The sequence below is a fragment of the Pseudomonas capeferrum genome, from assembly GCF_000731675.1.
GTDB lineage: Bacteria > Pseudomonadota > Gammaproteobacteria > Pseudomonadales > Pseudomonadaceae > Aquipseudomonas > Aquipseudomonas capeferrum.
Genome location: NZ_JMIT01000001.1, coordinates 2,272,158 through 2,329,828, shown reverse-complemented (window position 1 = coordinate 2,329,828; position 57,671 = coordinate 2,272,158). Strand labels below are relative to the sequence as shown.

At 65.0% G+C, this 57,671-nt stretch carries 43 protein-coding genes (1 of these 43 only partly in view); 14 read left to right on the top strand and 29 right to left on the bottom strand.

Going from position 1 to position 57,671, the window contains the following annotated elements:
* The 16 genes from PC358_RS10390 to ccoN (PC358_RS10315) form a co-directional block, all read right to left on the bottom strand.
* A protein-coding gene (locus PC358_RS10390; RefSeq protein WP_033699357.1) for an adenine phosphoribosyltransferase crosses the window boundary here: on the bottom strand, window positions 1-33 show its start. 516 nt of this gene lie to the left of the window's left edge; only the first 33 of its 549 coding nucleotides appear in the window; its start codon is at window positions 31-33; the stop codon falls past the left edge of the window.
* A gap of 53 nt (window positions 34-86) precedes the next feature.
* On the bottom strand, window positions 87-821 hold the full coding sequence (gene fnrA, locus PC358_RS10385; protein ID WP_033699356.1) for a Crp/Fnr family transcriptional regulator FnrA: 735 nt from the start codon (window positions 819-821) through the stop codon (window positions 87-89).
* Window positions 822-1,007: 186 nt separating this feature from the next.
* Window positions 1,008-2,390 carry an oxygen-independent coproporphyrinogen III oxidase gene (gene hemN, locus PC358_RS10380; protein WP_033699355.1) on the bottom strand — a complete coding sequence of 461 codons (1,383 nt, stop codon included), beginning with the start codon at window positions 2,388-2,390 and terminating at the stop codon, window positions 1,008-1,010.
* Window positions 2,391-2,495: 105 nt separating this feature from the next.
* Window positions 2,496-3,179, bottom strand: coding sequence for a sulfite exporter TauE/SafE family protein (locus PC358_RS10375; protein ID WP_033699354.1), 684 nt, complete (start codon window positions 3,177-3,179; stop codon window positions 2,496-2,498).
* Complete coding sequence (gene ccoS, locus PC358_RS10370) at window positions 3,172-3,387, bottom strand: cbb3-type cytochrome oxidase assembly protein CcoS (protein WP_033699353.1); 216 nt, start codon at window positions 3,385-3,387, stop codon at window positions 3,172-3,174. The genes PC358_RS10375 and ccoS overlap by 8 nt, the downstream gene beginning before the upstream one ends.
* 14 nt (window positions 3,388-3,401) lie before the next feature.
* Window positions 3,402-5,846, bottom strand: coding sequence for a heavy metal translocating P-type ATPase (locus PC358_RS10365; protein ID WP_033699352.1), 2,445 nt, complete (start codon window positions 5,844-5,846; stop codon window positions 3,402-3,404).
* 149 nt (window positions 5,847-5,995) lie between these two features.
* Entirely contained in the window at window positions 5,996-6,523 is a 528-nt protein-coding gene (locus tag PC358_RS10360; RefSeq protein ID WP_033699350.1) for a FixH family protein, read from the bottom strand.
* Window positions 6,524-6,538: 15 nt separating this feature from the next.
* Window positions 6,539-7,954 carry a cytochrome c oxidase accessory protein CcoG gene (gene ccoG, locus PC358_RS10355; RefSeq protein WP_033699348.1) on the bottom strand — a complete coding sequence of 472 codons (1,416 nt, stop codon included), beginning with the start codon at window positions 7,952-7,954 and terminating at the stop codon, window positions 6,539-6,541.
* Window positions 7,955-8,294: 340 nt separating this feature from the next.
* Window positions 8,295-9,275 carry a cytochrome-c oxidase, cbb3-type subunit III gene (ccoP, locus tag PC358_RS10350; protein WP_033699347.1) on the bottom strand — a complete coding sequence of 327 codons (981 nt, stop codon included), beginning with the start codon at window positions 9,273-9,275 and terminating at the stop codon, window positions 8,295-8,297.
* Complete coding sequence (locus PC358_RS10345) at window positions 9,272-9,469, bottom strand: CcoQ/FixQ family Cbb3-type cytochrome c oxidase assembly chaperone (protein ID WP_033699345.1); 198 nt, start codon at window positions 9,467-9,469, stop codon at window positions 9,272-9,274. Before PC358_RS10345 ends, ccoP (PC358_RS10350) begins: the two co-directional genes overlap by 4 nt.
* Window positions 9,470-9,474: 5 nt before the next feature.
* Window positions 9,475-10,083, bottom strand: a complete 609-nt coding sequence (gene ccoO / locus PC358_RS10340; protein ID WP_003254286.1) for a cytochrome-c oxidase, cbb3-type subunit II — start codon at window positions 10,081-10,083, stop codon at window positions 9,475-9,477.
* Window positions 10,083-11,525, bottom strand: a complete 1,443-nt coding sequence (gene ccoN / locus PC358_RS10335; RefSeq protein ID WP_033699344.1) for a cytochrome-c oxidase, cbb3-type subunit I — start codon at window positions 11,523-11,525, stop codon at window positions 10,083-10,085. Before ccoN (PC358_RS10335) ends, ccoO (PC358_RS10340) begins: the two co-directional genes overlap by 1 nt.
* Before the next feature lie 368 nt (window positions 11,526-11,893).
* A complete protein-coding gene (ccoP, locus tag PC358_RS10330) occupies window positions 11,894-12,835 on the bottom strand; it encodes a cytochrome-c oxidase, cbb3-type subunit III (RefSeq protein WP_033699343.1) in 942 nt (313 codons plus the stop codon).
* Window positions 12,832-13,026, bottom strand: a complete 195-nt coding sequence (locus tag PC358_RS10325; RefSeq protein WP_033699341.1) for a cbb3-type cytochrome oxidase subunit 3 — start codon at window positions 13,024-13,026, stop codon at window positions 12,832-12,834. The genes ccoP (PC358_RS10330) and PC358_RS10325 overlap by 4 nt, the downstream gene beginning before the upstream one ends.
* Before the next feature lie 5 nt (window positions 13,027-13,031).
* Window positions 13,032-13,640 (bottom strand): cytochrome-c oxidase, cbb3-type subunit II, encoded by a 609-nt coding sequence (gene ccoO / locus PC358_RS10320; RefSeq protein ID WP_033699340.1) that lies wholly within the window; start codon window positions 13,638-13,640, stop codon window positions 13,032-13,034.
* A 13-nt stretch (window positions 13,641-13,653) separates the two neighbouring features.
* A complete protein-coding gene (gene ccoN / locus PC358_RS10315; RefSeq protein WP_033699338.1) occupies window positions 13,654-15,078 on the bottom strand; it encodes a cytochrome-c oxidase, cbb3-type subunit I in 1,425 nt (474 codons plus the stop codon).
* A gap of 49 nt (window positions 15,079-15,127) precedes the next feature.
* Here ccoN (PC358_RS10315) and PC358_RS10310 point away from each other — a divergent pair, with 49 nt between their 5' ends.
* The gene (locus PC358_RS10310) at window positions 15,128-15,820 is read left to right on the top strand and encodes an alpha/beta family hydrolase (protein WP_033699337.1); all 693 of its coding nucleotides are present in this window, start codon (window positions 15,128-15,130) and stop codon (window positions 15,818-15,820) included.
* Window positions 15,821-15,935: 115 nt separating this feature from the next.
* On the opposite strand, the gene ppnP is transcribed toward PC358_RS10310, so the two are convergent.
* A complete protein-coding gene (gene ppnP, locus PC358_RS10305; protein WP_033699336.1) occupies window positions 15,936-16,220 on the bottom strand; it encodes a pyrimidine/purine nucleoside phosphorylase in 285 nt (94 codons plus the stop codon).
* Between the two features lie 76 nt (window positions 16,221-16,296).
* Window positions 16,297-16,848 carry a 3'-5' exonuclease gene (locus tag PC358_RS10300; protein ID WP_033699335.1) on the bottom strand — a complete coding sequence of 184 codons (552 nt, stop codon included), beginning with the start codon at window positions 16,846-16,848 and terminating at the stop codon, window positions 16,297-16,299.
* Window positions 16,849-17,019: 171 nt separating this feature from the next.
* Here PC358_RS10300 and PC358_RS10295 point away from each other — a divergent pair, with 171 nt between their 5' ends.
* Complete coding sequence (locus PC358_RS10295) at window positions 17,020-17,820, top strand: substrate-binding periplasmic protein (protein ID WP_033699334.1); 801 nt, start codon at window positions 17,020-17,022, stop codon at window positions 17,818-17,820.
* A gap of 63 nt (window positions 17,821-17,883) precedes the next feature.
* Window positions 17,884-18,897, top strand: a complete 1,014-nt coding sequence (locus tag PC358_RS10290; protein WP_033699332.1) for a GNAT family N-acetyltransferase — start codon at window positions 17,884-17,886, stop codon at window positions 18,895-18,897.
* 38 nt (window positions 18,898-18,935) lie between these two features.
* Here PC358_RS10290 and PC358_RS10285 read toward each other — a convergent pair whose 3' ends face one another.
* A complete protein-coding gene (locus PC358_RS10285; RefSeq protein ID WP_033699331.1) occupies window positions 18,936-19,466 on the bottom strand; it encodes an RNA polymerase factor sigma-70 in 531 nt (176 codons plus the stop codon).
* Between the two features lie 377 nt (window positions 19,467-19,843).
* Here PC358_RS10285 and PC358_RS10280 point away from each other — a divergent pair, with 377 nt between their 5' ends.
* Window positions 19,844-32,797 carry a non-ribosomal peptide synthetase gene (locus PC358_RS10280; protein ID WP_033699329.1) on the top strand — a complete coding sequence of 4,318 codons (12,954 nt, stop codon included), beginning with the start codon at window positions 19,844-19,846 and terminating at the stop codon, window positions 32,795-32,797.
* A gap of 320 nt (window positions 32,798-33,117) precedes the next feature.
* Here PC358_RS10280 and dsbG read toward each other — a convergent pair whose 3' ends face one another.
* The 3 genes from dsbG to dsbD are packed head-to-tail and all read right to left on the bottom strand — an operon-like array spanning window position 33,118 to window position 36,429.
* Window positions 33,118-33,879, bottom strand: a complete 762-nt coding sequence (gene dsbG, locus PC358_RS10275; RefSeq protein WP_033699327.1) for a thiol:disulfide interchange protein DsbG — start codon at window positions 33,877-33,879, stop codon at window positions 33,118-33,120.
* Window position 33,880: 1 nt separating this feature from the next.
* Window positions 33,881-34,717, bottom strand: a complete 837-nt coding sequence (locus tag PC358_RS10270; protein ID WP_033699325.1) for a TlpA family protein disulfide reductase — start codon at window positions 34,715-34,717, stop codon at window positions 33,881-33,883.
* Window positions 34,717-36,429, bottom strand: a complete 1,713-nt coding sequence (gene dsbD, locus PC358_RS10265; protein WP_033699322.1) for a protein-disulfide reductase DsbD — start codon at window positions 36,427-36,429, stop codon at window positions 34,717-34,719. The genes PC358_RS10270 and dsbD overlap by 1 nt, the downstream gene beginning before the upstream one ends.
* A 163-nt stretch (window positions 36,430-36,592) precedes the next feature.
* Between dsbD and PC358_RS10260 the strand changes: the two genes are divergently transcribed.
* The 3 genes from PC358_RS10260 (at window position 36,593) to PC358_RS10250 (ending at window position 40,162) form a co-directional block, all read left to right on the top strand.
* The gene (locus tag PC358_RS10260; RefSeq protein ID WP_033699321.1) at window positions 36,593-37,276 is read left to right on the top strand and encodes a response regulator; all 684 of its coding nucleotides are present in this window, start codon (window positions 36,593-36,595) and stop codon (window positions 37,274-37,276) included.
* Window positions 37,273-38,595: an ATP-binding protein gene (locus PC358_RS10255; RefSeq protein WP_033699320.1), complete on the top strand. Its 1,323-nt coding sequence runs from the start codon at window positions 37,273-37,275 to the stop codon at window positions 38,593-38,595. Before PC358_RS10260 ends, PC358_RS10255 begins: the two co-directional genes overlap by 4 nt.
* A gap of 175 nt (window positions 38,596-38,770) precedes the next feature.
* Window positions 38,771-40,162 (top strand): aspartate aminotransferase family protein, encoded by a 1,392-nt coding sequence (locus tag PC358_RS10250; protein ID WP_033699319.1) that lies wholly within the window; start codon window positions 38,771-38,773, stop codon window positions 40,160-40,162.
* A gap of 162 nt (window positions 40,163-40,324) precedes the next feature.
* Here the strand turns inward: PC358_RS10250 and PC358_RS10245 are convergent, their stop codons facing one another.
* Complete coding sequence (locus PC358_RS10245) at window positions 40,325-41,446, bottom strand: cupin-like domain-containing protein (protein ID WP_033699318.1); 1,122 nt, start codon at window positions 41,444-41,446, stop codon at window positions 40,325-40,327.
* Window positions 41,447-41,588: 142 nt separating this feature from the next.
* Between PC358_RS10245 and PC358_RS10240 the strand changes: the two genes are divergently transcribed.
* Window positions 41,589-42,557 carry an alpha/beta hydrolase gene (locus tag PC358_RS10240; protein WP_033699317.1) on the top strand — a complete coding sequence of 323 codons (969 nt, stop codon included), beginning with the start codon at window positions 41,589-41,591 and terminating at the stop codon, window positions 42,555-42,557.
* Window positions 42,558-42,592: 35 nt separating this feature from the next.
* Here PC358_RS10240 and pvdN read toward each other — a convergent pair whose 3' ends face one another.
* The gene (gene pvdN, locus PC358_RS10235; protein ID WP_033699315.1) at window positions 42,593-43,873 is read right to left on the bottom strand and encodes a pyoverdine-tailoring periplasmic protein PvdN; all 1,281 of its coding nucleotides are present in this window, start codon (window positions 43,871-43,873) and stop codon (window positions 42,593-42,595) included.
* 16 nt (window positions 43,874-43,889) lie between these two features.
* Window positions 43,890-45,236, bottom strand: a complete 1,347-nt coding sequence (locus tag PC358_RS10230; protein WP_033699314.1) for a dipeptidase — start codon at window positions 45,234-45,236, stop codon at window positions 43,890-43,892.
* 198 nt (window positions 45,237-45,434) lie between these two features.
* Between PC358_RS10230 and pvdP the strand changes: the two genes are divergently transcribed.
* The gene (gene pvdP / locus PC358_RS10225) at window positions 45,435-47,060 is read left to right on the top strand and encodes a pyoverdine maturation tyrosinase PvdP (protein WP_033699311.1); all 1,626 of its coding nucleotides are present in this window, start codon (window positions 45,435-45,437) and stop codon (window positions 47,058-47,060) included.
* 340 nt (window positions 47,061-47,400) lie between these two features.
* Here pvdP and PC358_RS10220 read toward each other — a convergent pair whose 3' ends face one another.
* Genes PC358_RS10220 through PC358_RS10210 form a run of 3 tightly spaced genes read right to left on the bottom strand, consistent with a single transcriptional unit; the run spans window position 47,401 to window position 51,945 of the window.
* Window positions 47,401-48,804 (bottom strand): efflux transporter outer membrane subunit, encoded by a 1,404-nt coding sequence (locus tag PC358_RS10220; protein ID WP_033699309.1) that lies wholly within the window; start codon window positions 48,802-48,804, stop codon window positions 47,401-47,403.
* A gap of 3 nt (window positions 48,805-48,807) precedes the next feature.
* Window positions 48,808-50,772 (bottom strand): MacB family efflux pump subunit, encoded by a 1,965-nt coding sequence (locus tag PC358_RS10215; RefSeq protein WP_033699307.1) that lies wholly within the window; start codon window positions 50,770-50,772, stop codon window positions 48,808-48,810.
* Entirely contained in the window at window positions 50,773-51,945 is a 1,173-nt protein-coding gene (locus tag PC358_RS10210) for an efflux RND transporter periplasmic adaptor subunit (protein ID WP_033699305.1), read from the bottom strand.
* Window positions 51,946-52,176: 231 nt separating this feature from the next.
* Between PC358_RS10210 and PC358_RS10205 the strand changes: the two genes are divergently transcribed.
* The 5 genes from PC358_RS10205 to PC358_RS10185 all read left to right on the top strand — a co-directional run bounded on the left by PC358_RS10205 (window position 52,177) and on the right by PC358_RS10185 (window position 55,484).
* The gene (locus tag PC358_RS10205; RefSeq protein WP_033699303.1) at window positions 52,177-52,653 is read left to right on the top strand and encodes a sigma-70 family RNA polymerase sigma factor; all 477 of its coding nucleotides are present in this window, start codon (window positions 52,177-52,179) and stop codon (window positions 52,651-52,653) included.
* 168 nt (window positions 52,654-52,821) lie between these two features.
* Complete coding sequence (locus PC358_RS10200; protein WP_033699301.1) at window positions 52,822-53,295, top strand: response regulator; 474 nt, start codon at window positions 52,822-52,824, stop codon at window positions 53,293-53,295.
* A 69-nt stretch (window positions 53,296-53,364) separates the two neighbouring features.
* Window positions 53,365-54,690, top strand: a complete 1,326-nt coding sequence (locus PC358_RS10195; protein ID WP_033699298.1) for an MFS transporter — start codon at window positions 53,365-53,367, stop codon at window positions 54,688-54,690.
* A gap of 94 nt (window positions 54,691-54,784) precedes the next feature.
* Complete coding sequence (locus PC358_RS10190) at window positions 54,785-55,123, top strand: type II toxin-antitoxin system MqsR family toxin (RefSeq protein WP_050506087.1); 339 nt, start codon at window positions 54,785-54,787, stop codon at window positions 55,121-55,123.
* The gene (locus tag PC358_RS10185; protein ID WP_033699296.1) at window positions 55,083-55,484 is read left to right on the top strand and encodes a type II TA system antitoxin MqsA family protein; all 402 of its coding nucleotides are present in this window, start codon (window positions 55,083-55,085) and stop codon (window positions 55,482-55,484) included. Before PC358_RS10190 ends, PC358_RS10185 begins: the two co-directional genes overlap by 41 nt.
* A gap of 69 nt (window positions 55,485-55,553) precedes the next feature.
* On the opposite strand, the gene PC358_RS10180 is transcribed toward PC358_RS10185, so the two are convergent.
* Window positions 55,554-57,236 (bottom strand): electron transfer flavoprotein-ubiquinone oxidoreductase, encoded by a 1,683-nt coding sequence (locus PC358_RS10180; RefSeq protein ID WP_077068488.1) that lies wholly within the window; start codon window positions 57,234-57,236, stop codon window positions 55,554-55,556.
* Window positions 57,237-57,671: the final 435 nt, after the last annotated feature.

Genomic DNA, 57,671 nt, shown 5'->3' with positions numbered 1-57,671 from the left:
CAGGGCTTTGAGGTCGAAGGCTTCGCTGTGCATTGGTGCGGGTATCCTGGAAAAACGATTGCGCCAGTATACCCGTTAACCCAGGCTCAGGCGTCCATTGCACCGCCGGCCAGTGCACACAGCTGGATCGGGTCGAGGATATGCACTTCCTTGCCTTCGGCGCGCAGCAGGCCGTTTTGCTGGAAGCGGGTGAACACCCGCGACACGGTTTCCACCGCCAGGCCCAGGTAATTGCCGATTTCGTTGCGCGACATGCTCAGGCGGAACTGGTTGGCCGAATAGCCGCGGGCGCGGAAGCGCGCGGACAGGTTGACCAGGAAGGTGGCAATGCGTTCGTCGGCGGTTTTCTTCGACAGCAGCAGCATCATCTGCTGGTCGTCGCGGATCTCGCGGCTCATTACCCGCATCAACTGGCGGCGCAACTGCGGCAGTTGCACCGAGAGTTCGTCGAGGCGCTCGAAGGGGATCTCGCACACCGACGTGGTCTCCTGGGCCTGGGCTGACACCGGGTAGGCCTCGGTGTCCATGCCGGACAGGCCGACCAGTTCGCTGGGCAGGTGGAAGCCGGTGATCTGCTCTTCGCCGCTGTCGCTGAGGCTGAAGGTCTTGAGGGCGCCGGAACGTACTGCATAGACCGAGCCGAAATTGTCACCCTGGCGGAACAGGAACTCGCCTTTTTTCAGCGGCCGGCCACGTTTGACGATTTCATCCAGTGCATCCATGTCTTCCAGGTTGAGCGAAAGAGGCAGGCACAGGGGGGCCAGGCTGCAATCCTTGCAATGGGCCTGGGCATGTGGGCGCAGTTTAACTGGCTCGGACATTTTCAATCGATCCTTGTGGGAAAGCACACATAAGACGTAAGGGTAACTCACGGCGTAGGGTGTAGGCCAGCGTGCGCTATTGTGGTGCGTGCTGGCCAGGCCTCGGCGGGTGCGCGTCGAGGCCCTGTGTGTGCCCATAGTGTGCTGGCCAAAGGCGCTTGTCCATGCGGTCGAACGCCTCGCTTTTCAGATCACCCGAGAGAAGCGTTGGCGGTTGTGCATGGCCAGGTAGGCATCGAACACCATGCACACCGAGCGCGCCAACAGGCGGCCGGCAGGCAGGATGCGGATGCCCTTGTCGTCCAGGCTGATCAGGCCGTCCCGCTGCAAGGTCAGCAGTTCTGGCCAGAGGTCGTTGAAGTAGCCGCGAAAATCGATGGTGAACGCCTGTTCGATTGGTTCGAAGTCCAGTTCGAAATGGCAGATCAACTGCTGGATCACAGCCCGCCGCAGGCGGTCGTCGTGGTTGCACAGCAGGCCACGCTGGGTTGCCAGCTGGGCGTTGGAAAGGGAGTCCTGGTAGGTGTTGAGGTCGCTGCTGTTCTGGCAGTAGAGGTCGCCGATCTGGCTGATGGCGGAGACCCCCAGGCCGATCAGGTCGCAGTGGCCGTGGGTGGTGTAGCCCTGGAAGTTGCGTTGCAGGGTGCCTTCTTCCTGGGCCATGGCCAGCTCATCGTCAGGCAGGGCGAAGTGGTCCATGCCGATGTAGCGGTAACCGGCGGCGGTCAGCTGGTCGATGGTGGCATGCAGCATCTCCAGTTTCGCCGTCGGGCTCGGCAGGTCGTTGTTGTCGATGCGCCGCTGGGGCATGAAGCGCTCCGGCAAATGGGCATAGTTGAACACCGACAGGCGATCGGGCTGCAGGCGGATGACTTCCTCGACGGTACGCGCGAAGCCTTCTGGCGTCTGCTTGGGCAGGCCGTAGATCAAGTCCAGGTTGACCGAGCGGAACTGCAGGGTACGCGCCGCCTCGATCAGGGTGCGGGTCTGCTCCAGGCTTTGCAGGCGGTTGACCGCACGCTGCACGGCCGGGTCGAGGTCCTGCACGCCCAGGCTGACACGGTTGAAACCCAGCTCGCGAAGCAGCCCCATGGTCGACCAGTCGGCTTCGCGGGGGTCGATTTCAATGCCGTAGTCACCGGAGTCGTCGTCCAGCAGGTTGAAGTGCTGGCGCAGGGTCGCCATCAGCTGGCGCAGCTCCACCGGGCTGAGGAAGGTGGGCGTGCCGCCGCCGAAGTGCAGTTGTTCAACCCGTTGCTTTGGGTCCAGGTGGCAGGCGATCAGCTGGATTTCCTGCTCCAGGCGTTGCAGGTACGGCGCGGCGCGGCCGCGGTCCTTGGTGATGACTTTGTTGCAGGCGCAGTAGTAGCAGATGTTGGCGCAGAACGGCACGTGCACATACAACGACAGTGGGCGCACGGCACGACGGCTCTCGCGCAGGGCGTGCAGCAGGTCGAACGAGCCCACTTCGCTGTGCAGTTGCACGGCGGTCGGGTAGGAGGTGTAGCGTGGTCCGGCCAGGTCGTAGCGGCGGATCAGGTCGGTATCCCAACGTAGGTCGTCGAGCATGTGGGCGGTCCCCGGATAGAGCGAGCAGTGTCCGGAGTCTAGGGGCGTCTGTAGGAATCTGTGTTGATTTGTATCAAAAGCTGCTGGGGCTGCACAGCAGGCCTATCAGTGCCCCATCAGCCAATGCTGGTGCGGCCCGGGCAGCGTCCACAGGCCAAACAGGATGACCAGCAGCCCGCCCGCCATGCGCACACTGCGCCGCCGCAGCAGGCTGCTGACGCGCTCCGCCGCCAAGCCCGTCGCCAGCAGCACCGGCCAGGTGCCGAGGCCAAACGCAAGCATCAACGCCGCGCTGTACCCCGCATTGCCCTGGCTCGCAGCCCACAGCAAGGTGCTGTACACCAGCCCGCACGGCAGCCAGCCCCACAAGGCGCCCAGCAACAAGGCGCGGGGCAGGCTGGACACCGGCAGCAAGCGCGAGGCTACTGGCTGAATATGCCGCCACAGCCCTCTGCCCAAGGCTTCGATTCGCGTCAGCCCGCTCCACCAGCCCGCCAGGTACAGCCCCATGGCAATCAGCAGCAGCGCTGCCAGCACCCGCAGCGCCAGGGCTGCCAGGCTGCTGGCCACGGCCCAGCCTGCCAGGCCCAGCAACAGGCCGGCGCAGGCATAGCTGAGGATACGCCCGACGTTGTAGGCCAGCAGCAGGCGCAAACGCCGGCCGCGTTGCTCGGGCGGGATGGCCAGGGTCAGCGCGCCCATCAGGCCACCGCACATGCCCAGGCAATGGCCGCCGCCGAGCAGGCCAAGGATCAGCGCCGAGCCGAGCAGGGGAAGCAGATCAGGCACGGGGAGGGGGTTCCTTGTCGTCTTCGGCCGGGGTGTCGTCCGTTTTCACCGCAGCCTGGTGGCGCGGGTCCTGGTCGTCGAAGAGGATGCTGTGGGCAGGGCCGTCGAGGTCGTCGTACTGGCCGCTGTCCACCGCCCAAAAGAAGATGTAGACGGCAACACCGACCAGCAACAGGGCGGCCGGGATCATGACATAAAGGGCTGGCATCGGGCGGCTCCTGCTCAGGCGGTGGCGGGTTGCCGGTGGCTGCTGGTGGCCGGCGCAGCTGGCAGCCGGGTCAGGCGCAGGGCGTTGAGCACCACGATCAGCGAACTGACCGACATGCCGATGGCCGCCCACACCGGGGTGATCCAGCCGAGCGCGGCAAACGGCAACATGAGGCCATTATACAGGGTTGCCCACAGCAGGTTCTCGAGGATGTTGCGGCGGGTGCGGCGGGCCAGGTCGAAGGCCTGTACCAGTGCCTGCAGGCGGTTGGACAACAGCACCGCATCGGCGCTGGTCTTGGCCAGGTCGGTGGCGCTGCCCATGGCAATGCTGATGTCGGCAGCAGCCAGCACCGGCACGTCGTTGACCCCGTCGCCCAGCATCAGCACCTTGCGCCCTGCCGCCTGCAGCGCCTTGAGCCGGTCCAGTTTGTCGTCCGGGCGCAAGCCGCCGATGGCCTGGTCGATGCCCAGCTGTGCAGCCACCTCGGCGACCATGGGTGAACTGTCGCCGGACAGCAGCAGCGTCCGCCAGCCACGCGCCTTGCAGGCGGCGAGCAGGGCGGGGGCGTCGTCGCGCAGGCGGTCGTCCAGGCCGAACCAGGCCAGCGGCCCTTGACGATCGCCCAGCAGCAGCCATTGCCCACGTGGCTCGGGCACGCCGGGTATCTCGGCGCCACTCAGGGCGCAGACGAAGGTGGCCTGGCCGATGCGCAGGCGCTGGCCGTCGACCAGCCCCTCAAGGCCCAAGCCGGGTATTGTCTGCACATCGTCGGCAGGCGCGGCAGTGCGGCCGAACGCGCGGGCGATGGGGTGTTCGGAGCGGTTTTCCAGGGCGGCGGCCAGGGCCAGGCAACGGTCGGCGGCCAAGCCGCCCAGTGGGCGGATGCTGCGCAGGGTCAAGCGGCCTTCGGTGAGCGTGCCGGTCTTGTCGAAGATGACCGTGTCGATCTGGTTGAGGCCTTCGAGCACATGGCCGCGGGTCACCAGCAGGCCGAGTTTATGCAGGGTGCCGGTGGCGGCGGTGAGGGCCGTCGGGGTGGCCAGGGACAGTGCACACGGGCAGGTGGCTACCAGCATGGCCAGCACGATCCAGAAGGCCCGGCCCGGGTCCAGGTGCCACCACCACAGGCCGATGGCCACGGCGGCGATCAGGGTGAACAGCAAAAACCACTGCGAGGCGCGGTCGGCGATCTCGGCCAAGCGCGGTTTTTCGGTCTGCGCGCGTTCCAGCAAGCGGACGATGGCCGACAGCCGCGAGTCGTGGCCGAGGGCTTCGACCTCAATGTTCAAGGTGCTCTCGACGTTCAGCGTGCCGCCGGTGACCCGCTCGCCGACGCGGCGCGGTTGCGGCAGGTATTCGCCGGTCAGCAGTGACTCGTCGACACTGGAGCGGCCTTCGACGATGCGCCCATCGGCGGGTATTACCGCACCGGGCAGCACTTGCACCGTGTCGCCACGCTGCACTTCGCTGAGCAGGATGCGCTCGGCGCGGCCGAGGGTGTCCAGGCGCAGGCACGAGGCCGGCAGCAGGTTGACCAGTTGTGCGGTGGCCGCCGCAGTGCGCTCGCGGGCGCGCCGTTCGAGGTAGCGGCCGGTCAGCAGGAACAGGGCAAACATGCCCACGGTATCGAAATACAGCTCGCCGCTGCCGCTGATCGCCGTCCAGATCCCGGCGCCGAACGCCAGGGCAATGGCCAGCGAGACCGAGACGTCCATGGTCAGGTGGCGGGTGCGCAGGTCACGCGCCGCGCCCTTGAAGAAGGGCGCGCAGCTGTAGAACACGATCGGGATGGTGAGGAACAACGCGACCCAGCGCAGGATGGTGTGCAGCTCGGGTGAGAGATCGATGTTGAATTCAGGCCAGGTGGCCATGGTCGCCATCATCGCCTGGAACCACAGCAAGCCGGCGACGCCCAGGCGCCTGAGAGCGCTGCGGTTCTCGCGGGCCAGTTGTTCGGCGGCCTGGTCGGGTTGGTAGGGGTGGGCGGCGTAGCCGATCTGGCGCAGCTCGGCGAGCAGGCGCGAGAGCGCCAACTGGTTGTCGTCCCAGCTGAGCAGCAGGCGGTGGTTGGACAGGTTCAAGCGAGCTTCGGCGACCCCGGGCAGGTTGCGCAGGTGTTTTTCGATCAGCCAGCCGCAGGCGGCGCAACTGATGCCCTCGACCAGCAGGGTGGCTTCGGCCAGGTCGCCTGTATGGCGGACGAAGGTTTGCTGCACGTCGCTGCGGTCGTAGAGCGCCAGCTCATCCTGCAGTTGCCTGGGCAGCGCCTCGGGGTTGGCGCTGGTGTCGCTGCGGTGCTGGTAGTAGTGCTCCAGGCCCCCGGCGACGATCGACTCGGCCACCGCCTGGCAGCCCGGGCAGCAGAACTGTCGGGGTTCGCCGAGCACCACAGCGGTGAAGCGGTTGCCGCCGGGGACGGGCAGGGCGCAGTGGTAGCAGGGGGTGGGTTGGGTCATAAGGCAAGCACGCATTGAATTGAGTAGCGGGGACGGGGCCTGTGGGAGCGGGCTTGCCCCGCGAATGGGCCGGTAGGGTCAACATCAATAAGCAGGCCTGGCCCTTTCGCGGGCCAAGCCCGCTCCCACAGGTTGGGTAAGTGTCGCGATTATTTGTGTTCCGCACCCAGCAGCGCTTCATCGCCCAGTAGCAAGGTCACTCCATGCTCCACTTTCTCTTCCTCGAACAGCCGCCATACCTGCCCTTCCTGGCTGCCCAGCAACTCGACGAAGCGCCGCCCGTCGACCTTGTCGTCCAGCTGGCCGACATAACGCCCCGCCTCGGCACGGCTCAGCAGCACCTTGCGGTCCTTGTCCGGCTGGGTGGGCGATATCAGGTTCAGTTCCAGTGTCTGCGGGTCGCTGTCGCCGCTCAGGCGCAGGTCCACTTCGCCGGTCAGGTCGTCCAGGTGCACGCTGGCCTTGAGCTTGAGGGTCTGGGCCAGCAGCTCGCGGTCCAGCGAGCGGTTGATGCCCTTGCCGGCCTCGTAGTAGTTGTCATTCACCAGGTTGTCGGGGTTGCGCACGGCAATGCTGACCATGGTCAGGCTCAGGCACACGGAGGTGGTGAGGATGCCGATGATGATCCAGGGCCAGAGGTGTTTGTACCAAGGGCTGGCAGCGGTGGCGGCAGGCATTGTCGATAGTCTCTCTCAGCGGATCTGTGGGCCGATGAAGCGGCTCTTGGCTTCAACCTGGGCGTCGCTGTCATCGGCGCTCTTGAGGGTGAAGATGATTTCGTTGGTGGTCGATGGCAGTTTCTCGGGCGCCACCGACAGTTGCACCGGCAGGCTGACGATATCGCCGGCCGCCACGCGGATTTCGCGCTGGCCTTCGAGCTTGAGGTCAGGTAGGCCGGCGGCGTCCAGCACGTAGACGTGGTCGCGCTGGTCCTTGTTCATGACCTTGAGGCTGTAGACGTTCTCGATCCGCCCCTGGGCGTTCTCGCGGTACAGCACGCGGTCCTTGCTGACGTCGAAACCGACCAGCGAGCGGGTAGCGAAGGCGGTGGCCAGGGCGCCGATCATCACCAGCAGCACCAGCGCGTAGCCGATCAGGCGGGGGCGCAGCATGTGGGTTTTCTGCCCGGACAGGTTGTGCTCGGTGGTGTAGCTGATCAAGCCTCTGGGGTAGTTCATCTTGTCCATGATGGTGTCGCAGGCGTCGATGCACGCGGCGCAGCCGATGCACTCGATCTGCAGGCCGTCGCGGATGTCGATGCCGGTGGGGCAGACCTGCACGCACATGGTGCAGTCGATGCAGTCGCCGAGGCCCTGGGCCTTGTAGTCGATGTCTTTTTTACGCGGGCCACGGGTTTCGCCACGGCGCGGGTCGTACGACACGATCAGCGTGTCCTTGTCGAACATCACGCTCTGGAAGCGCGCATAGGGGCACATGTACACGCACACCTGCTCGCGCAGCCAGCCGGCGTTGCCATAGGTGGCAAGGGTGAAGAACCCGACCCAGAAGTAGGCCCAGCCATCGGCTTGGCCGGTAAAGAACTCGATGGCCAGTTCGCGGATGGGCGAGAAGTAGCCGACGAAGGTCATGCCGGTGACGAACCCGATCAGCAGCCATAGGCTGTGCTTGGCGAACTTGCGCAAGAACTTGTTGCCGCTCATGGGCGCCCTGTCGAGCTTCATGCGCTGGTTGCGGTCCCCTTCGGTGACCTTTTCGCACCACATGAAGATCCACGTCCATACGCTTTGCGGGCAGGTGTAGCCGCACCATACGCGGCCAGCATACACGGTGACGAAGAACAGGCCGAAGGCGGCGACGATCAGGATGCCCGACAGCAGGATGAAGTCTTGAGGCCAGATGGTGGCGCCGAAGATGTAGAACTTGCGCTCGGGCAGGTTCCACCAGACGGCCTGGTGGCCGCCCCAGTTCAGCCACACGGTGCCGAAGTACAGCAGGAACAGCAGCGCACCGCCGACCATGCGCAGGCGGCGGAAGACGCCGGTGAAGGCGCGGGTGTAGATTTTCTCGCGGGCGGCGTAGAGGTCGACGGAATCCTTCCCTTTGCTGGCAGGCGGGGTGACGTCATGTACCGGAATTTGCTTGCTCATCATCAAGTCCCACGGCAGTGGAGAAATGCCGCGGCCAGTGCATGCCGGCCGCAGTCTCGCGCAATCTGCTAGCGCGCTGCGCCCCATGATACGCCGGTGATGGCAGCCTGGGGTCGTACTGCGACCTTTAGTCGCGTTGGGTTCGTGGCGTGAATCGTGTTATGGCGGGTGTCAATTGATCCAGGTCATCTGGGGTTGCATTCGCCGGCCCTTTCGCGGGGCAAGTCGGATCGCCGCACCGCCGCTGCCACATGTAACCCATTGCTCCCATAGTCGGTGGGGTACCTGTGGGAGCGGCGGTGCGGCGATCCACTTGCCCCGCGAAGCGGCCAGGCCTGCCTTACTCGGCCTTGGCCGGCTCCTGCTCCTGATGCGACAGGCTGTACACATAAGCGGCCAGCAAATGCACCTTGTCATTACCTTGCAGTTGTTCCTGCGCCGGCATCTGCCCCTGGCGACCATAACGGATGGTCTGTTGCAGTTGAGCAAAGCTCGACCCGTAGATGAACGCCTGCGGGTGGGTCAGGTTCGGCGCGCCCATGGCTGGGGTGCCCTTGCCTTCAGGCCCATGGCAGGCCACGCAGTTGGCGGCGAAGATCTTCTGCCCGTTCTCGGCATCGGCCTTCACGCCTTCGGGCAGCGTACGGCCATCGAGCTTGCTGACCACAAAGGCCGCCACATCAGCCACACCCTGCTCGCCGATCACCTCGGACCAGGCCGGCATCACGCCGTGGCGCCCGCTCATGATGGTGGTCTTGATGGTTTCCGGCTCACCGCCCCAGCGCCAGTCCTTGTCGGTCAGGTTGGGGAAGCCGTAGGCGCCCTTGGCGTCGGAGCCGTGGCACACCGAGCAGTTGGAGGCAAACAGCCGTGCGCCCATTTTCAGTGCCTGCGGGTCCTTGGCCACGTCCTCGATGGGCATGGCGGCGAACTTGGCGAAGATCGGCCCGAAGCGGGCATCGGCCTTGGCCATTTCCTTCTCCCACTCGTGCACGCCGGTCCAGCCCGGCTGGCCGTTGGCAAACTCGGTCTGCTTGTCGGTATCCAGGTACGAATAGCCCGGCAGGATGCCTTTCCAGTTACCCAGGCCCGGGTACAGCACCAGGTAGCCGAGGGCGAAGATGATGGTGCCGACGAAAAGCCAGAACCACCATTTGGGCAGTGGGTTGTCATATTCCTCGATGCCATCGAAGGCATGCCCGACGGTCTCGTCGGTGACCTCTTCGCGCTGGCCCTTGCGGGTCGACAGCAGCAGCCAGGTCAGCGAGAAGATGGTGCCCAGGGTCAGGACGGTGACGTACAGACTCCAGAAGGTTGTCATTGTTTTTTGCTCCCAGAAGCTTTTGCTTGCGCTTGCTCGACGTGCCGGGTGGCTTCGGGGTCATCCGCGAAGGGCAGCCGGGTCGCCTCGTCGAACTCCTGCTTGCGCCGCGGGTTGAACACCCACAGCGCCAGGCCCACGAAGGCCACCATCACCACGACGGTGCCCAGGCCGCGAATCATCCCGATATCCATCAGCGTCACCGTTTGCTTTTGATGATGGTGCCAAGACCCTGCAGGTACGCGACGATGGCGTCCATTTCGGTCTTGCCCTTGACCGCGTCACGCGCGCCGGCGATGTCGGCGTCGGTGTACGGGGTGCCGAGGGTCCGCAGGACCTCCATCTTCTTCGCGGTGTCCTTGCCGTCGAGCTTGTTCTCGACCAGCCACGGGTAGGACGGCATCTTCGACTCGGGCACCACGTTGCGCGGGTTGTACAGGTGCGCACGGTGCCAGTCATCGGAGTAGCGGCCACCGACGCGGGCCAGGTCCGGGCCGGTACGTTTGGAGCCCCACAAGAACGGGTGGTCCCACACGCTTTCACCGGCCACCGAGTAGTGGCCATAGCGCTCGGTTTCAGCGCGGAACGGGCGGATCATCTGCGAGTGGCAGCCCACGCAGCCTTCGCGGATGTAGATGTCGCGGCCTTCAAGCTCCAGCGCGGTGCGCGGCTTCATGCCTTCAACGGGTTTGTTGGTGACGTCCTGGAAAAAAAGCGGGACGATCTGGGTCAGGCCACCGACGCTGACGGCGATGACCATGAAGAAGGCCAGCAGGCCTATGTTCTTCTCGACGGCTTCATGCTTCATCAGTGCGCTCCCACGACGACGATCTTGGCGGCTTCATCCGCTTCTACCGGGTTGGCCGCGCGTACGGTGCGGAACACGTTATAGGCCATCAGCAACATGCCCGAGGCGAAGAACGCACCGCCCAGCGCACGGACGATGTAGCCCGGGTGGCTGGCCTGCAAGGCTTCGACGAAGGAGTAGGTGAGCGTGCCGTCATCGTTGATGGCGCGCCACATCAGGCCCTGGGTGATGCCGTTGACCCACATCGAGGCGATGTACAGCACGGTGCCGATGGTCGCCAGCCAGAAGTGCGCGTTGATCAAGCCGACGCTGTGCATCTGCGCGCGACCATACAGGCGCGGGATCATGTGGTAGACCGCGCCGATCGAGATCATCGCCACCCAGCCGAGGGCGCCGGCGTGGACGTGGCCGATGGTCCAGTCGGGGTAGTGCGACAGCGAGGTCACGGTCTTGATGGCCATCATCGGGCCTTCGAAGGTGGACATGCCGTAGAACGCCAGCGAGACGACCAAAAAGCGCAGGATCGGGTCGGTACGTAATTTATGCCAGGCACCGGACAAGGTCATCATGCCGTTGATCATGCCGCCCCAGCTTGGCGCCAGGAGGATGATCGACATCACCATGCCCAACGACTGCGCCCAGTCGGGCAGTGCGGTGTAGTGCAGGTGGTGTGGGCCGGCCCAGATGTACAGGGTGATCAGCGCCCAGAAGTGCACGATCGACAGGCGATACGAGTAGATCGGCCGCTCGGCCTGCTTGGGCACGAAGTAGTACATCATCCCCAAAAAGCCCGTGGTCAGGAAGAAGCCTACCGCGTTGTGGCCGTACCACCACTGGATCATCGCGTCGGTGGCACCGGCATAGGCCGAGTACGACTTGAACAGGCTGACCGGCAGCGAGATGTGGTTGACGATGTGCAGCATCGCGGTGACCACGATGAATGCACCGTAGAACCAGTTGCCGACGTAGATGTGCTTGGTCTTGCGCTTGACGATGGTGCCGAAGAACACCAGCCCGTAGGTGACCCAGACGATGGCCAGCAGGATCGCCAGCGGCCATTCCAGCTCGGCGTATTCCTTGGTGGTGGTGTAGCCCATCGGCAAGGTGATCAGTGCGCCGACGATTACCGCCTGCCAGCCCCAGAAGGTGAAGGCCGCCATGCTGTCGGAGATCAGCCGGGTCTGGCAGGTGCGCTGCACCACGTAGTAGCTGGTGCCGAACAGCGCACAGCCGCCGAAGGCGAAGATCACCAGGTTGGTGTGCAGCGGGCGCAGTCGGCCGAAGCTGGTCCAGGGCAGGTCCAGGTTCAGTTGCGGCCATACCAGTTGCGAGGCGATGAAGACGCCGAGGCCCATGCCAAGGATCCCCCAGACCACCGTCATGATGGCGAACTGGCGGACGACCTTATAGTTATAAGCAGTCGGACTGATTGCTGTGCTCATTCTAAGGTTCCACGGTTTTAATGTTCTTGTTGGTCGAAAAATCGGCGCCAGTATCGATAACCACCGGGGCTATCGCAACGCAACTTTGGTACGCCGACCCGTGTCCAAGCCCGTTCACCTGTGTCCAGCGGTGTCAGGGTTCGAACGATTGTACACAAATAAATATTTGTAATGTGTACCGTTTTTCATCTTTTTCTGATCGATCGGTCAGGCTTTTTTATCGGACGGCGCTAGGCTGTGCGCCGCGTCTGCTTCGCTGGATTGGCAGCGAAGCCCACTGAGGCAACAAGCTTAGTTCGGTTAGGGGGGGGTGCAAGGGAGGGCGTACGGCGGGGGAGGGGTGGGGCTGCAGAGCAGCCCCGGGGGTACTACTTGGAGGTCACGGTTTCAGCAGCGCTATCCTGCGACAGGCTATACACGTAAGCCGCCAGCAGGTGCACCTTGTCATTGCCCTGGATCTCTGCCTGCGCTGGCATCTGACCCTGGCGACCATAGCGGATGGTCTGCTGCAACTGGGCAAAGCTCGACCCGTAGATGAACGCCTGCGGATGGGTCAGGTCAGGCGCGCCCATGGCGGGGGTACCCTTGGCCTCAGGCCCGTGGCAGGCTACGCAGTTGCCGGCGAAAATCTCCTTGCCCTTGGCCGCGTCAGCCTTGACCCCTTCCGGCAGGCTGCGGCCATCGAGGTTGGTCAGCACGAACGCGGCCACATCGGCCACACCCTGCTCGCCAATCACCTCGGCCCAGGCTGGCATCACGCCGTGCCGGCCGTTCATGATCGAGGCCTTGATGGTCTCCGGCTCGCCACCCCAGCGCCAGTCCTGGTCGGTCAGGTTGGGGAAGCCATAGGCGCCCTTGGCGTCCGAGCCGTGGCACACCGAGCAGTTGGAGGCAAACAGGCGGCTGCCCATTTTCAGTGCTTGCGGGTCCTTGGCCACTTCTTCCACTGGCATGGCCGCGTACTTGGCGAAGATCGGGCCGAACCTGGCGTCGGCCTTGTCCATTTCCTTCTGCCACTCATTGACCCCGGTCCAGCCGTTGTCATAGCCCGGCAGGATGCCTTTCCAGTTGCCCAGGCCCGGATAGAGGATCAGGTAGCCCACCGAGAACACCAGGGTGCCGACGAACAGCCAGAACCACCACTTGGGCAGCGGGTTGTCGTATTCCTCGATGCCATCGAAGCTGTGCCCCATGGTCTGGTCGGTGGTGTCGTTGGCCTGGCCCTTGCGGGTCGACAGCAACAGCCAGGTGAGGCCGATCAAGCTGCCGATGGTCAGTACGCTGATGTACGTACTCCAGAACGTGGTCATTGCCCGGAACTCCTCTTGGCAGCAGGTGCCTGCCCGGCAGGGGGCAGGTGGTCGTCGACGAAGGGCAGCAGGCGCGCTTCGGCGAAATCACGGTCGCGGCGGCGGTTGAATACCCAGAGTGAGAGGCCGATGAAGGCGATCATCACCACCAGGGTACCCAGGCCACGGATCATGCCGATGTCCATGTCCATCGCAGTTACCTCTTGTTCTTGATCGCGGTGCCGAGCACCTGCAGGTAGGCGACCAGCGCGTCCATCTCGGTCTTGCCCTTGACTGCGTCACGGGCACCGGCGATGTCCTCGTCGGTGTACGGCACGCCGAGGGTGCGCAGGGTGCGCATCTTGGTTTCGGTGTGGCTGTTGTCGACCTGTTCGGCGACCAGCCACGGGTAGGACGGCATCTTCGACTCAGGCACCACGTTGCGCGGGTTGTACAAGTGCGCGCGGTGCCAGTCGTCGGAGTAGCGCCCGCCCACGCGGGCCAGGTCCGGGCCGGTGCGCTTGGAGCCCCACAGGAACGGGTGGTCCCACACGCTTTCACCGGCTACCGAGTAGTGGCCATAGCGTTCGGTCTCGGCACGGAACGGGCGGATCATCTGCGAGTGGCAGCCCACGCAGCCTTCGCGGATATAGATATCGCGGCCTTCCAATTGCAGCGCGGTGTAGGGCTTCATGCCTTCGACCGGCTTGTTGGTAACGTCCTGGAAGAACAGCGGGACGATCTGGGTCAGCCCGCCGATGCTGACGGCAAACACCATCAGCAGCGCCATCAGGCCGATGTTTTTCTCGATGACTTCGTGTTTCATCAGGCGTGTCTCCTCAGGCCAGCTGGGCGTTCGCAGGGGCGGCGTCAGTGGCCGGCGCGCGTACCGTGCGCCAGGTGTTCCAGGCCATCAGGAACATGCCACTGAGGAAGATCGCACCGCCGACGAAGCGCACGATGAAGCCAGGGTGGCTGGCCACCAGGGTTTCGACGAACGAGTAGGTGAGCGTGCCGTCGCTGTTGACCGCGCGCCACATCAGGCCCTGGGCGATGCCGTTGACCCACATCGAGGCGATGTACAGCACGGTGCCGATGGTCGCCAGCCAGAAGTGCGCGTTGATCAGGCCGATGCTGTGCATCTGCTCTTTGCCGAACACTTTCGGGATGGTGTGGTACAGCGCGCCGATCGAGATCATCGCCACCCAGCCGAGGGCGCCGGCGTGGACGTGGCCGATGGTCCAGTCGGTGTAGTGCGACACGGCGTTGACCGTCTTGATGGCCATCATCGGGCCTTCGAAGGTGGACATGCCGTAGAACGCCAGCGACACCACCAGGAAGCGCAGGATCGGGTCGCTGCGCAACTTATGCCAAGCGCCGGAGAGGGTCATCATGCCGTTGATCATGCCGCCCCAGCTCGGTGCCAGGAGGATCAGCGACATCACCATGCCCAGCGACTGCGCCCAGTCGGGCAGCGCGGTGTAGTGCAGGTGGTGCGGGCCGGCCCAGATGTACAGGGTGATCAGTGCCCAGAAGTGCACGATCGACAGGCGATAGGAATACACCGGGCGCTCGGCTTGCTTGGGCACGTAGTAGTACATCATTCCCAGGAAGCCTGCGGTCAGGAAGAAGCCCACCGCGTTGTGGCCGTACCACCACTGGACCATGGCATCGGTGGCGCCGGCATAGACCGAGTACGACTTGGTCAGGCTGACCGGCAGCTCGAGGTTGTTGATGATGTGCAGCATCGCCACGGTCAGGATGAATGCCCCGAAGAACCAGTTGCCGACGTAGATATGCTTGGTGTTGCGCTTCATCAGCGTGCCGAAGAACACGATGGCGTAGCAGACCCAGACGATGGTGATCAGGATGTCGATCGGCCATTCCAGCTCGGCGTATTCCTTGGAGCTGGTGTAGCCCAGCGGCAGGCTGATGGCCGCGAGCAGGATCACCAATTGCCAGCCCCAGAAGGTGAACGCGGCCAGTTTTGGTGAGAACAGGGTGGTCTGGCAGGTGCGTTGCACCGAATAATACGAGGTGGCGAACAGCGCACAGCCGCCGAAGGCGAAGATCACCGCATTGGTATGCAGGGGGCGCAGGCGGCCGAAGCTGGTCCAGGGGAGGTCGAAGTTGAGGGACGGCCAGGCGAGCTGGGCGGCGATGAAGACGCCGAGCCCCATCCCGACGATTCCCCACACCACCGTCATGATGGCGAATTGGCGGACCACCTTGTAGTTGTAGGCGGTACTGCTGGTTGTGTTCATGTATGGGTTCCCATCCACGGTTATTGGCAGGCTATAGAGCGAGGCAAGCATGATTAATGGGCAAAGTGCCGGTATTGACGGGGATCAATGGGCGAAGGTCGGAAATGTCCCAGGCTTGCGCTGCGATCCTCCGCAAATTCAAGGGGATGAGGGCTACAAAGGCTGCCTGATCCTGGCCCACGGCGCCGGTGCGCCGATGGACAGCGGGTTCATGAACGAGATGGCGCAAAGGCTTGCGGCGCTTGGGGTGGGGGTGATTCGCTTCGAGTTCCCGTACATGGCCGAACGCCGCGTGAACGGTGGCAAGCGGCCGCCCAATCCGCAGAAGGTTCTGCTGGAGTGCTGGCGCGAGGTATACCGGCAGGTGCGACCTTTGGTCGCGGGCACATTGGCCATTGGCGGCAAGTCCATGGGCGGGCGCATGGCCAGCCTGGTGGCGGACGAGCTTGGGGTGGATGCACTGGTTTGCCTGGGGTATCCGTTCTATGCGGTGGGCAAGCCGGAGAAACCCAGGGTCGAGCACCTGGCGGGGCTGAAGACGCCGACCTTGATCGTGCAGGGCGAGCGCGATGCGTTGGGTAATCGTGAGGCGGTGGCGGGGTATGCGCTGTCACCAGCGATCGAGGTGAGCTGGCGGGTGGCGGGGGATCATGACCTGAAGCCGTTGAAGGCTTCGGGGTTCAGCCATGTCCAGCATATGCAGGCGGCGGCCGAGCAGGTGGCAGAATTCTTGTTGAAATAGTGCTGGCCTCTTCGCGGGGCAAGCCCGCTCCCACAGATACCTGACTGAGCCTGAGTACAGTGGGGTACTTGTGGGCGCGGGCTCGCCCCGCGAAGAGGTCGATGCAGGCTATCGCTTAGTCGCGGTACTCGCACAGGTAAGCAGTGTCCACCGCTACCTTCAGCTGGAACTTGCTGTCAGCGGCAACATTGAATTTGTCGCCCGCGTTGAAGGTTTCCCAGTTGTCGCTACCCGGCAGCTTGACGGTCAATGCGCCGGAAACCACATGCATGATTTCGCGCTTGGCAGTGCCGAACTCGTATTCGCCCGGTGCCATCACACCCACGGTGGCCGGGCCTTCTTCGCCCGCGAATGCGATCGACTTGACGGTGCCGTTGAAGTACTCGTTGACCTGGAACATGGGCGACTCCTGAAAAGAGGGGGGATGAAAAAGCGCTGGCCAGTATGCCCAAGGCCATCCCCGTCGTCATCTGCTTTCAGGTGCCCTTGGCCGGCAGGCTCAAGGGCAGCAGCCGCGCCGTGTTGCGCGCATCTTCCAGGGCCCGGTGCTGCTGCCCGCAGAAGTGCATGCCAGCCAGTTGCAAGGCACCATTGAGGCCCGTCGGCCGCTGCAGGTGGCGGGCCTTGGCGAAGCGCTGCTTGAGGTTGATGTGCGGCACGCTGCGCAGCAGGCTGTCGAGCCCGTGCTGCTGCCATTCCTGAAGCAGTTGCTGGCGGTCGTAGTCACCCCAGCTGACCCACGCCTGCAACTGCCCGCGGTGGTGCCCCAGCCAGCGCTCGAACCGTGCCCACACCTCGGGGAAGGCCGCAGCGCTGTCGACGCTGGCCTGGCTGATGTGCGTCAGTTCACGGCAGAACGGCGTCAGTTGCGGCCGTCGCCTGGGCCGCACGAAGCGCTGGAAGTGGTCGACTTCGCGGCCTTCGCGGGTCACCAGGCTTGCGCCGATTTCTATGATTTCCATCTCTGTGACCGGCCATCCACCATCGTCGGTGGTGGCTTCCAGGTCGATCACCAACCAATGGCCCATACCAGGCTCCCTTGCAGATCCTGCTAGAGCGTAGCCAATGTCGGGCCTTACGGCACCCCCTGGCAATTTGCCGCCTGCTTTGGCGCAAAGACCAGCGACCAGCTGTTGTGCCCTGCCCGGAAAACGCCTAGCTTAGGCGCAACCAGGTACGAACCGTGATGAGTGTCCGTCTTGACTTCAGCGCCCGGCCCAAAGGCCTTGTCCACTCTGCTGTTGCTGGCCGGCTTCTGGTTGGCGGTACCAGGCTGGGCTGGCGACGCGATCGAAGTGAAGATTGGTGCCGCGCATTTCCCGCCTTACACCGTTCGCCCCGAACAGGGGGCCGATACGGGTCTGTTGCCACAATTGATCGACGCCCTTAACCGCTCCCAGCAGGGCTACCACTTTGTCTTGGTGCCCACCTCCATTCAGCGGCGCTTTGGTGATTTGCAGCAGGGCCGCACCGACATGGCGGTCTTCGAGAACCCACAGTGGGGCTGGCAGCAGATTGCCCACCAGACAGTGGACATGGGCCTGGAAGATGCCGAAGTGTTCGTCGCCGCCAAGGCCAACGGCCGCGACCCGCATTACTTCGATGAGCTGCGCGGCAAGCGCCTGGCGCTGTTCAACGGTTACCACTATGCGTTCGCCAGCTTCAACGCCGACTCGGACTACCTGCGCAAAGCCTTCAATGCGACGCTGACCTATTCCCACGACAGCAACCTGCTGATGGTGCAGGCCGGCCGCGCCGACATCGCCCTGGTCACCCGCTCTTACCTCAGCGACTTTCTCGACCGTAACCCGGGCAGCCAGGCGCAACTGGTTGCCTCGCAGCGTATCGATCAGGTCTATCACCACTACGCTTTGCTGCGCCCTGGCGCGCCCATCGGCGAGCAATCGTTCGCGGCCTTGATGCGTGCCCTGCGCGAGAATGGTGAGCTGACGCGTATCTTTCAGCCCTACCGGATCACGGTACAGGCACCGCGCGACTAAATTCCCGTGCAGCGACAACGTTTTTAGCAGTGTGCCTTCTCTTCATTTTCGTGAGCCAAGACCATGCCGTTCGATGCCGCTTCGCAGCCACTGTCAGCGCCACGCTGGCGCACCCTCAGCGCCGATGAGGGCGAGAGCTGGCTGAGCCTGACCCTTGCCGGTCGCCCTTTGATCCAGCTGCGCCTGGCCCAGGGCGCGGCGCTTGAGGTGCACCTTGAAAGCCTTTGCCCCGAGCGCCCTTACCAGGCGTTGTGGGCTGCCTGCTATTGGCTGCTGGCACGCGATGTCGCCCGCCAGCGCCTGGCCTGGCACTTGCCCGAAGTGCTGCCCGAAGCCCTCGTCAGCGGCCTGTTGGTGCCCGGCGAGCAGGCGGGCGTGTACCTGTGCGAACGTACGTTGTTCTGGCAGTTGCCCCAACCCTGGCTTGGCGAGTCGATCGCCGGGGTGTACCCCCAGCAGATGCAGATCAGCAACGGCAAGCGCCACCCGCGCCGGGCGCCCAAGCCGCGTGGCGAAGTGTACCGACGTTTCGATGCACGCCTGGGCAGCTGGGTATCGCTGCGTACCCTGGAGATCGATCAGGACCTGGAACGCTTCAATCGCTGGCAGAACACCCCGCGGGTCGACAAGTTCTGGCAGGAGGGCGGCACCTTGCAGCAGCACCATGAATACCTGGCAAAGCTGCAAGCCGACCCGCATACCCTCACCTTGATCGGCTGTTTCGACGACGAGCCGTTCGCCTACTTCGAAGCGTACTGGGCCAAGGAAGATCGCATTGCGCCGTTCTACGCGGCCGATGATTACGACCGCGGCATCCACATGCTGGTGGGGGAGGAGGCGCACCGTGGGCCGCATAAGGTGGCCAGCTGGTTATCGGCGCTGGTGCACTACCTGTTCCTCGATGACCCGCGCACTCAGCGGGTGGTGGCCGAGCCGCGTGCGGACAACGGCAAGATGATCGGCTACATGCATGACCAGTGCTTCCATTGCGAGAAGGAATTCGATTTCCCGCACAAGCGCGCGGCGCTGATGATTCTGGGGCGGGAGCGGTTTTTTGATCGGTGCACGCTGGTCTGAGAGTGCTGGGGGGCAATGCGCCCCCAACACTCAGAAATTCAAACCTGACGGTTAGCCGTCTTGCGGCAATGCACCAAGGCGTCGCGGATCATGAAGTTGACCAAGGTCGGCGACACGCCCAGTTCCTTGGCGATGTCCTTCTGCGGCACGCCGTGCAAACGGTACATCTCGAACGCGTAACGGGTGCGCTGTGGCAGCTCGTTCAATGCTTCGGCAATGTCATCGAGGGCGGCAAGGTTGATGTGCGTGGCTTCGGGCGAGGCGTTCTGGATGACCACGTTCAGGCCTTCCTCTTCGCTGCCGGAGTACTTCAGCTCCATCGCCTGTTTGCGGTAGTGGTCGATGGCCAGGTTGCGCACGATCTGGAACAGGTAGCTCAGCTGCGCCTTGAATGACGAGGTGATCTGCGGGGCGGCACTGAGCCGGAAGAATGCATCCTGCACCACGTCTTCCGCGCGTGAGCGGCAGCCGGTGATGCGCGCAGCAATCTTGACCAGAATGCTGCGATTGTCGACGAAGGCCTGGAGTAATGGTGAATCGCACTTACTTGTGGATAGTTGTTCCGCCATGGAAATCACCTTGTCACAGAGAGGGGGGGAGGCACCCAACGTTGGGAAGCTTCCTGAGACGTGCGACAAGCTATTCAGAATGATAATGATTGTCAAATACGAAACGTAATTAGTATCTATATCTTTCAGGAATAACTGGCCAGAAACAGATGTAGGTGCGAGCTTGCTCGCGATGCGCCGCGCGGGCGGCGCTCAATCTTCCAGCCACAACCCCCTCAAGGCATGCACCCGCTCTCACACTCCCCGAAAGCCTTCCCGCAAGCTAATTTCTTCCCCTGCCCATCCGTTCCCCTGTGTACATCCGGCCCCCGTGCGCTGCCCGCCGACGTTCGCGGAGCAGCCGGCCCGACTTCACCAGACACTGGCAGGAACACCCCATGACGGACGCCTTCGAACTCCCGCTCTCGCTGGTCCAGGCCCTGGCGCAACGCGCCGCGCAGACCCCGGACAAGATAGCCCTGCGCTTTCTGGCCGATGCTCCCGGCGAGCAGGCCGTGCTCAGCTACCGGGACCTGGACCGCCGCGCGCGCACCATCGCCGCTGCCTTGCAGGCCCGCGCAGGGTTCGGCGACCGTGCGGTGCTGCTGTTCCCCAGCGGCCCGGACTATGTCGCGGCGTTCTTTGGCTGCCTGTATGCCGGCGTCATCGCCGTGCCGGCGTATCCCCCAGAGTCCACGCGCCACCATCACCAGCAACGCCTGCTGTCGATCATCGACGATGCCGAGCCGCGCCTGCTGCTGACCGTGGCCGCGCTGCACGACAGCTTGCAGGGCTTGGACGCGCTGGCGGCGGCCAATGCCCCCGCGCTGCTGGCGGTGGATGGACTTGACCCGGCCCTGGCCGATGCCTGGCAAGAGCCTGCCCTGGCCGGCGATGACATCGCCTTCCTCCAGTACACCTCAGGCTCCACCGCGCTGCCCAAGGGCGTGCAGGTCAGCCATGGCAACCTGGTGGCCAACGAGCAGTTGATCCGTCACGGTTTCGGCATCGATGTGAACCCCGACGACGTCATCGTCAGCTGGCTGCCGCTGTACCACGACATGGGCCTGATCGGCGGCCTGCTGCAGCCGATCTTCAGCGGCGTGCCCTGCGTGCTGATGTCGCCTGGCTACTTCCTCGCCCGGCCACTGCGCTGGCTGCAGGCAATCAGCGATTACGGCGGCACCATCAGCGGCGGCCCCGACTTCGCCTACCGCCTGTGCAGCGAGCGGGTCAGCGACGCCTCCCTGGCGGGGCTTGACCTGCGCCGCTGGCGCGTGGCCTATTCCGGCTCCGAACCGATCCGCCAGGACAGCCTGGCGACCTTCGCCGACAAGTTCCAGGCCTGTGGCTTCGACCCGCACAGCTTCTTCGCCAGTTACGGCCTTGCCGAGGCGACCCTGTTCGTCAGCGGCAGCCGACGCGGCCAGGGCATCGGCGCGCTGGAGGTGGATGCCGAGGCCTTCGCCGCCAACCGCGCCGAACCTGGTAGCGGCAGTGTGCTGATGAGCTGTGGCTACCCGCAGCCAGGGCATGCGGTGCGCATTGTCGAGCCGCAGCGCCTGGAAGTGCTGGGCGACAACTTGGTTGGTGAGGTCTGGGCGGGCGGCCCGAGCATCGCCTTGGGCTACTGGCGCAACCCCGAGGCCAGCGCCCGCACTTTCGTCGAAATGGACGGCCAGACCTGGCTGCGCACCGGCGACCTGGGTTTCATGCGCGATGGCGAAGTGTTCGTTACCGGGCGCTTGAAAGACATGCTCATCGTCCGCGGCCAGAACCTCTACCCGCAAGACCTGGAAAAAACCCTGGAGCGCGAAGTCGATGTGCTGCGCAAAGGCCGCGTAGCGGTGTTTGCCGTGGACCATCGGGGCGAGGAGGGCATCGGCGTGGCGGTGGAAGTCAGCCGCAATGTGCAAAAAGCCGTCGAGCCACAGGGGCTGATCAAGACCTTGCGCCAGGTCATCGCCGACGCCTGCCGCCAGGCGCCGGCCGTGGTCCTGTTACTCAACCCGGGCGCACTGCCCAAGACCTCCAGCGGCAAGCTCCAGCGCTCGGCCTGCCGCCAGCGCATGCACGATGGCAGCCTGGACTGCTACGCGCGCTTCCCGGAGGCCAGCGAGCAGCACCCAAGCGGCGCGCCGGCCGACGACCTGCAGGCGCGCATCGCCGCCGTGTGGCGTGATGTGCTCAAGGTCGAAGCCGTGGCGGCGGACGATCACTTCCTGCTGCTGGGCGGCAACTCCATCGCGGCCACCCAGGCCACGGCGCGCCTGGCCGATGAGCTGGGCATCAACCTGGGCCTGCGCACCCTGTTCGAAGCCCCGCTGCTGGGTGAGTACAGCGCCGCTGTGGCGGCGATCGTTGCCGAAGGAGGGGCACAATCGGCCGGCATCGCCACCCTCGAGCGTGACCAGTCACTGCCGCAATCACTGGCACAGAACCGCCTGTGGCTGCTCTGGCAACTTGAGCCGCAATCGGCGGCCTACAACATTCCGGCCGGCCTGCACCTGCGCGGTGAGCTGGACGTCGTTGCACTGGAGGCGACCTTCCAGGCCCTGGTCGCGCGCCATGAATCCTTGCGCACGGTCTTCAGCGAAGAGGACGGCCAGGCCCGGCAGCGGATCCTGGCACAGCAGCCGTTCAGCCTGCATCGGCTGGACCTCGAAGGCCAGGCGCCCGCGCAGGTTGCAGCATGCCGCGAGGAAGAGGCCCAGCAGCCGTTCGACCTTGGCCGAGGCCCCTTGCTGCGCGTGACCCTGGCGCGCCTGGACGATGACGAGCATCAGCTGTGGGTGACCCTGCACCACATCGTCGCCGATGGCTGGTCGCTGAACATTCTGCTCGACGAATTCGCCAGGCTGTACGCTGCGCACTGCCAAGGCCATGCAGCCGACCTGGCGCCCCTGCCGCTGGGTTACGCCGACTACGGCACCTGGCAGCGGCAATGGCTGGCCGACGGTGAAGCCGAACGCCAGTTGCACTACTGGAAGGCCAAGCTGGGCGATGCGCTGCCGGTGCTCGACCTGTGCACCGACCAGCCCCGCGCCAGCCAGCGTGACAAACGTGCGGCACGTTACAACCTGAAAGTGCCGGCCAAACTGACCGAGGCGCTCAAGGGCCTGGCCCGCGAGCAGCAGGCGAGCCTGTTCATGGTGCTGCTGGCCGGCTGGCAAGGTGTGCTGCACCGCTGCAGCGGCCAGGCAGACATCCGTGTCGGCGTGCCCAATGCCAACCGCCCGCGCCTGGAAACCCAGGGCCTGGTCGGCTTCTTCATCAACAGCCAGGTGCTGCGTGCGCAGCTGCATGGCCGCTTGCCCTTCGAGCAACTGCTGGCCCAGGCACGCCAAGCCACCCTCGAGGCCCAGGCCAACCAGGACCTGCCTTTCGAGCAGCTCCTCGAAGCCCTGCCAGAAGCCCGCGAACAGGGCCTGTTCCAGGTCATGTTCAACCATCAGCAACGCGACCTTTCGGCCTTGCGCCGCTTGCCTGGCCTGCTTGCCGAAGAGCTGCCCTGGCACAGCCGCGAAGCCAAGTTCGACCTGCAGCTGCATAGCGAAGAGGACCATCAAGGCCGCCTGACGCTGGCCTTCGACTATGCCGCCGAGCTGTTCGAGGCCAGTACCGTCAAGCGCCTGGCCGCGCACCTGCTGGCGTTGCTGGAGCAGGTCTGCGCCCAGCCGCATTTGGCGCTGGGCGAGGTGCAACTGCTCGATGAGCACAGCCGCGCGCAGGTGCTCGGCTGGGGCCAGGCAGCCGCCGCGGCGCCCGAGCGCCTGCTGGTCGAACAGCTCAACGAGCAGGCTCGGCTGACCCCACAGCGCATTGCGCTGGCCTGGCAGGGTGGCAGCCTCGACTATGCCGAGCTGCACCAGCAGGCCAACCGCCTTGCCCATTACCTGCGTGACAAAGGCGTTGGCCCCGACACCTGCGTGGCCATCGCCGTCGAGCGCTCGCCGCAGTTGCTGGTCGGCCTGCTGGCCATCCTCAAGGCCGGCGGCGCCTACGTGCCGCTGGACGTGGACTACCCGGCCGAGCGCCTGGCCTACATGCTCGGCGACTGCAACGCCAGCCTGCTGCTGAGCCACAGCGCCTTGCTGGGCAAGCTGCCGCAGGTCGAAGGTGTCAGCGCCATCGCCCTGGACCAGCTGCACCTGGACAGCTGGCCCAGCCAAGCCCCAGGCCTGCACCTGCACGGCGACAACCTGGCCTATGTGATCTACACCTCGGGTTCCACCGGCCAGCCCAAGGGCGTGGGTAATACCCATGCCGCCCTGGCCGAACGCCTGCAGTGGATGCAAACCACCTATGCGCTGAACGACGCTGATGTGCTGATGCAAAAAGCGCCTATCAGCTTCGACGTCTCGGTGTGGGAGTGCTTCTGGCCGCTGATCACCGGCTGCAAGCTGGTGCTGGCTGGCCCCGGCGAACACCGTGACCCCCAACGCATCGCTGCGCTGGTGCAGCAGCATGGCGTGACCACGCTGCACTTCGTGCCGCCGTTGTTGCAAGTGTTTGTGCAGGAGCCGCAGGCCGCAGCCTGCACCAGCCTGCGCCGGCTGTTCTCCGGGGGTGAGGCATTGTCCGCGACCCTGCGTGACCGTGTGCTGCAAGTGCTGCCCCAGGTGCAGTTGCACAACCGCTACGGCCCGACCGAAACCGCCATCAACGTCACCCACTGGCACTGTCAGGCCGAAGACGGCGAGCGTTCGCCGATTGGCCGCCCGCTGGGCAACGTGCTGTGCCGCGTGCTGGACGATGAGCTGGAACTGACTGCCCCGGGCGTGCCGGGTGAGTTGTACCTGGGCGGCGCGGGCCTGGCCCGTGGCTACCTGGGCCGCCCGGGCCTCACCGCCGAGCGCTTCGTGCCCCAGGCCGACGGTGACGGCCAGCGCCTGTACCGCAGTGGCGACCGTGCCCGCTGGCAAACCCAGCTCCAGGCGCTGGAATACCTCGGGCGCCTCGACCAGCAGGTGAAGGTTCGCGGTTTTCGCGTCGAGCCTGAAGAGGTTCAGGCGTGCCTGCTGGCGCAGCCTGGTGTCGAGCAGGCGCTGGTGCTGATCCACAAGGATGCGCTGGGTGCACAGCTGGTCGGCTACTACAGCGGCGCGGCCGAGCCTGCCACCCTGTTGGCCGCTCTGGCCGAGCAACTGCCGGCCTACATGGTGCCGGCGCAGCTGATCGCGCTGGCGCACATGCCCTTGGGCCCGAGCGGCAAGGTCGATCGCAAGGCGCTGCCAGCCCCTGCGTGGCAGCAGCGCGAGCATGTGGCGCCGCAGAATGCGTTGCAGCAACAGGTGGCGGCGATCTGGTGTGAGGTCTTGAACCTGCCGCGTGTCGGCCTGCAGGACGACTTCTTCGCCCTCGGCGGCCATTCGCTGCTCGCCACCCAGATCGTTTCGCGAACCCGCCAGGCGTGCGATGTCGAACTGCCGCTCAAAGTCCTGTTCGAAGCCAGCGAGCTGGGCGCCTTCTGCGCCGAGATCACGCGCATCCGAGATGCCGGCGAGCGTAACCTGCAAGGCGAGATCGCCCGCGTCGACCGCCGCCAGGCCGTGCCGTTGTCGTACTCGCAACAGCGCATGTGGTTCCTCTGGCAGATGGAGCCAGACAGCCCCGCCTACAACGTCGGCGGCATGGCGCGCCTGCGTGGCACCCTGCACGTGGACGCCTTCGAGCGTGCGCTGCAGGCCCTGATCGTGCGCCACGAAACCCTGCGCACCACCTTCCCCAGCATCGACGGCGCAGCGTACCAGTGCGTGGCCGAAGACAGCGGCTTGCAGCTTGGCTGGCACGACTTCAGCACCTTGCCCGCCGAGGCCCGCGAGCAACGCCTGCAACAGCTGGCAGACGACCAGGCGCACCAGCCGTTCGACCTGGAGCGCGGGCCACTGCTGCGCGCCTGCCTGGTCAAGGCCCAGGAGCGTGAGCACTACTTTGTGCTGACCTTGCACCACATCGTCACCGAAGGCTGGGCCATGGACATCTTCGCCCGCGAGCTTGGCGAGCTGTACGAAGCCTTCGTCGATGATCGCGAGTCGCCCCTGGCGCCGCTGCCGGTGCAATACCTGGATTACAGCGTGTGGCAGCGGCACTGGCTGGAAAGCGGCGAAGGCGCGCGCCAGTTGGCCTACTGGAAAGCCCGCCTGGGCGATGAGCACCCGGTGCTGGCATTGCCCACCGATCGCCCGCGCCCGGCAGTGCAGAGCCACCGTGGCGAGCTGTACCGCTTCGAGCTCGACCCGGCGCTGGTGGCCCGTGTGCATGCCTTCAACAGCCAGCGTGGGCTGACCCTGTTCATGACCATGACGGCCACCCTGGCGGCCTTGCTGCACCGCTACAGCGGCCAGCGTGACCTGCGCATCGGTGCCCCGGTGGCCAACCGCATCCGCCCGGAAAGCGAGGGGCTGATCGGCGCCTTCCTCAACACCCAGGTACTGCGTTGCGAGCTGGACGGCCACATGACCGCCGCCGCACTGCTGGAGCAGATGCGCCAGGCCGCCATCGAAGGCCAGTCGCACCAGGACCTGCCGTTCGACCAGTTGGTCGAAGCCCTGCAACCGCCGCGCAGCAGCGCCTACAACCCGCTGTTCCAGGTGATGTGCAACGTCCAGCGCTGGGCGTTCCAGCAAAGCCGGGAGCTGGCCGGCATGCAGGTCGACTACCTGGTCAACGACGCCAGCGCCACCAAGTTCGACCTGTACTTGGAAGTCACTGACCTCGATGGCCGCCTGGGCTGCTGCCTGACCTACAGCCGTGACCTGTTCGACGCGCCGCGCATCGCGCGCATGGCTGAACACTGGCAGCAACTGCTGGCCGGCCTGTTGGACGACCCGCAACAGCGCCTGTGCGAGCTGCCGATGCTGAGCCCCGACGAGCAACAGGTGCTGGTTGGCCAGTTGCAGGGCGCGCAGCATGGCGCGCTCGACCAGACCTTGCACGGCCTGTTCGCCGCCCAAGCTTCACGCACGCCGCACGCGCTGGCGCTGACCTTCGCCGGCCAGCACCTGAGCTACGCCGAGCTGGACCAGCAGGCCAACCGCCTGGCCCGCGCCCTGCGCGAGCGCGGGGTCGGCCCGCAGGTGCGCGTCGGCCTGGCCCTGGAACGTTCGCTGGAAATGGTCATCGGCTTGCTGGCCATCCTCAAGGCGGGCGGTGCCTATGTGCCGCTCGACCCGGAGTACCCGCTCGACCGCTTGCGCTACATGATCGAAGACAGCCGTATTGGCCTGCTGCTCGGCCAGCGCGCGCTGCTAGAAACCCTTGGCGAGCTGCCTGAAGGTGTGGCCCGCTGGAGCCTGGAAGACGATGCGTCCAGCTTGTCGGCCTTCAGCGATGCCGCGCTGGATAACCTCAACCTGCCGCACCATCAGGCCTATCTGATCTACACCTCGGGCTCGACCGGCAAGCCCAAGGGCGTGGTGGTCAGCCACGGTGAAATCGCCATGCATTGCCAGGCTGTGATCGAGGCCTTCGGCATGCGCAGCGACGACTGCGAGCTGCACTTCTATTCGATCAACTTCGACGCCGCCAGCGAGCGCCTGCTGACGCCGCTGCTGTGCGGTGCCCGCGTGGTGATCCGCGCCCAAGGCCAGTGGGGCGCTGAAGAGATCTGCCAACTGGTGCGTGAGCAGCAGGTGAGTATCCTTGGCTTCACCCCAAGCTACGGCAGCCAGTTGGCCCAGTACCTGGCAGGGCAGGGCGAGCAGTTGCCGGTGCGCCTGGTGATCACCGGCGGTGAAGCGTTGACCGGCGAGCACCTGCAGCGCATTCGCCAGGCGTTCGCGCCGCAGCAGTTCTTCAATGCCTACGGCCCGACCGAAACCGTGGTCATGCCGCTGGCCTGCCTGGCCCCGCAAACGCTGTCGGCCGACATGGGCAGCGTGCCGATCGGCCGGGTGATTGGCGCCCGCAGCGCCTACATCCTCGACGAAGACCTGGCCCTGTTGCCACAAGGCGGTATCGGCGAGCTGTATGTCGGCGGTGCCGGCCTGGCCCAGGGGTATCACGACCGCCCGGGGCTGAGCGCCGAGCGCTTCGTCGCCGACCCGTTCTGTGCCGAGGGTGGCCGGCTGTACCGCACCGGTGACCTGGTCCGCCTGGGCACCGATGGCTTGGTCGAGTACGTCGGCCGTGCCGACCAGCAGGTGAAGATTCGCGGCTTCCGTATCGAGCTGGGCGAAATCGAAAGCCGCCTGCAGGCGCATGCAGAGGTCGACGAGGCCGTGGTGCTGGCCCTCGACCTGCCGGGTGGCAAGCAACTGGTTGGCTACCTGGTGTGCAAGCAGGCCGGTGCCGGCAGTGAGGCTCAGGCCGTGCTGCGCGAAGCGGTCAAGGCCGATGCCCGCCAGCACCTGCCGGACTACATGGTGCCCGCTCACCTGGTCCTGCTCGACAGCTTGCCGCTGATGGGCAACGGCAAACTCGACCGCCGCGCACTGCCGTTGCCGGACCTGGAGCAGGCGCGCCAGCATTACCAGGCGCCGAGCAATGAGGTGGAAGCGCAGCTGGCGCAGGTGTGGTGCGATGTGCTCAACCTTCCCCGCGTTGGTGTGCAGGACAATTTCTTCGAACTGGGTGGCGACTCGATCCTGTCGATCCAGGTGGTCAGCCGTGCCCGCCAGTTGGGCCTGCAGTTCACCCCGCGCGATCTGTTCCAGCACCAGACTATCCAGACCTTGGCCACCGTGGCCAGCCTGAGCGCCGCGCCAACTGGCATCGAGCAAGGCCTGCGCCAGGGGCACAGCGGCCTGACGCCGATCCAGCACTGGTTCTTCGACAGCGAGGTGGCCCAGCCTCAGCACTGGAACCAGGCAGTGCTGCTGCAGGCGCGCCAGCCACTGGACGCTGCGGCACTGGAGCAGGCCCTGGTCGCGTTGGTGCAGCACCATGACAGCCTGCGCCTGCGTTTCAGCCAGGCCAGTGGCCGCTGGCAGGCCGAGTACGCCCAGCCTGCCCCTCAGCAGTTGCTGTGGGCCGCGACAGTCGCCGACTTCGATGACTGCCAGGCGTTGTACACCGACCTGCAGCGCAGCCTCGACCTGGAACAAGGCCCGCTGCTGCGCGCCTTGCTGGTGGCGGACGGGCAGGGCAGCCAACGCCTGCTGCTGGCCATCCATCACCTGGTGGTCGACGGTGTGTCCTGGCGTGTGCTGCTCGAAGACTTGCAGGCGCTGTACCGTGGCCAGCCGCTGGCGGCCAAGACCCATGCCATGAGCGACTGGGCTGCGCGCCTGGCCAGCTATGCCGGCAGCGACTCGCTGCGCGACGAGCTGGACTGGTGGCACGGCCAGCTTGGCGCTGTGCGCCACGAACTGCCGTGTGATCACCCGCAGGGTGGCAACCTGCACCGCCACGCCCGAACCCTGGCCATCGGCCTCGATGCAGAACAGACCCGCCAGTTGCTGCAACAGGCGCCGGCGGCCTACCACACCCAGGTCAACGACCTGCTGCTGACGGCCCTGGCCCGTACCTTGTGCCGCTGGAGTGGTGACGCTGAAGTGCTGGTGCAGCTTGAAGGCCACGGCCGCGACGGGCTGTTCGAAGACATGGACCTGACCCGCAGCGTGGGCTGGTTCACCAATGCCTACCCGCTGAGCCTGCGCCCGGTGCTGGGTGAAGACGAGGCCGCGCGCGCCAGCTCGATCAAACGGGTCAAGGAGCAACTGCGCCAGGTGCCGCACAAAGGCCAGGGCTATGGCGTGCTGCGCTACCTGGTCGACGAGGCCGGGCGTGAACGCATGGCCGCGCTGCCGCAGGCACGCATCACCTTCAACTACCTGGGGCAGTTCGACCAGCAGTTTGACGCCGACGCGCTGTTCCAGCCGCTGGACGCCGCGGCGGGCCTGGCCCATGACCTCGATGCAGCGCTGCCCAACTGGCTGAGTGTCGACGGCCAGGTCTATGCCGGCGCCCTGCAGTTGCGCTGGACCTACAGCAGCGAACGCTACGATGAGCAGACCATCGCCACCCTGGCCGAAGGCTACCGCCAGGAGCTGCTGGCGCTGGTCGGCCATTGCCTGGCCGACGGCAGCGGCAGCTTCACGCCGTCTGACTTCCCGTTGGCGCACCTGACCCAGGAGCAGATCGACAGTTTGCCGGTCGCCGCCGCCGAGATCGACGACGTCTACCCGCTGACGCCGATGCAGGAAGGCATGCTGCTGCACACCCTGCTGGAGCCGGGCACCGGCATCTACTACATGCAGGACCGTTACCGCATCAACAGCGCGCTCGACCCCGACCGCTTCGCCCAGGCCTGGCAGGCGGTGGTGGCGCGGCATGAGGCACTGCGCGCATCGTTCAGCTGGAACGCCGGCGAGGCGATGCTGCAGATCATCCACAAGCCAGGCAAGACTGCCGTGGATTATCAGGACTGGCGCGGCCTCGACGACAGCGCCCAGGAAGCGCGCCTGCAAAGCCTGCACAAACAGGAGCGTGAGGCCGGTTTTGACTTGCTCTGTGAAGCACCCTTCCACCTGCGCCTGGTGCGGGTTGCCGATGCGCGCTACTGGTTCATGATGAGCAATCACCACATCCTGATCGATGCCTGGTGCCGCTCGTTGCTGATGAACGACTTCTTCGAGGTCTACCAGGCCCTTGGCGAAGGCCGCCAGGCCCAGCTGCCGGTGCCGCCCCGTTACCGCGACTACATCAGCTGGCTGCAACGCCAGGACCTGGACGAGGCACGCCAGTGGTGGCAGGCCAACCTGGCCGGCTTCGAGCGGGCCACCGCGGTCCCCAGTGACCGCCCGTTGCGCCACGACCACGCCGGTGACGGGATGGTCGTCGGCGACTGCTACACCCGTCTGCAGGTCAGTGACGGGGTGCGCTTGCGTGAACTGGCCCAGGCCCATCAGCTGACCATCAACACCTTCGCCCAGGCGGCTTGGGCCCTGGTGCTGGCGCGCTACAGCGGCGACCGCGACGTGGCCTTTGGGGTCACTGTGGCCGGGCGCCCGGTGAGCATGCCGCAGATGCAGCGCACCGTCGGGCTGTTCATCAACAGCATCGCCTTGCGCGTGCAACTGCCAGCGGCAGGCGAGCGCCGCAGTGTACGCAGCTGGCTGCAAGGCTTGCTCGAGCACAACATGCAAGTGCGCGAATATGAGTACCTGCCGTTGGTGGCGATTCAGGAATGCAGCGAGCTGCCCAAGGGCCAGCCGCTGTTCAACAGCCTGTTCGTGTTCGAGAACGCGCCGGTGGAAACTGCGGTGCTCGACCATGCCCAGCACCTCAACGCCAGCTCGGACTCGGGCCGTACCCACACCAACTTCCCGTTGACGGCGGTGTGCTATCCGGGTGATGACCTGGGCCTGCACCTGTCATTCGACCAGCGCTACTTCGACTACCCGACTGTCGAGCGCTTGCTGGCCGAATTCAAGCGCCTGTTGCTGGCACTGGTAGAGGGTTTTGAAGGGGAGGTCAGTGACCTGCCGCTGCTGGGTGCCGAAGAGCAGCGTTTCCTGTTGGAAGACTGTAACCGCACCGAGCATGCCTATGCCCTGGAGCAGAGCTATGTCGAGCAGTTCGAGGCGCAGGTCGCCGCCCACCCGCAGCGCACCGTGGCACGCTGCCTGGAAGCGTCCTATGACTACGCCGGCCTGAACCTGGCGGCCAACCGCCTGGGCCATGCCTTGATCGGCGCGGGCGTCAGCGTCGATCAGCCGGTTGCGCTGCTGGCAGAGCGCAGCTTGCCGCTGCTGGGCATGATCGTCGGCAGCTTCAAGGCCGGTGCCGGTTACCTGCCGCTGGATCCGGGCCTGCCGGCCGCACGCCTGCAGCGCATCGTCGAACTCAGCCGCACGCCAGTGCTGGTGTGCAGCGCCGCTTGCGCCGAGCAGGGTCGCCAGTTGCTGGATGAACTGGGTGGCGTGGCACGGCCGAAGCTGCTGGTGTGGGAAGACATCCAGGCCAGCAACATCGCCAGCCACAACCCCGGTATTCACAGCGGGCCCGACAACCTCGCCTACGTCATCTACACCTCGGGCTCCACCGGGTTGCCCAAAGGTGTGATGGTCGAGCAGCGCGGCATGCTCAACAACCAGCTGAGCAAGGTGCCTTACCTGGCCCTGAGCGAACAGGACGTGATTGCCCAGACCGCGTCGCAGAGCTTCGATATTTCGGTCTGGCAGTTCCTTGCCGCACCTTTGTTCGGCGCCAGGCTGGAGATCGTGCCCAATGCCATCGCCCATGACCCGCAGGGCCTGCTGGCGCATGTGCAGGCCACCGGCATCACCGTGCTGGAGAGCGTCCCGTCGCTGATCCAGGGCATGCTGGCCAACGATCATCAAAGCCTCGATGGTCTGCGCTGGATGCTGCCGACCGGCGAGGCGATGCCGCCGGAGCTGGCCGCGCAATGGCTGCAGCGTTACCCGGCGATCGGCCTGGTCAATGCCTACGGCCCGGCGGAGTGTTCGGACGATGTGGCGTTCTTCCGCGTCGATGTCGAGTCGACCCGCGGCAGCTACCTGCCGATTGGTACGCCGACCGACAACAACCGCCTGTACCTGTTCGGCGAGGACCAGACCTTGGTGCCATTGGGCGCGGTCGGCGAGCTGTGTGTCGCCGGCACCGGTGTGGGCCGTGGTTATGTCGGTGACCCTGTGCGGACGGCCATGGCCTTCATCCCGCACCCGCATGGTGCACCGGGCGAGCGCCTGTACCGCACTGGCGACCTGGCTCGGCAACGTCCGGACGGTGTGCTGGAATACGTGGGCCGCATCGATCATCAGGTGAAGATCCGTGGCTACCGCATCGAGCTGGGCGAGATCGAAGCGCGCCTGCACGAGCAGCCAGAGTTGCGCGATGCCGCGGTGAGCGTGCAGGAGGGCGTCAACGGCAAGCACCTGGTCGGCTACCTGGTGGCGCATCAGGGCGTCAGCGCCGATGCGGCGTTACTCGAACAGGTCAAGCAGCGCCTGCGCGCTGCGCTGCCGGAGTACATGGTGCCCTTGCACTGGGGCTGGTTCGACAGCCTGCCGCACAACGCAAACGGCAAGCTCGACCGCAAGGCGCTGCCGGCCATTGACATCGGTGGCCAGCACAGCCAGGCCTATGAGGCGCCGCGTGACGAGCTGGAAACGGTGCTGGCAGGCATCTGGGCCGACGTGCTCAAGGCCGAACGGGTGGGGGTGCACGACAACTTCTTCGAGCTGGGCGGGCATTCATTGCTGGCGACGCAGATTGCCTCGCGGGTGCAGAAGCAATTGCAGCTCAATGTGCCGCTGCGGGCGATGTTCGAGTGCAGCACCGTGGCGGAATTGGCGGTGTACGTGCAGGGGCTGCAGGGCAGTGCGCTGGATGATGACAAGGTTGACCGGCTTAGTGACCTGATGGCGGAGCTGGAGGGGTTGTAGGGGTTTTGGGTAGGCCGTGAGTTTTGTTGGGCGGCGCAGATCGAGCGCCGCCCGCGCGGCGCTTCGCGGGGCAAGTCGGATCGCCGCACCGCCGCTCCCACATCTGTTTCGGGCCAGTGAGGCCTGTGCTATTGGCGCGCGACCGCCTTGTTTGTCCGACGCGATATTGAGGCGGGCACCAAGGGGCCGCGCGCCAATGCCTCAGGAATAACTGGCCCGAAACAGATGTGGGAGCGGCGGTGCGGCGATCCGACTTGCCCCGCGAAGCGCCGCGCGGGCGGCGCTCGATCTGCGCCGCCACCTAATACCCACGGCATGCACTACCGCTTCCCAAGAATCTTCCCAAGCATCTCCGGGCGCGGCGCCCCTTGCTGGCTCTGCAGGTTGCCCTGCTCATCCTGATAGAAGATCGCCGGGGTTGCTTGCAACCCCATTTCCTCCATCAACGCCATGTTCCCTTCCAGCTGCTTCTGCACCGCCTCTGGCACCTTCTCCAGCGCCTTGAGCGAACTGGCCTTGCCGGCCTTCTCGTGCTGTGCCAGCGCCTTGGCCGGGTCCTTGGCCGCCAGCAACGCCGCCGACTTGCCCGGGCTGTCCTCGCGAATGATACCGACCATGATATGGCGCAATTGCACCTTGCCCGATTCCACCCATGGCCGCGCCTGCTGCCAGAACATATTGCAGTACGGGCAGTTGGGGTCGCTGAACAGGTAGACGATGCGCGGCGCATCGGCCTTGCCATCGGCGATCCAGGCGGTTTTTTCCATCTTCGCCCAGATGGCCTTGCTCATCGGCCCGTAGACCAGCTTGTCCAACGGAGCGGCGCTGAGGTCCTGGCCTTGTTCGTCGAACAGGCTGCCGACCAGCACATGCTTGCCGTCAGGTGTCAGGTACAGGGCGATGCCGTTGTTCTGGTACTCGGCGGCATAACCGCGCAGGCCATCGGGGGCATCGAAGCTGCCCTTGATCACGGCCCCCTTGGCTTGCAGTTGCTGGATCGCCTTGGGCAGCGCTTCTTCGGCGTGCAGCAGCGGGGCGGCCAGCAGGGCCAGGGACAGGGGCAGCAGTGCAGTCAATCGCATGTCAGTTTCCTTGTGCGGCAGGGGTGGGCGCGGCGGCCCGGTCGAAAGGTTCCAGGGCGTGGCGCAGGCTGGCCCGTGACAGCTCGCCTAGGTGGCTGCCGATCAGCCGCCCGTTACTGTCGTAGAACAGCGTGGTAGGCAGGGCCATCGAGCCGACCCGCTGGGCCAGTTGGCCGGCGCCGTCGAACAGCACGTGGGTCAGGCTCAGGCCGGTGGTGGCGAGGAAGGTGCTGACGTTTTCGGGTGTCTCACCCTGGTTGACGAAGAGGAAGGTTACGTGGGGGTAGTCACCTTGGGCCTGTTGCAGCACCGGCATTTCGCGCCGGCAGGGCGGGCACCAGGTGGCCCAGATGTTGATGACCAGTGGCTTGCCACGGTAGCTGTGCAGCGCCACGGGCTGACCGCCGGCGTTGCGCAGGCTCAGCTCAGGCAGCTCGGTGCCTTTGCTGTACAGGTGGCCGCCCAGACTGCTGAGGCCCCAGAACAGCGCACCGCTGAACAAGGCCCAACCCAGAGGACGGCGCAGGCCCGGGTGTCGCCAGCCTTGCCAGAGCGCGCCGAGCACGATGCCGGCAAGGCCGGACCAGAACAGGAAGCCGCCGTCGCGGATGTCGATGACTTGCACCAGGTCATCGCGGTACATCGGCCAGTAGGCCACGACGAAGCCCAGGCGCGCGCACAGCACGCCAATCAGAAACAGGTTGAAGAGTGCCGACTCCGGGCTTTCGCCGCCGCGGCGGGCGACCCACCAGCCGACCACACTGGCGATCACCAGGGCAGTGAGCATCAGCAGGTGGTTGAGGGCCATGGTCAATGGCCCGAGGGTTACGGTCAGCATCAGCCTTGGCTCCTGGTCTGGGTCCAGTGTTGCAGGAACGCGGCAGCATCCACTTCACCGGTGATGCGTCGCGCACGGCGTTCGTCGCCTTCCGGGCCGACCCAGATGATGCTGGGCGGGCCGGGTACCTGGTAGCGTTGCAGCAGTGCCTGGCTGGCCGGGGTGTTGGCGGTGACGTCCAGGCGCAGCAGGTGCACGCCCGCCAGGCTGGTGTGTACGTCGGCGCGGGCGAACACCTTCTTTTCCATGACCTTGCACGACACGCACCAGTCGGCATAGTAGTCGAGCATCACCCATTGGCCACGGGCCTTGGCGGCGTCCAGCTCACGTTGCAGGTCTTCGGGGCGGCTGACGGTCACGAATGCATCCTCTGCCGGTTGCACCGCCGCAGGCCCGCTACCCCCGGCGAACGGCCGCAAGGGTTGCCAGAGGTCATCGCCCCCGGCCGCCGCACCGACCAGCAACAGCCCGCCCCACAGCGCGCCCAGCAAAGGCAGCGCGCGCAGCGCAGGCATACGCTGCAGGGCCGGCCACGCGGCCCAGGCCAGGGCGATCAGCCAGGCGCCGCTCAGGGCCAGCAGCAGGGCCTGTGGCAGCAGGCTGCGCAGGGTATACAGGGCCATGGCCAGGAACACGAAGCCGAACACGCCCTTGACCAGGTTCATCCACGCACCTGGGCGCGGCAGGTAGCGATTGCCCAGCGTGACCAGCAACAGCAGCGGCACGCCCATGCCCAGGCCAAGGCTGAACAGCACCAGCGCGCCCTGCAGCACGTCGCCGCTTTGGGCGATGTACAGCAGCGCCCCGGCCAGCGGTGCGGTCATGCACGGGCCGAGCAGCAGGCCGGAGAGCGCCCCGAGCAGCGCGGCACCGTACAGGTTGCCGCCACGTGTACCTTGCCCGGCGCGGTCGAGACGGTCGCGCAGGGCGGCGGGTAGCTGCAACTCGAAGGCGCCGAACATCGGCAGCGCCAGCACCACGAACAATGCCGCCAGGCTGCCCAGCAGCCAGGGTTGCTGCAACCAGGCCTGCAGGCTGGCGCCGAGCAGCGCCGCCACCACGCCCAGGGCGGCATATACCAAGGCCATGCTCAGCACGTACACCCCGGCCAGCAACCAGCCGCGTCGGGCGCTGGCGCCATTGCCGAGCACCAGCCCGGCGAGAATCGGCAGCATCGGCAGCGAGCAGGGGGTGAAGGCCAGCAGCAGGCCAAGGCCGAAGAAGGCCAGCAGGCCCCACGCCAGGTTGCCCTGCTGCAGGTTGCTGGCCAGGGCCTGGTCGCTGGCCTGATCGGCGGCCGGGGCCACGCTGCCACCCAGGTCGATGGCGGTGGTCTGCGGCGGGTAGCACAGGCCGGCGTCGGCACAGCCCTGCCAGCCCAGGCGCAACTGGCCTTTTGCGTTGGCAGGGATCAGCAGTTCGAGCTGGTCGCGGTACACCGCACTGTCACCGAAGAATTCGTCATGGTGGTTGAGCGCCGGTGGCAACTGCGGCTGCTGCTCGGCGGGCAGGCCGTCGAACTTCAGGCGCTTCTGGTAGAGGTAGTAGCCTTGCTTGATCTGGAAGAATAGACGCATCTGGCCATCGGACTGGCGGTCATGGCTCAGCACAAAGGCCTGGTTGACCGGCAGGAAGTCGGGTTTGACGTCGAACGGATTGGCTTGCAGGGGGCCGGCCAGCAGCAGTGTCAGGAACAGAAAGAGGGCACGCATGTCTTCGCCTTGGCAGTACGTTGAAGTGGGCCATGCTGGCCTGGGTCGATTAACCCAAGGTTAACCCGGTCCTACATCCCCCCAAACGCACGCGCCAGGTCCATAATCTTCACTTAATCCACCCGTGGTGCAGTATCTGCCTCACCCAACCCGGAGCTCCACCATGCACGTTCTGCTCTGCGAGGACGATGACCTGATCGCCAGCGGCATCTGCGCCGGCCTCACCGCCCAGGGCTTGACCGTGGACCGGGTCGCCAATGCTGCGGGTGCACGGGCGATGCTCCAGGCGGCGCAGTTCGATGTGATGATCCTCGACCTCGGCCTGCCCGATGAAGACGGCCTCAAGCTGCTGCGGCGCCTGCGTCAGCAGGGCGAGAGCCTGCCGGTGCTGGTGCTCACGGCACGCGATGCGGTCACCGACCGGGTCGATGGCCTGCAGGCCGGCGCCGACGACTACCTGCTCAAGCCGTTCGACCTGCGGGAGCTGGCGGCGCGCCTGCACACCTTGCTGCGCCGTGTGGCCGGGCGGGCGGTGAATGCCATCGAGCACGGCCCGCTGCGTTATGACCCCAGCAGCTGCGAAGCGACCCTGGCCGGCCAGCCGGTCGACCTTTCCCGCCGTGAGCAGGCGCTGCTCCAGGCCCTGCTGCAGAACCCAGGGCGGGTGCTGTCCAGCGAACAGTTGAAAGATTGCGTGTACGGCTTCAGTGACGAGGTCGAGAGTAACGCCCTCAATGTGCATATTCACCATTTGCGCCGCAAGCTCGGTAACAGCATCGTCGAAACCGTGCGTGGCCTGGGCTACCGGCTTGGCCCTGCGCAGGCACCGAAGGAGGTCGCGCCATGAGCCTGCGGGTACGCCTGAGCCTGATCCTGGGCAGTGCCTTCGTGATCATCTGGGTACTGGCTGCCGCATGGATGCTACGCGACCTGCGCCAGCAGATGATGTTTTCCCTCGACCAGCGCTTGGTGGCTTCGGCGCGCATGGTTGCCGGGCTGATCGACCAGTTGCCGCAACCATTGGCGGCCAAGGGCGAGGATGCGCATTTTTCCGCCGACCAGTTCAGCGTGCCGGACGGCATGGCCTGCCAGGTGAGTTCACTGCGGGGCGAGATCCTGGCCAGCAACCACAAGCATGACGGGGCCATGGATGATCAGCGCAGCGGCTTCCGTGACCAGACCATCGACGACGCGTTGTGGCGTACGTTTACCTACAACCACGGTGATGTGCGCATCACCACCGCCGACCGCCACATGGAGCGCGAGGCCCTGAACCAGTCGATCCTGCTGGCAGCCTCGGCCCCGGTGCTGATGGCGTTGCTCGGCAGCCTCGGCCTGTTGTGGATCGGCCTGGGCAAGGGCCTGGAGCCGCTCAATAGAATGCGCGACGCCCTGCGTCGGCGGCGTGCCGACAGTGTCGAGCCGTTGCAGGTGGCCGGTATGCCCAGCGAGCTGCAACCGCTGCTGGAAACCCAGAACCAGTTGTTCCTGCGCATTGCCCAGACCCTCGAACGCGAGCGGCGCCTGACCGATGACGCCGCGCATGAATTGCGCAGCCCGCTGACGGCGATCAAGACCCACCTGCAGGTGGCGCGCATGACCGATGGCGCGGTGCGCGAGCAGGCGCTGGAGCATGCCGAACAAGGTGCCGACCGCATGCACCGCACGCTGGAGCAACTGCTGATGCTGGCGCGTGTCGAGGGCAGCCTGTCGTTCGAGGATGGCGTGCAGTGCAGCGCCGAGCAGGTCGCCCGGCAGGCGGTGCAGGATGCCGGCGGCGGCGACAACCGGCGGATCGTGCTGCGCCTGCCCGAGCAGGCCACGCAGATCTACCTGGGCATGCCCGCGCCGCTGGCGGTCGCGGCCTTGCGCAACCTGCTGGACAACGCCTTGCGCCACGGTGGCGAAAGCGCGGTGGAGCTGGAAGTGCAGATGGCTGACGGCCAGGTGGGCTTCATGGTGCGTGACCACGGGCCGGGGATTGCCGACGACGACTTGCAGCACCTGACCGAGCGGTTCTGGCGCAATGGCCAGAGTGGCGGGTGTGGGCTGGGCTTGGCGATCGTCCAGGCGATTGTTCAGCGTTGCGCCGGCACCTTGCGTTTCGACAGCCGCAGCGATGGCTTGCGCGTGCTGTTGCAGGTGCCGGCGCGCTCGGGTCGTTGATTTTCCTGGCTTGGTGAACCAGATACAATCCCCAGGCATCACAACCCTGTACAAAAATCCCGCAGCAACCGCTAAATCCTCCCGGCGCTTAAGCGTTTCCCAAGCGACAACTACCCGCACACATCTGCTTACAGGGGCGTGGCGGGGCACTTTCGCTTGCTTGCGAGGATCTACCATGTCGACCGCTACCCGCCTTGCCCAGGTCTTGCCGGCCAGTGCGCCGCAACCCCTGTACGAGTTCACCGATTCGCCGCTGCTGCAACGCCAGCAGCAACAGGAATCCAACGCCCGCAGCTACCCACGGCGCATTCCACTGGCGCTCAAGCGCGCCCGTGGCATCCATGTCGAGGATGTCGAAGGCCGCCAGTTCATCGACTGCCTGGCCGGCGCCGGCACTTTGGCCCTGGGCCATAACCACCCGGTGGTAATCGAGGCGATCCAGCAAGTGCTGGCCGACGAACTGCCGCTGCACACCCTCGACCTGACCACGCCGGTCAAGGACCGCTTTGTCCAGGACCTGTTCGGCGTACTGCCCGAGGCGCTGCGCCGGGAAGCCAAGGTGCAGTTCTGCGGCCCGACCGGCACCGATGCCGTTGAAGCGGCGCTCAAATTGGTGCGTGGCGCCACCGGGCGCAGCACCGTGCTGGCCTTCCAGGGCGCCTACCATGGCATGAGCCAGGGCGCGCTGAGCCTGATGGGCAGCCACGGGCCGAAACAGCCGCTGGGTGCCCTGCTGGGCAACGGTGTGCAGTTCATGCCGTACCCCTACGACTACCGTTGCCCGTTCGGCCTGGGTGGCGAAGCCGGGGTCAAGGCCAACCTGCATTACCTGGAGAACCTGCTGCTCGACCCAGAAAGCGGCGTGCCTCTGCCGGCAGCGGTGATCCTCGAAGTGGTGCAGGGCGAAGGTGGCGTGGTGCCCGCCGATATCGCGTGGCTCAAGGGCGTGCGACGGATCACCGAGCAAGCCGGCGTGGCGCTGATTGTCGACGAGATCCAGAGTGGCTTCGCCCGCACCGGGCGGATGTTCGCCTTCGAGCATGCCGGTATCGTGCCGGACGTGGTGACCTTGTCCAAGGCCATCGGCGGCAGCCTGCCGCTGGCGGTGGTGGTGTACCGCGACTGGCTGGACACCTGGAAGCCAGGCGCCCATGCCGGCACCTTCCGTGGCAACCAGATGGCCATGGCCGCAGGCTCGGCGGTGATCCATTACTTGGTCGAACATCGCCTGGCCGAGCACGCCGAGGCCATGGGCCAGCGCCTGCGCCAGCACTTGCTGCACCTGCAGCGGGATTATCCGCAGTTGGGCGATATCCGGGGCCGTGGGCTGATGCTCGGGGTAGAGCTGGTCGACCCGCACGGCCTACGCGATGCCCTGGGGCACCCTGTGGCCAACCGCGAGTTGGCGCCCAAGGTTCAGCGTGAATGCCTCAAGCGTGGCCTGATCCTGGAGTTGGGTGGGCGCCACGGTGCAGTGGTGCGCTTCCTGCCACCGCTGATTATCAGTGGCGAGCAGATCGACGAGGTGGCGCAGCGGTTTGCCGAGGCCCTGAAAGCAGCGGTCTGATACATGCCGGGGCCGCGTTGCGGCCCCGGCCAAGGTGGGCCCGTTGACACCCTGCAGCGTGAAAGGGCAGGAGGGTGGGGGTGGCCATGCGGGCGTCCTCTTGCAAGCGGGTTTCTCTAGAAGCGAGCCGACGCCGCCGCAAATTAACCCCCGCAAGGGCGGCTACCAGCCGCGCCCGGAGTTCACCCAGAAGTTCACCGACAACGAGGTGGACACCGACTCCACCTGATGGAACCAGCCTTCTGGCAGGAACAACAGGTCACCGGCCTGCAGCACCACGCGCAGGAAGGGCACCTCGCGCGCCGCCGGGAAGCGTTGGTAGTCTGGCGCGTCGGGGTTGAAGTCACAGCCGTCCAGGCCCCCTTTGGGGCTGGTCGACCAGGTGCCCAGCGCTGCCCGATGGTGAGGTGCGGCGAGGATGAACGACTTCTGGCCCCAGACCTGGGCGAACAGGTTGTCTGTGTCGTCGCGATGCAGAGGCGTCAGGGTGCCCTTGGGGCCGATCCAGATACGGGGCGAGATGAAGCGCTGGCGCTCGAAGTAATCCGGAAAGCGGATCAGTGTCAGGAGTTTTTCCGGGACGATGTTGTTGCCCATATAGGCCGGTGTCTCGCCAGGCTTGGCCGGTTTGTCCAGCGAAGCGATGAAGTCGGCCATGGAGGCCGAGCGGAAGTCGCGGTCGGTGGAGAAGGTTTTCTTGACGTAGTCACCATGCCGGGTAATGCCCTGCAGCTCGGCGAAATGCTCGAGCGAAGCCTCGCGGCCCATGCTGAACAGTGGCCAGTCCTGCAGGGCGTCGCTGAGTACCACAGGGGTGCCATGCGACAGAAACTCGCTTTGAAAGCGCGACAGCGGCATGTCGGCCCGGGCTATGCGCAGCACCTCGCGCTGCACTGGCAGCGCCGCCGAAACCCGTTCGCTGAGGCGTGCCGGCGTGGGGTAGCGCTGGTTCATCGCCACCTTGGCCGGCGCCGCACCTTTGCGGGCGTTGTTGATGATCTGCGGCAGCAAGGTAGCCAGGCCCATGTTGCCGGTGATTTTCAGGCGTGCGCTGGCGAACAGTTCCTCGACATTGGCCGTGCCGCCCATGATGTCGAGGAAGTCGCGCTCGGCCACTTCGATGGTGACATCCGGGGTGCTGTGCCGGCCCGCGCCCGTGCGGCTGGTGTCGCGCACTTCCGACCAGAAGGCACGGTCCTGGCCGAAGACGAACTGGAACACGCCTTCGATGCCGACGGCATGGGCGTTGGCGAACAGTTTGCTGAGGATGCTCTGAAGGTCCACGGTTAGCCTCTGACGGGGTTTCGTTGTGCAGGGATAACGAGTGTGTCCGTCGTCGATTTAGCCGTGCCTGCCGCTAATTTTCGCGGGGCCTCCTACGTTCCGTAGGGATAGCCGAGTCACATTGTTCAAGCAAGGATCCAACATGGCATTGCACCCTGATCTGGCGGGTTTTCTGGAGCTGGTCGAATTTGGCCGGTTGACGGGCAGAAGCCTGCCCATGCACGCGATGGACGTGGCCCAGGCCCGGGCGGAGTTCGAGGGCAGCTCGCAAGTGCTCGACCCCAGCCCGCCCGGCAGCCTGCAGGTGAGCGAGCTGAACGTCCCGGCGCGTGATGGCGCCAGCCTGCCAGCACGGCTGTACCGCGCGGACGACGCGGGCGGTGCTTTGCAGCCGGTGATTTTCTACCTGCACGGTGGCGGCTACGTTGTAGGCAGCCTCGACTCGCATGATTCGGTGTGCCGCCGTCTCGCAGCCATGGGCGAGTTCGCAGTGCTGGCGGCGGACTACCGACTGGCACCGGAACAGCCGTTTCCGGTGGCGCTGCACGATGTGCTGGATACCGCCAACTGGCTGGCCGAACAGGCGCCAGCGCTGGGGCTAGACAATCGCCGAGTGGTGCTGGCGGGGGACAGCGTCGGCGCCAGCCTGGCTGCGGTACTGGCCATCACCGCGGTCGAACAGCCCGAGGCGTTGGCGTTCAAGCCGCTGGCGCAGTTGCTGTTTTACCCGGTGACCGATATTTCCTGCCAGCGCGAGTCCCATCGGCAACATGCCGAAGGCTACCTGCTGGAAACGCCTACCCTGGAGTGGTTCTACCAGCACTATGCGCCGCAGCCGGAGCAGCGCCTGGACTGGCGCGTGTCGCCCTTGCTGTCGACGCTGCGCGCGCCGTTGGCGCCGGCTTATCTGTTCGTGGCCGAGTACGATCCGTTGCATGACGAAGGGATTGCCTACCGTGATTGGTTGGTAGCGGGCGGGACCGAGGTGACGTTCGCCCGGGTCGAGGGGCTGACCCATGACTTTTTGCGCATGTCGGGGATTGTTGGGCAGGTGGGCGATATCTACCAGGATGTGGGGCGTTGGCTGGAGGGGGTTGGGGATAAGGCTTGAGATTGCCGGGGGCGCTTTGCGCCCCTTCCTGCAGCTCAGCGCACCCGCCGTCCCAGCACATCGACCAGCCGGTCGATCTCGGCTTCTGTATTGAGCAACCCAGGCGCGGTACGCACCACCGGCCCGGCATCACGCGACACGGCATCGACGACAATGCGCTGGCTGTTCAGGTACCCAGCCACGTCATCTGCCTCCTGACCCTTGACCCTGAAGAAGGTGAAACCTGCCGAGTAATGAGCACTGCGGGGCGTCACCAGCTCGACCGCCTCAAGCGCCTCAAGGCGTTGCTTTAGGTAGTCGTTGAGCCCATGAATACGCGCCTGGACCTTCGCCTTACCCTGCTGCAGGTGCAGTTCGAACGCCTTGCCCAGCGCCCAGCGGTGCTCGAAGGCATGGTAGCCGCCGGGGGTCATCACGGTGGCGAAGTCTTCATTCTCGGAAAACGTGGCGATGGTCGGGTTCAGGTGCTTGAGCTCGGTGGAGGCCGCGCAGATGATCCCGGTGCCGCGTGGCCCGAACATCCACTTGTGTGTGCCGGCGATGAAGTAGTCGCAGTTCAGGTCGGCAAAGCGCATGTCCTCGACGCCGAAGCCATGCACGCCGTCGATCACATAGATAATTTGATCGCGCTCGTCGCGCTGCCGATTGACCTCGCGCACCAGTGCGCCGATCTCGCCGACAGGCAGCTTCACACCGCTGCCCGAATGCACCCAGGTCATGCCCAGCACGCGGGTCTTGGGGCTGATGGCCGCAGCGAGGGTGCCCAGTACCTGGTCAGTGCTGACCAACGCGGGGTTGTCGAAAAGGCGCAACCTGCGCACCGGCGTGCCATCGCGCGCGGTGCGAAAGCCCAGGGTATGGCGCGCCGCCGAATGCTCGTGCACGGTGGTGAGGATCTCCTGCCCCGGCGCAAGCTTCAGGCCGCCATAGATCAGGCCCAGGCCTTCTGTGGTGCTGCCGGTCAGGGCGATCTGCCGAGGGTTCACTTCCAGGTAGCGGCCCGCCCACTCGCGCACGGCGGCTTCGTGCTTCCACTCCGCCTGGCTGTCCCAGTCGACCATGCGTGCTGGGTGCCGGTCGAAGTTCGCGCGCAGGGCTTCGATGGCCTCGCGCACGGGCTTTGGGTGTGAGGTGATCAGGAAGTTGGCGAAGTGCGCGTACTCCGGGTCCAGCTCGAACAGGCTGCGAAAGCCTGCCCAGGCGTCGCCACCTGCAGCTGGCGAGGCGGCGTGTGCGCCCGGCAGCCACTGGCTGGCCAAGGGCAGGGCGGCGGCCAGGAGGCCTGCCTGCTTGAGAAAGGTACGGCGATGGTTCATGAAGGCACTCGCAGGCTTATCGGGACGAGGTGGTGGCGGGTTGTGCGGCGTGCTGCACCTGTTCCCACACGCGTAGGAAGTTGCCGCCCCAGAGCTTGGCGATATCGGCCTCGGAATAACCGCGGCTGATCAGCTCGGCGGTCACGTTGCGCGCTTCGCTGGCGTCGTGCCAGCCGTCGATGCCGCCGCCTTCGTTGAAGTCCGAGCTCAGGCCCACATGGTCGATGCCCACCTTGCGCACCGTGTAGTCGATGGCGTCGCCAAAGTCCTTGAGCGTGGCCGGTGGTTCTTCGTCGAGGATCCCGTACAACGCGTTGGCGTACTGGCCCACTTTCTGTTCGGGCCAGCCGGCGATGACCGGGTCGCCCGGCATCAACGCGTAGTTGAGGTTGGCCAGTGGCGGCAGGTCGTAGCGGGCGCGCAGGTCGTTGAGTTTGCCCTGGGTCTTGGGGCTCAGCGGCTTGAGATAGGTTGAAAACGCCACCAGCTGGATCACGCCACCGCTGTCCTTGATCAGCTGCATCTCCTTGTCGGACAGGTTGCGGGCGATATCGACCATGGCCCGCGGGGCCGAATGCGAAGCCACCACGGGCGCGCGGCTGAGGCTGATGGCCTGGGCCAGCGCCTTGCTCGACATCTGCGACACATCGATGATCACGCCCAGGTCGTTGAGCCGCTGCACGGCACGTTTGCCGACCGGCGAAAGGCCGTCCAGGGCATCGGCGGTGTCATTGAAGAACGGCAGCGGGCGCGAAGAGTCGGCCCAGCTGTTGTTGCCCACATAGCTGAAGCCGAACATGCGCACGCCGCGTGCGGCCCAGCGGTCCAGCTGATCGATGTCGTCGCCCAGGGCATAGGCATTGAGCATGCTGAGGAACACTGCGAACTTGCCCTCGCCATGCAGGCGCCGCATGTCTTGCGGGGTGTAGGCGATACCGACCTGCTCGGGGAAGTCGCGGACCATGGCGTCGATGGCGTTGTAGCGCACTTCCTGGGTGTGGCGCGCGGCTTCGACGAAGCCTGCGGTCGGCCGGTGCGGGCCATCGTCGCCGGTCCAGGATTCGGGCCAGGCGAAGATGGTCAGTGCGGCGCCGGACAACCGCCCGCGGGCGGCCTTGGCGAGGTCGAAGCGGCCGTTGCCGTCTTTATCAGCCTCGCTGCCTTCGGTGCCGAAGGTCAGCGGCAGGGTGACATGGCTGTCGAACGAGATGATGCGTTCCTGCAGGTCGTTGGCCTGGCGCACCACTTCTCTGGAGTAGCCTGCCGGCGTGTTGAAGTAGTGCCAGGCGGCAAAACCGGCACCTGCGGTCACGGCCGCGGCCAGGCTGATAAACAGGGCTTTCTTCCAGCGTGGAGTCGTCATCTTGGTCTCAGTAGGTTCACCGTCGAGGGATGGGCACAGAGGCCGCCGCTACCTGGAGTGAACGAGCCTGCCGTGTGGAAATTTAGCCAGCCACGGCGGCTCGTCTGCGCCAGCAACGGTAAATTTTGCGCTGTGTACAACGTTCTAGCCTTGGACGGGCCGTGCTCCATGGCCGCAATCAATGCACAGGTAGTTGCAATGACGATTTCTCGACGTGGGTTCATCGCCGGTGTGGCATTGACGGGCGCGGTGGTGCCCGGTGCGTGGTATGCCCAGCGCCAATGGGCCGCCGAAGCGTTCCCGGAAACCCCCGGCGAGGCGGTCGTCGAACTGGCCGATACACCGTTGCAGCAGTTGGGTGACACCTTGCGCGGGATCTGGCGCTGGACCTTGCAGGGCAAGGACGCGGGCCTGCAAGGCTTGCCTGACGGCGAACTGGAGTTGTTCCTGGATGTTGCACCCAGTGGGCGGGCGCTGCGTGGTTATCTGGACACCCCCGAGCGTCTGCGCAGTGATGAACAGCCGCGCTACCGGGTGGTGGGCGACCTGCTGGCAGACAAACCAGGCACCTTGCGCTGGCGCTTGTTCTCGACCCAGCCAGGCGAAACGCAGGCGCGCTATGAATGCCATATCGTCATCGACGAGGTCTGGGGCCGCTTCGGCAATGCCGGGCCAGCAACCCTCAATGGGCGCATTGCGCAACTGGACCGTGCGCTGGCGTTGCCGGTGCAGGACAACCACTTTCTGGCGCTCAAGCACACCTTCCCCGAGGCGCGTGAGCGCACGCCACTGAGCCCGCAGTTGCTGGCCTGGCTGATCACCCCGGAGCACCGTCTGTTTCACCAGTTGTGGCATGCCTCGCGTGACAAATGGCACAAGCTGGACAAGGAAAAACATGCCGCCCTGCGCGGCTTGGGCTGGCAGCCGGGGCCGCGTGAGCGGGAGCGTGACGCGCGTGGCCGGCACAAGGACCGCAACGGCTCGGGCGAAGACTTCTTTTTCATGCACCGGCATATGCTCGGCAGCGCGCGAGCCTTGCAGGACCTGCCTTCATGGGCGCGGTTTCCGCAGCCACAGCCGGAGCTTGAGCGCGACCGCGCAGGCTTCGCCCGCTATTTCGACAACCACGACGGCAATGCCTTGCCGCCCACCTGGCTGGCGAGCGGCGACGCGGAATACACCCAGTGGGTGCGCGACATCAAGAGCCCGGATACCTACCATGGCAACTTCCAGGTCTGGGAGTCGCGTTACAGTGACCCTGAATACCTGAGCACGTTGACCTTGGGCCAGTTCGGTTCGGAAGTGGAGCTGGGCCTGCATGACTGGCTGCACATGCGTTGGGCTTCGGTGCCGCGTGACCCTGTCAACGGCATGCCGGTGCCGACGGCGCGCACGCCTGACGATTTCGCCTTGCGCTGGTTCGCGGCGGAGAACGACTTTCTTGGCGACCCGTTTTCATCCCACGTGAACCCGGTGTTCTGGCAGTTTCATGGCTGGATCGACGACCGCATCGAGGACTGGTTTCGGGCCCATGAGCGGGTTCACCCCGGTGAGGTGCGGCGCCTTGAAATCAATGGTGTGCCTTGGTTTGCGCCAGGGCGCTGGGTTGAAGTGGCCGACCCTTGGTTGGGGCCTGATACGCACGGGTGCTCTACGGTGCCGGGGTTGCGGCCGGGGCGCAGTGTGGAGATGGACCCGGAAACGATGAAGCTGGCCTTGCGCATTATCTATAGCGATGAGGACCTGTTTGGCACGTTGCGGCCCAAGGTGCCACAGCGGCCTTGGTATGCGCGGAATTTGAAGGTGGGCGTGCGGGGGCGTTGATATCGGTTGGGGGTAGCCTCGGGGCGTAGGGCGGTACTTTTGCAGCGCCCATGAGATCGAGCGCCGCCCGCGCGGCGCATCGCGGCGCAAGGCCGCTCCCACATTTGTTTCGGGCCAATTATTCCTGAAGCATTGGTGCGCGGCCCCTTTGGTGTTCACCTCGATATCGCGTCGTACAAACAAGGGGTCGAGCGCCTATGTCGCAGGCATGACTGGCCCGAAACAAATGTGGGAGCGGCCTTGCGCCGCGATGCGCCGCGCGGGCGGCGCTCGATCTCATAGGCGCTGAAAATGCCAAGCCTGGCACTGAGGCGCCGAAAATCTACCGCCCTACGCCCAGCTACTGCCCAACCTTCCACCCACCCCCCAACGCCTTGTAAAGCGCCACACTCCCTTGCAACCGTGCCAGCCGTAACTGCGCCTGTTGATCTTGCGCCAGGTACAACGTGCGCTGGGTTTCCAGCACGCTGAGCAGGGTCTCGGCGCCTGCACCATAACGCTGCTGGGCCAGGTCAAAAGCCAGGCGCGCCTGCTGCACCTCCTCGTCCTGCCACTGGCGCTGGCGGTCCACGCCATGAATAGCGTTGAGCGCTTTCTCGACATCGGCGAAACCCGCCAGGATGCTGCCCCGGTAAGTCTCCAACAGTTCGACCTGTTCGGCTTCCGCCAGGTCGCGCGAGGCCCTTAACCGGCCGTTGTTGAAGACCGGCGCGACCAGCCCGGCAGTGAGGGTGTAGAACGAGCTGTCGAAGACACGCGCAAAGGTATTGGCGCCGCTGCCCAGATTGGCCCCCAGGGTCAGCTTCGGCAGCATGGCGGCCCTGGCCACCTGTACGTCGGCGCTTGCCGCTGCCAGCCGTGCTTCGGCTGCGGCGATGTCCGGGCGACGGCTTAGCAGCTCGCTGGGGATGCCACTGCCAATGGCTGGCCACTGCAGGGCATCGATCGCTTCACGGCTGGGCGGCAGGGCCTGGACCGGGTCGCCCAGCAGCGTGGCCAAGGTGACCTGGCTGTCTTGCCATTTCTGTTCAAACAACGGCACCTGTCGCTCCTGGGCGGCCACCAGGCTGCGCTGCTGGGCCAGCTCCAGGCGCGTGGCCGAACCTGTGCGCTGGCGGGCTTCGACCAGGCCCAGTACGTCACGCGCATTGCGCAGGTTGAGCCGGGCGATGTTCAACTGTTCTGCCAGGGCAAGGCCTTGCAGATAGCTGTCGGCCACGGCGCTGACCAGGGTCAGTTCGACGGTTTGCCGATCGAAGCGGCTGGCGTCGAGGCTGTGCATCGCGCTGGTGCGGGCGGCGCGCAGGCCGCCCCAGAAATCGATCTCGTAGCTGGCACTGAGTTTCAGGTCGAAGGAGGTACTGGTGCGCTCGTTGCTGCTGACGTCCAACTGGTCGTTGCCTTTGCCATGCAACAGGCGTTGGCGGCTGCCATCCAGGCCCAGGTTCAGTTCGGGCAGCAACGGCGCGCCAGCGATAACAGCCTGGGCCTGGGCTTGGCGCACCCGTGCCGTGGCAGCCGCCAGGTCGTGGGCGTTGAGCCGGGCGCGCTCGACCAGGCGGTCCAGCTCGCTACTGGCGAAGGCACGCCACCATTGTGCTGACGGCAGTTGGGCAGATGACGGCTCGACCTCGCCTTGCCAGGCTTGCGGTGCAGTGATGCCGCTTTCGGGAGTAGGGGGCGTGCTGCAAGCGGCGAGGCTCAGGCACAAGGTCAACAGGCTTATACGGCTTGGCAGAGTCATGGGTTATTCGCTGGTAAGGGCTTTGACCGGGTCGAGTCGGGCGGCCTTGCGGGCTGGCATGAAGCCGAACACGATGCCGGTGACGACAGCGCAGGCGAACGCGCCGAATATGGCAGGCAGGGCAAAGGCCACGGCGATCTCGGCCAGCATCAGGCCGCCGCCGATGGCCAGGGCCAGGACGATGCCGGCAATGCCGCCCACCATCGACAGCATCACGGCCTCGCTCAGAAACTGCCGCAGGATGTCGCGCTGACGCGCGCCGGTGGCCATGCGGATGCCAATTTCACGGGTGCGTTCGCGCACGGTCATGAGCATGATGTTCATCACCCCGATGCCGCCCACCAGCAGTGAAATTGCGGCGATCGCCCCCAGCATCAGCGACAGGCTGTTCTGCGTGCGTGCTTCGGCCTGGATCAATGCCGCATCGTTGGTCAGCTCGAAGTCCTGACGGCCTTGGTGGCGCTGGCGCAGCAGCTGATCGATGGCCGCTTCGGCTTCGTTGACCCGTGTGGAGTCGAGGGCGGCAACGGTGATGTAGTCCGGGTCACGCTGGCCAAACAGGCGGATCGCCGCGGCGGAGTAGGGCACCGCGATGCGCCCGTCGCTGTCCTGGTCGCCGGAACTGGCGCCCTTGCCGGCGAGGATGCCGACGACCTGGAACGGCACGTTGCCAATCAGGATGTACTGCCCCAACGGGTCGCGCCCGGGGTCGAGCATCTTTTCCCGCACCTTTTGGCCGATCACTGCCACGGCCGCCGCATTGGCTTCGTCGGCCTCGGTGTAGAAGGCGCCCTCGACCGCTGGCCAGTTGAAGATCTCCGGGAACCAGGTGTTGTTGCCGCCGACATAGAACTGCTGGCTGTTGTTGCCGTGACGCACCATCATCTTCTCGCCAATCACAGGCATGACGTGTTTGACCTGGGGCAGTTCGCCGATGGCGGCGACGTCGTCGAGGGTGATGGTGCCGGCCTGCTCGCCGAGCGTTGCCGGCTTGCCGTTGAGGTAGAGGATGTTCGAGCCGAATGCCGCCATTTGCGCCATGACCTGACGCTTGCTGCCTTCGCCGACGGCCAGCATGACCACCACCGAGGCCACCCCGATGACAATGCCGAGCAGCGTCAATGCGGTGCGAAAGCGGTTGACCCACATCACCCGCCAGGCCGCCTGCAGGGCTTCGATCAGTTCACCTTTCCATGCCCCGCGCAGGGTCGCGCCGCGGTCCAGGCGCTGGCGCAGGTCGTCGGCCTGCAGCCCTTGGTCGGTGTTGACGGGGGTATGCTCGGCGGCCGAATCGCTGATGATCAGGCCATCACGGATTTCGATGACCCGTTGCGCCCGCGCCGCCACTTCGCGGTCGTGGGTGATCAGGATGATTACATGGCCCTGGCTGGCCAGTTCGTCGAGCAGCGCCATGACTTCGGTGCCGCTGTGGCTGTCGAGCGCGCCGGTGGGTTCGTCGGCGAGGATGATGTGGCCGCCGTTCATCAGCGCCCGGGCAATTGACACCCGTTGTTGCTGGCCGCCGGACAACTGGTGCGGGCGGTTGCCGGTGCGGCTGGCCAGGCCAAGGCGGGTGAGCAGGGCGGTTGCGCGCGCATGGCGCTCGCTGGCGGCGATGCCGGCGTAAATGGCCGGCATCTCGACGTTCTCCTGCGCCGAGCCCGAGGGGATCAGGTGGTAGCCCTGGAACACGAAGCCAAAGGCTTCGCGGCGCAACCAGGCCAGCTCGTCGCTGTCCAGCTCGGCCACGTCCTTGCCGGCAAAGTGATAACTGCCGGCGGTTGGCCGGTCGAGGCAGCCGAGGATGTTCATCAGCGTCGATTTGCCTGAACCGGATGCGCCGACGATGGCGACGAATTCGCCAGGGTGAATGCTCAGGCTGATGCCCTGGAGGATGTCGACCTTGGGGGTATCGACGCCGCCGTAGGACTTGCGGATGTCGATCAGTTCGATCAGGGGCGTCGTCATTCAACCTCCGCTGACGCTGGGGGCGCCGATGACCAGGCGCTCGCCTTCGCTGAGGCCGTCGAGCACCTGCGCCCGCAGGCGGTCGCTCAGGCCGGTACGCACCTGGCGCTGTTCCACTTCGCCTTTGCTGTTGAGTACCCGGGCGAGGCGCAGGCCTTCGCTGTCGTCCAGCGCCGCAAGTGGCACGGTCAGCACCTGGCTGGCCTGGCCTGCGACAAAGAACACCTGGGTGGTCATCTCGGCCATCAGGGCGCCGTCCGGGTTGTCGACGTCCAGCAGCACGGTGTACTGCACCACTTGGCTGCCGGTGGTGCCATTGACGGCGCTGGCCGGGCTGCCACCGCCCTGGCTGGTCTGGTCCAGCGGCTTGGGCGGGATTGGCAGAATCTGCCGCACCGTGCTGGTCCAGCGGCGTTTGCCGCCGGCCAGGGTGGTGAAGTAGGCGGTCATGCCGGGTTTGACCTTGCCGATGTCGGCTTCCGATACCTGGGCCCAGACGGTCATGGGCGAAAGCTTGGCGATGCGCAGGATCAACGGCGTCTGCTGTTGCGCGTTGAGGGTCTGGCCTTCACGGGCATCGACCGCCACCACGGTGCCGTCCATGGGCGCATAGATCCGCGTATAGCCCAGCTCCGCCTCGTCACTGCGCAGGTTGGCCTGGGCCTGGCGGATCTGCGCCTGGAACATTTCGATGCGTGCCTGGGTCACCTTGAGTTGGGCATCGGCGGCCTGGACGTCTTCGTCGCGGGTTGCCCCGGCGGCGGCCAGGTCGCGCTGGCGCTTGAGCTGCTGCTGGGCCAGTTGAAACTGTGCGCGCTGCTCGGCCAGCTGGGCCTTGAGGTTGTCGATCGAATAGCGCCCGGCGTCGAGCCTGGCTTGCTGGGTGGAGGGGTCGATCTCGACCAGCAACTGGCCTTTGCGCACCGGGTCGCCGGCTTCGACGTGCAATTTATGGATCTGCCCGGAAGCCTGGGCACCCACGTCGACGTAGCGCCGCGGCTGCAGGGTGCCCAAGGCGGTGACGCTGCTTTCGATGTCGGTGCGGGTGACGGCGACCGTGCTGAACGGCTGCGCGCCGAAGGGCAGGGTCTTCCAGGCCAGCAAGCTGCCCAGGCTTAGCAGGGCCAAGCCACCGAGCAGTATCCGACGGCGGGTGTGGGGTAAACGTCTCATGCAGACTTCCAGCCAGGGGTGATGGCCACGCACAGCCAAGAAAGCGGCGCGCACTGAGGTCCCAGTTAGACGAAGGCTGACGGTACGGATTTAGCGTGATCGGAGGGGAGGATGCCGTGTTGCTGAGAATAATTATAGTTTGTACTATCGCACGTTGACATCACTCAGTCCCGCGTAGCTGCCCGAAACGGCTTTCTGGCAAAGGCAGGCAGGACGACCTCAGGTAACGTCGTGGAACATTACTATCGCGAACTGGTGGGCTTCCTCTCCGCGCGCCTGGGCAGTCGTCAGGCTGCCGAAGACGTCGCGCACGATGCCTATCTGCGGGTACTGGAACGTACCGATGCCGAACGGATCGAGCATCCGCGTGCCTTTCTCTACCGCACAGCGCTCAACCTGGTGGTCGATCGTCACCGGCGCCACCAGGTGCGTCAGGCCGAACCGCTGGAGGTACTCGACAGCGACGAGCGCTGGCACAGCCCGGCACTCACCCACGACATGCAGCTCGACCAGCGCCTGGCGCTGATGCAGCGCGCCCTGGATGAACTGGGCAAGGTTTGTCGCGACTGCTTCCTGCTGCGCAAGCTCGATGGCCTGTCGCATCAGCAGATTGCCGAGCATCTGGGGGTGTCCCGCAGTGTGGTTGAAAAGCACATCGTCAATGCCATGAAGCACTGCCGTGTGCGCATGCGCGAGTGGGAATCCTGAAAAACGGGTGAAAGGCGGATGAAAATTCCGTCACCCCGTCACTTGATTTCTGCGGGTTTCCCGACAACTATCAAGAGAGACCCCAGCCAGGCATAGCTTTGGCGATTGCCGTTACTGGCGCAGTATGGTCAGGGAGTGTCCCTTTTTACCTACTGCCCAGGTCCGACAATGGCAAACAAGACCCTGCGCATCCTCATCGCCGACGAGCATCCTTGCCAGCGTTTGCAGCTGGAGAAACTGCTCAATGGCCTTGGCTATTACCGGATTGCACCCGTGGACAGCTTCGAGGAGCTGCAGCGCCTGGTGCAGTGTGCCTTGCAGCCCTTTCACCTGCTGTTGGGCAACATCGAGCTGGCCAGCCATGTTGGCGTCGACCTGGCGCGCTTCTGCCGGGTCAGCACGCAGATCCAGCATGCGCTGCTTTATCACTCCTCGCAGTTGAAAGTGCCCGCCGTGCCGCAGACCGAACGCCAGTCCGTCAGCCTGAGCCTGCCGCAGGCGCCGGATAACGAGGCGCTCGAGTCGTTCATGGCGATCATCGACGCGCCGCTGCTGGTCGGCAAGCTGCCACTGCCTGTGGCAGCTCCGGCCAGCACACTGCGCCCGCGGGTGAACTTCGCGCAGACGGTGTTCAGCCGCTAGCGCCAAGGCGGGCAGGGCAAGGCAGGTATTTGCTATCCTCTTGCCCTTTGCCGATCTGCGGACCCTGCCATGACTGCCATCGATACCGCTCGCCCGCCCCGGTTCAGCCGTGGCGACCACCGGACCCTGGGCCTGGCGGCGCTGGGTGGCGCGCTGGAAATCTACGATTTCATCATCTTCGTGTTCTTCGCCCTGACCCTGAGCAAGTTGTTCTTCCCGCCCGAAATGCCCGAATGGCTGCGCCTGCTGCAAAGCTTCGGAATCTTCGTGACGGGCTACCTGGCGCGGCCGCTGGGGGGCATCGTCATGGCGCATTTCGCCGATCACTTGGGGCGCAAGCGGGTGTTCAGCCTGAGCATCCTGATGATGGCCCTGCCGTGCCTGCTGATCGGGGTGATGCCAACCTATGCCGACATCGGCTACGCGGCGCCACTGATTTTGCTGGCACTGCGCATTCTGCAGGGGGCTGCGGTCGGCGGGGAGGTGCCAAGCGCCTGGACGTTCGTTGCCGAGCACGCGCCGCAAGGTCGGCGCGGTTATGCCTTGGGTTTCCTGCAAGCCGGGTTGACCTTTGGCTACCTGCTGGGGGCGCTGACCGCGACCTTGTTGGCCCAGGCGTTTACCGCGCAGGAAATTCTCGATTACGCCTGGCGTTACCCCTTCCTGCTCGGGGGGGTATTTGGTGTGATCGGCGTGTGGTTGCGCCGCTGGCTAAGTGAAACACCGGTGTTCATGGCCTTGCGCGAGCGTAAGGAACAACCCGTGGCGTTCCCCCTGCGGCGGGTGCTGGGCGAGCATCGTGGGGCGTTGCTCCCGGCAGCGCTGCTGACCTGCGTGCTGACGTCGGCAGTGGTGGTGTTGGTGGTGATCACGCCGACGGTGATGCAGCAGCGCTTCGGCATGACCGCTGCGCACACCTTTGCCTTGAGCAGTGTAGGTATCGTGTTCCTGAATATCGGCTGTGTGCTGGCCGGGCTGCTGGTCGATCGCCTGGGCGCCTGGCGTGCGCTGATGATCTACAGCCTGCTGCTGCCGCTGGGTATCGCGGCGTTGTATGCGAGCCTGGTGGGGCAGTGGGGCATGACCTGGCTGGCCTATGCGCTGGCGGGGCTGTGCTGCGGCGTGGTGGGCGTGGTGCCGTCGGTGATGGTCGGGCTGTTCCCGGCGCAGATCCGGGTTTCGGGCATCTCCTTCACCTACAACATTGCCTATGCCCTGTGGGCGAGTACCACGCCCTTGGCGCTGATCGCTCTGATGCCGTGGAGCCCGTGGGTGTGTGTCGGCTTTTGTCTGATCATGGGCGCGGTGGGGCTGCTCACGGCCCTGTATTTCGGGCGTCGTGAGCCTTTGGCGTTTGCGGCGGAGCGGATGCCGATCATGTGTGGTGACAAATGAGGCATTAGAGGCAGGTGGGGGGTGGGGCAGACTTCCAGGTGGGGGCTATTGGAATAACCTATTAGCCCAATTTAACCTGGAAGGTTAATTTCTCATGGAAAAGAGAACGCCTCATTGCCCGCTGGAGCGGATAAAAGCCCTGACTGCGGCAAGGCGCGTCAGCCCTACGGGCACTGCATTAAGAGATGCTAAGGCGCTAGGAATGGATTTTCCGGGAATGCTTGAGGTAATCACTAGCTTGAAGCGCACTGATTTCTACAAAAGCATGACCAGCCATATTGATCACCGGGTTTGGCAGGACGTATACCGCCCGTTTACAGCGGTTGGCTACGTTTACCTGAAAGTGTCCGTGGTCAACGACGTGCTTATCGTGCCTTCAAGGAGTTGTAATCATGAGATGTCCAATTTGCGGGGGTGCCGAGCTTGCACCTGACACTCAGGGCATGCCTTATCGCTACAAGGGAGAGACGACCCTGATCCCGGACGTAAGTGGCGATTATTGTTCCGCATGCGGTGAGTGCGTGCTGAGCCATGATCAAGCCATGCGTGTCAGCGATCTGATGACGGCATTTGAGCGCCAAGTCAATGCAACTGTAGTGGACCCTTCTTTCATTGCCTCCATACGCAGGAAGTTCGACCTCGATCAGCGGCAAGCGGGGGAAATTTTTGGTGGCGGGGTCAATGCGTTCTCCCGTTATGAAAATGGCAAGACCACGCCACCCGTGGCGCTGGTAAAGCTGCTGAAGCTACTGGATCGCCACCCCGAACTGTTCGAGGAAGTGCGTACAGCCTGATGCGAGCAGGCAACAAAAAGCCCCTGACTCCACGGAGGCAGGGGCTTTTGTTGCTGCAGGGGCATGGCCTTACATGTTCGGGTAGTTCGGCCCGCCGGCGCCTTCAGGGGTAACCCAGGTGATGTTCTGGGCCGGGTCCTTGATGTCGCAGGTCTTGCAGTGCACGCAGTTCTGCGCGTTGATCTGGAAGCGCTTGCTGCCGTCTTCCTGGCTGACCACTTCGTACACGCCGGCCGGGCAGTAGCGTTGGGCCGGTTCGTCGTACAGCGGCAGGTTGCTGGCGATCGGCACGTTCGGGTCGGTCAGCTTCAGGTGGCAGGGTTGTTCCTCTTCATGGTTGGTGCTGGAGAGGAATACCGAGCTGAGCTTGTCGAAGCTGAGCTTGCCGTCTGGTTTCGGGTAGTCGATTTTTTTCGAATCGGCCGCGAGCTTGAGGCAGGCGTAGTCCGGCTTGGTGTCGTGCAAGGTGAACGGCAGCTTGCCGCCGAACCAGTTCTGGTCGACATAGTTGAAGGCTGCGCCGAACAACGGGCCGAACTTGTGCATGGCCGGGCCGAAGTTGCGGCTGGCGAACAGCTCTTCATGCAGCCAGCTGGCCTTGAAGGCGTCGACATAGGTAGTGAGTGCGTCGCCACCCTCGCTGCCGGCAATCAATGCGTCGGCCACTGCGTCGGCGGCGAGCATGCCAGACTTCATCGCCGTGTGGCTGCCCTTGATCTTGGCCACGTTCATGGTGCCCAGGTCGCAACCAATCAGCGCGCCACCGTTGAAGACCATCTTCGGCAGCGAGTTGATCCCGCCCTTGGCCAGGGCGCGGGCGCCGTAGCTGATGCGCTTGCCGCCTTCGAGGTACTGGCTGATCACCGGGTGGTGCTTGAGGCGCTGGAACTCGTCGAACGGCGACAGGTACGGGTTGGCGTAGGACAGGTCGACGATCAGGCCGACCACCACCTGGTTGTTTTCCAGGTGATACAGGAACGAGCCACCGGTGTTCTCGGTGCTCACCACGTCCAGCGGCCAGCCGGCAGTGTGTACCACCAGGCCCTGTTCGTGCTTGCTCGGGTCGATTTCCCAGATTTCCTTGAGGCCGATGCCGTAATGCTGGACGTCGGATTCACTGTCGAGGTTGAAGCGCTTGATCAGCTGCTTGCCGATGTGCCCACGGCAGCCTTCGGCGAACAGCGTGTACTTGGCGCGCAGTTCCATGCCAGGGGTGTACAGGCCGTCTTTCGGGTTGCCTTCGCGGTCGACACCCAGGTCGCCGGTGACGATACCGCGCACCACGCCGTTTTCATCGAATAGCGCTTCCTGGGCAGCGAAACCTGGGTAGATCTCCACGCCCAGGTTCTCGGCCTGCTGGGCCAGCCAGCGGCACAGGTTGCCCAGCGAGATGATGTAGTTGCCCTCGTTGTGCATGGTCTTGGGCACGAACAGGTCCGGGACCTTGATCGAGCTGCCGCCATCCTTGAGCACGTAGATGTCGTCGCGCTTTACCGCAGTGTTGAGCGGTGCGCCGAGTTCTTTCCAGTCGGGGAACAACTCGTTCAGTGCGCGCGGTTCGAATACCGCGCCGGAGAGGATGTGGGCACCGACTTCAGAGCCTTTCTCGACCACGCAGACGCTGATCTCGCTACCGGCTTCGGCGGCCTTCTGCTTCAGGCGGCAGGCGGCGGACAGCCCCGCCGGGCCGGCGCCGACGATGACCACGTCGAATTCCATGTATTCGCGTTCCACTGGTTCTCTCCTACTCATCAAGGCTCGTGCTGTTGCTTGGTCTTATGGGTGTGGGGTGATCATGCGCACCGCGCTTCACGGGCGCGGAGCTGTAGCAGCGCAGAGGATGGACTACACCGTTTTGTCTTGGCCGCGCATTATATCTACACCACTTGGCGGGTCCAATACAAACGTTTGTTTGAATTTGCCGCAGGCCAGTAAAATCACAGGAGTGCGGCTGGAGGGTGACCGATTTGCCGTATTGACCGGATTGGGTGTTGCGGTCAAGATACGAGCGGTTTTACGTTCGCCGTAGGCTTGTCGCCGGGCGCAGGTACACCTCTAAAAACCAGGTGTGGAGTAAGGCTTTGCGGCCAATTCACGGTTTGTAGTGGAGTTTACACGCCACCACAGAAAATGACCCGCGGGTATTTGCCGCAAGCGTCATGACAAGACTGCTCGGTCACCTTGAAG

Excerpts from the sequence above, each read along its gene's own strand:
- PC358_RS10250 (WP_033699319.1), top strand. The coding sequence starts at position 38,771 with ATGTCGACCGCTACCCGCCTTGCCCAGGTCTTGCCGGCCAGTGCGCCG.
- ccoN (WP_033699344.1), bottom strand. The coding sequence starts at position 11,525 with ATGAGCACAGCAATCAGTCCGACTGCTTATAACTATAAGGTCGTCCGC.
- PC358_RS10325 (WP_033699341.1), bottom strand. The coding sequence starts at position 13,026 with ATGGACATGGACATCGGCATGATCCGTGGCCTGGGTACCCTGGTGGTG.
- dsbD (WP_033699322.1), bottom strand. The coding sequence starts at position 36,429 with ATGCGTGCCCTCTTTCTGTTCCTGACACTGCTGCTGGCCGGCCCCCTG.
- PC358_RS10230 (WP_033699314.1), bottom strand. The coding sequence starts at position 45,236 with ATGACGACTCCACGCTGGAAGAAAGCCCTGTTTATCAGCCTGGCCGCG.
- PC358_RS10240 (WP_033699317.1), top strand. The coding sequence starts at position 41,589 with ATGGCATTGCACCCTGATCTGGCGGGTTTTCTGGAGCTGGTCGAATTT.
- PC358_RS10345 (WP_033699345.1), bottom strand. The coding sequence starts at position 9,469 with ATGGATATCGGGATGATTCGCGGCCTGGGCACCGTCGTGGTGATGGTG.
- ccoN (WP_033699338.1), bottom strand. The coding sequence starts at position 15,078 with ATGAACACAACCAGCAGTACCGCCTACAACTACAAGGTGGTCCGCCAA.
- PC358_RS10210 (WP_033699305.1), bottom strand. The coding sequence starts at position 51,945 with ATGAGACGTTTACCCCACACCCGCCGTCGGATACTGCTCGGTGGCTTG.
- PC358_RS10180 (WP_077068488.1), bottom strand. The coding sequence starts at position 57,236 with ATGAGTAGGAGAGAACCAGTGGAACGCGAATACATGGAATTCGACGTG.
- ccoP (WP_033699347.1), bottom strand. The coding sequence starts at position 9,275 with ATGACAACCTTCTGGAGTCTGTACGTCACCGTCCTGACCCTGGGCACC.
- ccoP (WP_033699343.1), bottom strand. The coding sequence starts at position 12,835 with ATGACCACGTTCTGGAGTACGTACATCAGCGTACTGACCATCGGCAGC.
- PC358_RS10290 (WP_033699332.1), top strand. The coding sequence starts at position 17,884 with ATGCCGTTCGATGCCGCTTCGCAGCCACTGTCAGCGCCACGCTGGCGC.
- PC358_RS10365 (WP_033699352.1), bottom strand. The coding sequence starts at position 5,846 with ATGACCCAACCCACCCCCTGCTACCACTGCGCCCTGCCCGTCCCCGGC.
- PC358_RS10270 (WP_033699325.1), bottom strand. The coding sequence starts at position 34,717 with ATGCTGACCGTAACCCTCGGGCCATTGACCATGGCCCTCAACCACCTG.
- ccoG (WP_033699348.1), bottom strand. The coding sequence starts at position 7,954 with ATGAGCAAGCAAATTCCGGTACATGACGTCACCCCGCCTGCCAGCAAA.
- PC358_RS10300 (WP_033699335.1), bottom strand. The coding sequence starts at position 16,848 with ATGGGCCATTGGTTGGTGATCGACCTGGAAGCCACCACCGACGATGGT.
- PC358_RS10310 (WP_033699337.1), top strand. The coding sequence starts at position 15,128 with ATGATTAATGGGCAAAGTGCCGGTATTGACGGGGATCAATGGGCGAAG.
- PC358_RS10260 (WP_033699321.1), top strand. The coding sequence starts at position 36,593 with ATGCACGTTCTGCTCTGCGAGGACGATGACCTGATCGCCAGCGGCATC.
- PC358_RS10200 (WP_033699301.1), top strand. The coding sequence starts at position 52,822 with ATGGCAAACAAGACCCTGCGCATCCTCATCGCCGACGAGCATCCTTGC.
- pvdP (WP_033699311.1), top strand. The coding sequence starts at position 45,435 with ATGACGATTTCTCGACGTGGGTTCATCGCCGGTGTGGCATTGACGGGC.
- hemN (WP_033699355.1), bottom strand. The coding sequence starts at position 2,390 with ATGCTCGACGACCTACGTTGGGATACCGACCTGATCCGCCGCTACGAC.
- fnrA (WP_033699356.1), bottom strand. The coding sequence starts at position 821 with ATGTCCGAGCCAGTTAAACTGCGCCCACATGCCCAGGCCCATTGCAAG.
- PC358_RS10190 (WP_050506087.1), top strand. The coding sequence starts at position 54,785 with ATGGAAAAGAGAACGCCTCATTGCCCGCTGGAGCGGATAAAAGCCCTG.
- PC358_RS10220 (WP_033699309.1), bottom strand. The coding sequence starts at position 48,804 with ATGACTCTGCCAAGCCGTATAAGCCTGTTGACCTTGTGCCTGAGCCTC.
- PC358_RS10195 (WP_033699298.1), top strand. The coding sequence starts at position 53,365 with ATGACTGCCATCGATACCGCTCGCCCGCCCCGGTTCAGCCGTGGCGAC.
- PC358_RS10255 (WP_033699320.1), top strand. The coding sequence starts at position 37,273 with ATGAGCCTGCGGGTACGCCTGAGCCTGATCCTGGGCAGTGCCTTCGTG.
- ppnP (WP_033699336.1), bottom strand. The coding sequence starts at position 16,220 with ATGTTCCAGGTCAACGAGTACTTCAACGGCACCGTCAAGTCGATCGCA.
- pvdN (WP_033699315.1), bottom strand. The coding sequence starts at position 43,873 with ATGAACCATCGCCGTACCTTTCTCAAGCAGGCAGGCCTCCTGGCCGCC.
- ccoO (WP_003254286.1), bottom strand. The coding sequence starts at position 10,083 with ATGAAGCATGAAGCCGTCGAGAAGAACATAGGCCTGCTGGCCTTCTTC.
- PC358_RS10185 (WP_033699296.1), top strand. The coding sequence starts at position 55,083 with ATGAGATGTCCAATTTGCGGGGGTGCCGAGCTTGCACCTGACACTCAG.
- PC358_RS10285 (WP_033699331.1), bottom strand. The coding sequence starts at position 19,466 with ATGGCGGAACAACTATCCACAAGTAAGTGCGATTCACCATTACTCCAG.
- PC358_RS10280 (WP_033699329.1), top strand. The coding sequence starts at position 19,844 with ATGACGGACGCCTTCGAACTCCCGCTCTCGCTGGTCCAGGCCCTGGCG.
- ccoO (WP_033699340.1), bottom strand. The coding sequence starts at position 13,640 with ATGAAACACGAAGTCATCGAGAAAAACATCGGCCTGATGGCGCTGCTG.
- dsbG (WP_033699327.1), bottom strand. The coding sequence starts at position 33,879 with ATGCGATTGACTGCACTGCTGCCCCTGTCCCTGGCCCTGCTGGCCGCC.
- PC358_RS10215 (WP_033699307.1), bottom strand. The coding sequence starts at position 50,772 with ATGACGACGCCCCTGATCGAACTGATCGACATCCGCAAGTCCTACGGC.
- PC358_RS10360 (WP_033699350.1), bottom strand. The coding sequence starts at position 6,523 with ATGCCTGCCGCCACCGCTGCCAGCCCTTGGTACAAACACCTCTGGCCC.
- ccoS (WP_033699353.1), bottom strand. The coding sequence starts at position 3,387 with ATGCCAGCCCTTTATGTCATGATCCCGGCCGCCCTGTTGCTGGTCGGT.